48 protein-coding genes and 1 tRNA gene (2 of these 49 running past the window's edge) are annotated in these 57671 nt (G+C 30.4%); 30 read left to right on the top strand and 19 right to left on the bottom strand.

Annotated elements, in window-relative coordinates:
* The 6 genes from Q0945_RS02930 to Q0945_RS02905 all read right to left on the bottom strand — a co-directional run.
* Window positions 1-972, bottom strand: the beginning of a protein-coding gene (locus Q0945_RS02930) for an efflux RND transporter permease subunit (protein WP_299430606.1). 2544 nt of this gene lie to the left of the window's left edge; 972 of the gene's 3516 nt are visible here — the first part of the coding sequence; the start codon lies at window positions 970-972; its stop codon lies off the left edge, out of view.
* 19 nt (window positions 973-991) lie between these two features.
* Window positions 992-2167: an efflux RND transporter periplasmic adaptor subunit gene (locus Q0945_RS02925; protein WP_299430604.1), complete on the bottom strand. Its 1176-nt coding sequence runs from the start codon at window positions 2165-2167 to the stop codon at window positions 992-994.
* Between the two features lie 31 nt (window positions 2168-2198).
* Window positions 2199-3539 carry a TolC family protein gene (locus Q0945_RS02920; RefSeq protein WP_299430602.1) on the bottom strand — a complete coding sequence of 447 codons (1341 nt, stop codon included), beginning with the start codon at window positions 3537-3539 and terminating at the stop codon, window positions 2199-2201.
* The gene (locus Q0945_RS02915) at window positions 3540-4145 is read right to left on the bottom strand and encodes a TetR/AcrR family transcriptional regulator (protein ID WP_299430600.1); all 606 of its coding nucleotides are present in this window, start codon (window positions 4143-4145) and stop codon (window positions 3540-3542) included. It abuts the gene before it with no gap.
* A 76-nt stretch (window positions 4146-4221) separates the two neighbouring features.
* The gene (locus Q0945_RS02910; protein WP_299430598.1) at window positions 4222-4635 is read right to left on the bottom strand and encodes a hypothetical protein; all 414 of its coding nucleotides are present in this window, start codon (window positions 4633-4635) and stop codon (window positions 4222-4224) included.
* Window positions 4636-4646: 11 nt separating this feature from the next.
* Window positions 4647-5183 (bottom strand): RNA polymerase sigma factor, encoded by a 537-nt coding sequence (locus tag Q0945_RS02905; protein ID WP_299430596.1) that lies wholly within the window; start codon window positions 5181-5183, stop codon window positions 4647-4649.
* A gap of 175 nt (window positions 5184-5358) precedes the next feature.
* On the opposite strand from Q0945_RS02905, the gene Q0945_RS02900 reads away from it, so the two are divergent.
* Window positions 5359-6333, top strand: coding sequence for a polyprenyl synthetase family protein (locus tag Q0945_RS02900; RefSeq protein ID WP_299430595.1), 975 nt, complete (start codon window positions 5359-5361; stop codon window positions 6331-6333).
* A 4-nt stretch (window positions 6334-6337) separates the two neighbouring features.
* Here the strand turns inward: Q0945_RS02900 and Q0945_RS02895 are convergent, their stop codons facing one another.
* Complete coding sequence (locus tag Q0945_RS02895) at window positions 6338-7414, bottom strand: DUF2652 domain-containing protein (protein ID WP_299430592.1); 1077 nt, start codon at window positions 7412-7414, stop codon at window positions 6338-6340.
* A gap of 76 nt (window positions 7415-7490) precedes the next feature.
* Window positions 7491-9779, bottom strand: coding sequence for a TonB-dependent receptor (locus Q0945_RS02890; RefSeq protein WP_299430590.1), 2289 nt, complete (start codon window positions 9777-9779; stop codon window positions 7491-7493).
* Window positions 9780-9871: 92 nt separating this feature from the next.
* Here Q0945_RS02890 and Q0945_RS02885 point away from each other — a divergent pair, with 92 nt between their 5' ends.
* From Q0945_RS02885 to Q0945_RS02835, 11 genes are all read left to right on the top strand, one after another.
* Window positions 9872-10528, top strand: a complete 657-nt coding sequence (locus Q0945_RS02885) for a metal-dependent transcriptional regulator (protein WP_299430588.1) — start codon at window positions 9872-9874, stop codon at window positions 10526-10528.
* A gap of 2 nt (window positions 10529-10530) precedes the next feature.
* On the top strand, window positions 10531-11352 hold the full coding sequence (locus Q0945_RS02880) for a ZIP family metal transporter (protein WP_299430586.1): 822 nt from the start codon (window positions 10531-10533) through the stop codon (window positions 11350-11352).
* A gap of 112 nt (window positions 11353-11464) precedes the next feature.
* The gene (locus tag Q0945_RS02875) at window positions 11465-12481 is read left to right on the top strand and encodes an endo alpha-1,4 polygalactosaminidase (protein WP_299430584.1); all 1017 of its coding nucleotides are present in this window, start codon (window positions 11465-11467) and stop codon (window positions 12479-12481) included.
* Between the two features lie 137 nt (window positions 12482-12618).
* Window positions 12619-14130 carry a GT4 family glycosyltransferase PelF gene (gene pelF, locus Q0945_RS02870; RefSeq protein ID WP_299430582.1) on the top strand — a complete coding sequence of 504 codons (1512 nt, stop codon included), beginning with the start codon at window positions 12619-12621 and terminating at the stop codon, window positions 14128-14130.
* Window positions 14131-14154: 24 nt separating this feature from the next.
* Entirely contained in the window at window positions 14155-15762 is a 1608-nt protein-coding gene (locus Q0945_RS02865; protein ID WP_299430580.1) for a hypothetical protein, read from the top strand.
* 40 nt (window positions 15763-15802) lie between these two features.
* The gene (locus Q0945_RS02860; protein ID WP_299430578.1) at window positions 15803-16564 is read left to right on the top strand and encodes an endo alpha-1,4 polygalactosaminidase; all 762 of its coding nucleotides are present in this window, start codon (window positions 15803-15805) and stop codon (window positions 16562-16564) included.
* A gap of 3 nt (window positions 16565-16567) precedes the next feature.
* Window positions 16568-18547 (top strand): hypothetical protein, encoded by a 1980-nt coding sequence (locus tag Q0945_RS02855; RefSeq protein ID WP_299430576.1) that lies wholly within the window; start codon window positions 16568-16570, stop codon window positions 18545-18547.
* Window positions 18544-22548: a DUF2194 domain-containing protein gene (locus tag Q0945_RS02850; protein WP_299430574.1), complete on the top strand. Its 4005-nt coding sequence runs from the start codon at window positions 18544-18546 to the stop codon at window positions 22546-22548. The genes Q0945_RS02855 and Q0945_RS02850 overlap by 4 nt, the downstream gene beginning before the upstream one ends.
* A 61-nt stretch (window positions 22549-22609) precedes the next feature.
* Window positions 22610-23041 carry a hypothetical protein gene (locus tag Q0945_RS02845; RefSeq protein ID WP_299430572.1) on the top strand — a complete coding sequence of 144 codons (432 nt, stop codon included), beginning with the start codon at window positions 22610-22612 and terminating at the stop codon, window positions 23039-23041.
* A gap of 145 nt (window positions 23042-23186) precedes the next feature.
* Window positions 23187-23699 (top strand): hypothetical protein, encoded by a 513-nt coding sequence (locus Q0945_RS02840; RefSeq protein ID WP_299430570.1) that lies wholly within the window; start codon window positions 23187-23189, stop codon window positions 23697-23699.
* Window positions 23700-23753: 54 nt separating this feature from the next.
* Window positions 23754-24140 carry a DUF423 domain-containing protein gene (locus tag Q0945_RS02835; protein WP_299430568.1) on the top strand — a complete coding sequence of 129 codons (387 nt, stop codon included), beginning with the start codon at window positions 23754-23756 and terminating at the stop codon, window positions 24138-24140.
* Window positions 24141-24142: 2 nt separating this feature from the next.
* On the opposite strand, the gene Q0945_RS02830 is transcribed toward Q0945_RS02835, so the two are convergent.
* The 10 genes from Q0945_RS02830 to Q0945_RS02785 form a co-directional block, all read right to left on the bottom strand.
* A complete protein-coding gene (locus Q0945_RS02830; protein ID WP_299430566.1) occupies window positions 24143-26794 on the bottom strand; it encodes a DUF5916 domain-containing protein in 2652 nt (883 codons plus the stop codon).
* A gap of 103 nt (window positions 26795-26897) precedes the next feature.
* Complete coding sequence (locus Q0945_RS02825; RefSeq protein WP_299430564.1) at window positions 26898-27611, bottom strand: DUF4097 family beta strand repeat-containing protein; 714 nt, start codon at window positions 27609-27611, stop codon at window positions 26898-26900.
* A 25-nt stretch (window positions 27612-27636) separates the two neighbouring features.
* Window positions 27637-28401 carry a DUF4097 family beta strand repeat-containing protein gene (locus Q0945_RS02820; protein WP_299430562.1) on the bottom strand — a complete coding sequence of 255 codons (765 nt, stop codon included), beginning with the start codon at window positions 28399-28401 and terminating at the stop codon, window positions 27637-27639.
* Between the two features lie 96 nt (window positions 28402-28497).
* On the bottom strand, window positions 28498-29295 hold the full coding sequence (locus tag Q0945_RS02815) for a HEAT repeat domain-containing protein (RefSeq protein ID WP_299430560.1): 798 nt from the start codon (window positions 29293-29295) through the stop codon (window positions 28498-28500).
* A 1-nt stretch (window position 29296) separates the two neighbouring features.
* Window positions 29297-29818 carry an RNA polymerase sigma factor gene (locus Q0945_RS02810; RefSeq protein ID WP_299430558.1) on the bottom strand — a complete coding sequence of 174 codons (522 nt, stop codon included), beginning with the start codon at window positions 29816-29818 and terminating at the stop codon, window positions 29297-29299.
* Between the two features lie 115 nt (window positions 29819-29933).
* Window positions 29934-31466: a carboxypeptidase-like regulatory domain-containing protein gene (locus tag Q0945_RS02805; RefSeq protein WP_299430556.1), complete on the bottom strand. Its 1533-nt coding sequence runs from the start codon at window positions 31464-31466 to the stop codon at window positions 29934-29936.
* Between the two features lie 172 nt (window positions 31467-31638).
* Entirely contained in the window at window positions 31639-31794 is a 156-nt protein-coding gene (locus tag Q0945_RS02800) for a FeoB-associated Cys-rich membrane protein (RefSeq protein WP_299430554.1), read from the bottom strand.
* Between the two features lie 2 nt (window positions 31795-31796).
* A complete protein-coding gene (feoB, locus tag Q0945_RS02795; protein ID WP_299430553.1) occupies window positions 31797-34034 on the bottom strand; it encodes a ferrous iron transport protein B in 2238 nt (745 codons plus the stop codon).
* Window positions 34035-34037: 3 nt separating this feature from the next.
* Window positions 34038-34271, bottom strand: a complete 234-nt coding sequence (locus Q0945_RS02790) for a FeoA family protein (protein WP_298484988.1) — start codon at window positions 34269-34271, stop codon at window positions 34038-34040.
* 97 nt (window positions 34272-34368) lie between these two features.
* Window positions 34369-35043 carry an SCO family protein gene (locus tag Q0945_RS02785; protein ID WP_299430551.1) on the bottom strand — a complete coding sequence of 225 codons (675 nt, stop codon included), beginning with the start codon at window positions 35041-35043 and terminating at the stop codon, window positions 34369-34371.
* 163 nt (window positions 35044-35206) lie between these two features.
* On the opposite strand from Q0945_RS02785, the gene rseP reads away from it, so the two are divergent.
* From rseP to Q0945_RS02770, 3 genes are all read left to right on the top strand, one after another.
* Window positions 35207-36562, top strand: coding sequence for an RIP metalloprotease RseP (gene rseP / locus Q0945_RS02780; RefSeq protein WP_299430548.1), 1356 nt, complete (start codon window positions 35207-35209; stop codon window positions 36560-36562).
* A gap of 80 nt (window positions 36563-36642) precedes the next feature.
* Window positions 36643-36716: transfer RNA gene (locus tag Q0945_RS02775), tRNA-Asn, on the top strand.
* 231 nt (window positions 36717-36947) lie between these two features.
* Entirely contained in the window at window positions 36948-38159 is a 1212-nt protein-coding gene (locus tag Q0945_RS02770) for a site-specific integrase (protein ID WP_299430546.1), read from the top strand.
* Here Q0945_RS02770 and Q0945_RS02765 read toward each other — a convergent pair.
* Complete coding sequence (locus tag Q0945_RS02765) at window positions 38148-38369, bottom strand: helix-turn-helix transcriptional regulator (protein ID WP_299430544.1); 222 nt, start codon at window positions 38367-38369, stop codon at window positions 38148-38150. The genes Q0945_RS02770 and Q0945_RS02765 overlap by 12 nt on opposite strands.
* Window positions 38370-38462: 93 nt before the next feature.
* On the opposite strand from Q0945_RS02765, the gene Q0945_RS02760 reads away from it, so the two are divergent.
* The 15 genes from Q0945_RS02760 to Q0945_RS02690 form a co-directional block, all read left to right on the top strand.
* A complete protein-coding gene (locus tag Q0945_RS02760; protein ID WP_299430542.1) occupies window positions 38463-39812 on the top strand; it encodes a hypothetical protein in 1350 nt (449 codons plus the stop codon).
* A gap of 203 nt (window positions 39813-40015) precedes the next feature.
* Window positions 40016-40501, top strand: coding sequence for a hypothetical protein (locus Q0945_RS02755; RefSeq protein WP_299430540.1), 486 nt, complete (start codon window positions 40016-40018; stop codon window positions 40499-40501).
* Between the two features lie 148 nt (window positions 40502-40649).
* Window positions 40650-40994 carry a hypothetical protein gene (locus tag Q0945_RS02750; RefSeq protein WP_299430538.1) on the top strand — a complete coding sequence of 115 codons (345 nt, stop codon included), beginning with the start codon at window positions 40650-40652 and terminating at the stop codon, window positions 40992-40994.
* 105 nt (window positions 40995-41099) lie between these two features.
* The gene (locus Q0945_RS02745; protein ID WP_299430536.1) at window positions 41100-41993 is read left to right on the top strand and encodes an AAA family ATPase; all 894 of its coding nucleotides are present in this window, start codon (window positions 41100-41102) and stop codon (window positions 41991-41993) included.
* Window positions 41974-42960, top strand: coding sequence for a DUF3871 family protein (locus Q0945_RS02740; RefSeq protein ID WP_299430535.1), 987 nt, complete (start codon window positions 41974-41976; stop codon window positions 42958-42960). Before Q0945_RS02745 ends, Q0945_RS02740 begins: the two co-directional genes overlap by 20 nt.
* A 66-nt stretch (window positions 42961-43026) precedes the next feature.
* On the top strand, window positions 43027-43275 hold the full coding sequence (locus tag Q0945_RS02735; protein ID WP_299430533.1) for a hypothetical protein: 249 nt from the start codon (window positions 43027-43029) through the stop codon (window positions 43273-43275).
* A 355-nt stretch (window positions 43276-43630) separates the two neighbouring features.
* Window positions 43631-44854: a DEAD/DEAH box helicase family protein gene (locus Q0945_RS02730; RefSeq protein WP_299430531.1), complete on the top strand. Its 1224-nt coding sequence runs from the start codon at window positions 43631-43633 to the stop codon at window positions 44852-44854.
* Window positions 44855-45045: 191 nt separating this feature from the next.
* On the top strand, window positions 45046-45714 hold the full coding sequence (locus Q0945_RS02725; RefSeq protein WP_299430529.1) for an NUMOD1 domain-containing DNA-binding protein: 669 nt from the start codon (window positions 45046-45048) through the stop codon (window positions 45712-45714).
* A gap of 185 nt (window positions 45715-45899) precedes the next feature.
* A complete protein-coding gene (locus Q0945_RS02720; protein ID WP_299431160.1) occupies window positions 45900-46097 on the top strand; it encodes a helix-turn-helix transcriptional regulator in 198 nt (65 codons plus the stop codon).
* Window positions 46098-46100: 3 nt separating this feature from the next.
* Window positions 46101-47861, top strand: a complete 1761-nt coding sequence (locus Q0945_RS02715) for a site-specific DNA-methyltransferase (protein ID WP_299430527.1) — start codon at window positions 46101-46103, stop codon at window positions 47859-47861.
* A 2-nt stretch (window positions 47862-47863) separates the two neighbouring features.
* The gene (locus Q0945_RS02710) at window positions 47864-50509 is read left to right on the top strand and encodes a DEAD/DEAH box helicase family protein (RefSeq protein ID WP_299430525.1); all 2646 of its coding nucleotides are present in this window, start codon (window positions 47864-47866) and stop codon (window positions 50507-50509) included.
* 1 nt (window position 50510) lies between these two features.
* On the top strand, window positions 50511-53012 hold the full coding sequence (locus Q0945_RS02705; RefSeq protein ID WP_299430523.1) for a DUF4268 domain-containing protein: 2502 nt from the start codon (window positions 50511-50513) through the stop codon (window positions 53010-53012).
* Window positions 53013-53023: 11 nt separating this feature from the next.
* Window positions 53024-54619: a hypothetical protein gene (locus tag Q0945_RS02700; RefSeq protein WP_299430521.1), complete on the top strand. Its 1596-nt coding sequence runs from the start codon at window positions 53024-53026 to the stop codon at window positions 54617-54619.
* Between the two features lie 51 nt (window positions 54620-54670).
* Window positions 54671-56146, top strand: coding sequence for a DUF2779 domain-containing protein (locus Q0945_RS02695; protein WP_299430519.1), 1476 nt, complete (start codon window positions 54671-54673; stop codon window positions 56144-56146).
* Between the two features lie 470 nt (window positions 56147-56616).
* Window positions 56617-57671: the 5' portion of a glycerol-3-phosphate dehydrogenase/oxidase gene (locus Q0945_RS02690; protein ID WP_299430517.1), read on the top strand. The gene runs 595 nt beyond the window's last position; 1055 of the gene's 1650 nt are visible here — the first part of the coding sequence; the start codon lies at window positions 56617-56619; its stop codon lies off the right edge, out of view.

Raw genomic sequence — 57671 nt, 5'->3', positions numbered from 1 at the left:
TATTGCATCTTCTACAATATCTCTAATTTGATCGGCAGCAGCAACCATATTTTCTCCTGCGCGCTTTTTAACATCGAGCATAACAACTTCTTGTCCAAATTCTCTTGCATATGTAGTTTTATCTTCATCTTTAAAGGTAATTATGGCTACATCTTTTAAGTATATTGGATTGTCATTTTCAGATTTTACTACAAAATTTTCTAGCTCAATTGGATTTTCAATTTCTCCAATAATTCTAATAGTTCTTCTTTGTCCACTAGAAATTAAATTACCTGCAGACATAGTCATATTTCCCTGACTAATAGTATTAATGATATCATCAAAACTAACTTGAGCAGCCATCATCTTGTAAATATCTACGGCAACTTCTACTTCTTTTTCCTGTGCGCCACGAATATCTACTTGCTTAATTTCGGATAAACTTTCTATTTCATCTTCTAAATATTCTCCATATTCTTTAAGTTTATCTACAGGATAATCTCCAGAAATATTAATGTTAAGAATGGCAACCTCTTCAGACATACTTAAATCGAAGATGTTTGGTTCTACTTTGGCCCCGTTAAAAGTAGGCCAATCTTCCCCAGATGTTTCTGTATCTACTTCGTCTTTTATTTTTTGTTTTGCAGCTTCAACAGAAATATTTTCATCAAACTCTACCACCACAATAGAATAATCTTCCTGCGAGGTTGATGTAATTTCAATTACATTACTTACTGTTTTTAGTTTGTCTTCAATCGGGTCTGTTATTAACTTTTCTATATCTTCTGCGGTATTTCCAGGATAAACAGAGCTAATGTATATTTTAGTTTCTTTAATTTCTGGAAAATTTTCTCTGGCCATACTAAAATATGCTCCGGCTCCAAGAAAGAGTATCAATGCAATTAACACATACATAGTAGTTTGGTTGTTAATTGCCCAAGAAGATAAAGCAAAATCTTTATCTACTTTTTTCTTTTTTTTATCTTTTGTCATTGCTTTTTAGTCTTTAAGATTAGTTAGCATCTATTGCAAGAATTTTTACATCCTGACCGTCTTTTACACTACGAGCACCTTCGTCAATAATTTCCTCATTATTTTTAATGCCAGATAAAACTTCTATATAATCACCTTGCGTTTTTCCTGTCGTAATAATAACACGTTTTGCTTTTGCAGTAGTACTAGATTTGTCTGATATTGTATATACATATTGCTGTCCTTGTGCATTTTCAGAAATAATACTTTGAGGTATTAGTATAGCTTTGTTATTAGTGTAATCGTTAATTTTTAATTTAGCTGTAAGATTTGGTTTAATGGTATTATCCTTATTACTAATAGCAATCTCTGCCTTAAAAGTTCTATTTGCTGGATTAATGAAATTACCTGCTTGGCGAACTTTAGCATTCATAGTTTCTCCAAGGATAGGGAATTCTACTAGTACATCTTTACCTTTGGTAACATTAGAAATATAACTCTCAGGAACATCAGTTTCAATATACATGTCTTTTAAGTTTACAATTCTAAATAGGGGAGATTGTCCAGGGAGTACAACACTACCTTGGTCTGTAATAACATCATCAATAGAGCCAGTAAATGGAGCTCTAACAATAGTTTTACTTACTTGTTGTTCCATTTGGCTTACAGCTTGTTGCTGTGTTTCATAACTAGTTTTAGATTGTAAATATTGAATTTCGCTTCCAATCTTTTGTTCCCATAAACGTTTTTGACGTTCAAAAGTAGTCTTAGCTAAATCTGTCTGAATTTTTAATTGTGCTAATTGCTGACTTAATCCTCCATCATCAATCTTAGCTAAAATTTGTCCTTTGCGAACGTGTTGCCCTTCTTTAACATATACTGTAGTTAAAATACCAGAGTATTCAGGATAAATTACCAAATTCTGTTTAGTGTTTACACTACCTTGCAATTCTACATAATGCGTAAAAATAGCTTCTTTTGTGGCAAAAGTTGTTATTAAAGGAATTTTCTCAAGAGGGTCTAGTTCTTTTATTTTTGTTTCTAATTGTTTTAGCTGCGCAGTCATTTCTTTGACAGATGCATCTAATTCTACCTTCTTTTCTCTAATTGTTTCTAGATTATCTGTTGCTATTATATCTTCAACAGATTTTTTATTACCTCCTCCACATGCAGTTAAAAGGAAAGTTATTGCTAATAATGAATATATTTTTTTCATTTGATGTGATTTAGTATTGGATGTTTTTTGATTATGATTGTGTATTAAGAATAATTTCTAACTCGGTTTTTTTATTTATAACTTCTATCATGGATTGTAGATATTCCTGTTGTGTACTATATAGTTGTGTTTGTGCTTGTCTAAGCTCAAAACTAGTAGCCAACCCTTCAAAATATTTTATTTGATTTTTTTTCTCTATTCTCTCTGCTAAACTTAAGTTGTCTTTTGTAGTCTGGTAATTTTCTATAGCAAGTAAATAATTACTCTTAGCGTTAGCTAACTGTAAGCGTATCTGTTGTTCTGCTTCCTGTAGTTGGGTCTTTGCTTTTTCTAATTCTATTTTAGCGCGTTGTGTGCTTGCGCTTCTTTTTAAGGAACTAAAAATAGGAATATTTAAATCTACTCCAAGTATAGAAGAATTGTACCATTTTTGTTCGCTATTAAAAAAATTAAACTCATCAGAAAAAGCTGAGGTACCATAATTAACAAAAGCATTTAGACTAGGTAAAGCTCTACTTTTTGCAAGCTTGTGCTCGTAAAAACGTTGCTGATTAAAATTAGTAGCAAGTTTATAATCTACATTATTTTCTATCGTTAAATCTGTTTCTAGTAAATCAAACTTAATTTGATTTTCGGTTAAGATATCTAAACTGTCTTCTAATTGGGTTGGCGCATCTATAGAAATCCCCATAACTAAATTTAACATTTGCAATGTAATATCTTTAAGACGTACCGCATTTTTTAATTGATTGTCTACAGAGGATAATGTAATCTGTAACTGCTCTACACTTTCTTCTTCTTCTAATCCGTTTTCAAATATTTTAGTAGTTTCGAACAATGTTTTAGCAAGCGTTTCTTTATTTTTTTCTAAAATAGCAACACTCTCTTGTGCTAATAAAACATTCCCATAAGCTTCTGTTGTAGCTTTACGAATATCTAAATTACTTTTTTCTTTGTTGTTTGCAGAATAGTTTAAAAAGACTTTAGCAGCTTGAACGCCAACTATATAAGAGCCATCAAAAATTTGTTGTGATAATGTGGCGGTTGCAGTTGCTGTTTGCGCTTGTCCAAAAACAATAGGAACAAAAGTGCCAGGAGCACCACCAGCAAATTCTCCAGGAATTAAGGATACAGGTTGTTTTAGTTGGTTTTGATAACTTATAGAACCATTAATTTGTGGTAACCCACTAGCAATGGTTTCCCATTTTTGTTTTTGCGCAGCAATAATATCTCTACTTGCATTTATGGCGCTGTAGTTGTTTTCTAGAGCAAAAGATACAGCCTCGTCTAACGTAAAGCTATATGTTTTCTCTTGTGCTAGTCCTATATTGCACAGAACTATGGTTAATAATAATACGAATTTAGCTTGCATTTAATCTTGATTTGAATTGATGATTGTATTTAATATTTTTCTTCCTTTTGGTGTTACAATACCTCTTAAATGGTATTCTAAATATTCATTCATAAGTTTAGCTGGACTAAAGCTTTTTGATGGAAAAAGATTTAAGTCTTTAATACTTGTTACTCCAGAGAAATATATTCTTGAAATAAAGTCTATATTTAGGTTTTCTCTATAAATACCCATTTCTAGGCCTCTTTTTATATTAACAATTACACACTCATTCATGACTTCAAAATGCTTTTGTTTTATAGAGTCATGTATTTTGGGATAGTATTTTTGTAATTGATATTGCGGAGAAGTTTTATCTCCTTTTAAGTGTAGTAAAACAAACTTCTTTATTTCATAAAGCTCTTCAATAGGATTTTTTTCTAATGCACATATAGCATCAATCCCTTCCGATACAGAACAAAATAAGGATAAAGTAATTTCATTTACTAAGTCCGTTTTATTTTTAAAATGAGAATAAATAGTTTTTTTAGAAATAGCCATTTCCTGTGCTAAATCATCCATCGTAACGCTTTTAAAACCGTAGTTTAAAAACATATCAGTCGCTTTTTCTAGAATCTTTTCTTTCATACAAGGGGCAAATATAAGTCAAGGAAACTTTAAAAACATTAAAAGTTTCCAAAGTTTTACGTTTTTTTAACATATATTATTTTTCTGACTGCTCTTTATCTACAGAATCTTTGTTTAAATAAGAGTTAAAAGCACTTTCTCCTTCTTCTTTCCAGAATTTGTCATATTGTTTCCATTTAGAAAAGTCATTACAGTTCATATCCTCCTTATCCGAAGAAGACTTATTTTTTTTACTGCTGGATGAGCTAGAGCTGCTACCACAACCAATACTACCTATAAGAATTTTAGAAAGTGCAAATAACCCAATAGCTTGCCAGTACCCAATTGTAGCGAGACCAAAAAGTTCTGGCATTAGCCAGTTCCAGAGCCACATTATTCCGTAGCCTAAGAGAATGGCAAGGGCTATTGCGGCAAATATTCCAAAAATAACCCAACCAATTATTGTTCCTATATTTTTACTTCTAATTTTATGTTTTATATACTGTTCCATAATTTATTTTTTTAATTTATATGTCTTTTAGTTTCTAATTTTTTTGCTAATATGGATAATGCTCTATGTCTTCTAGACATTAGCGTTCCTATAGGTATTCCTGTTTCATTTGCTATTTCTTTATAATTGTATCCTTCAAAATCTACAGCAATTAAAATGCTTTGATATTCGGGTTTTAGATTACTAATTGCTTTTTTTAGTTCTATTTTAATAGTGTCTGAATATATATCAGAGGAATTTTCATAGAAAAGCTCCGAAAATTCTAGTAGTTTCAATTCAGTTTGCTCCTCAAAAGACATTCTTTTAGTTTTGGTTCGCATAGTATCTATAATTTTATTTTTTATAGCGCGGTAAACAAAACCTGTAATGTTAGTAATAGGAGAAGAATTATCGGTTCTAGAAAAAAGTTTTAAAGCTACTTCTTGTATAATATCTTCTGCATCACGATCTGTTGTGTCCTTAATTTTAGAGTGTACATATGCCTTTAACGAAACATATTCGTTATTAAAAAACAACTTTAAATTTTTGTCATTCTCCGTGTTTGGCATTATTTATTTGGCAAATTACCTAGGTTGGTTGTCTTTAAAGACGAAGTTTTTTAAAACTATTGCATTTATTTTTATAAATCATAAAAAGAGAAAAGATATTTCTTTTTAGATGTTGTAATTTATCTTGAAGAAGATTTGATAAAATGGACGTATTTTTGAAAAAAAAATTGCAAGCATGCATTCTGTAGATTATTTCCGTACCGAATTTATTTCTTATCTAGAAAAAAAGATTATAACCAAAGAACCTGTAAATCTTTATGAGCCTATATCCTATATTTTAGAATTAGGAGGTAAGCGTTTAAGACCTGTTTTAACTTTAATGACTGCAGAAATTTTTGGAGTAGATTATAAAAAAGCTTTAGATGCTGCACTGGCAATAGAAGTTTTTCATAATTTTTCTTTAGTACATGATGATATTATGGATGATGCTCCTTTACGAAGGGGAAAAGCGTCTGTCCATGAAAAGTGGGATATAAATACGGGAATACTTTCAGGAGATGCAATGCTTATAAATGCATACCAACTTTTTGAAAATTATAAAAGTGAAACCTTTAGGGCTTTAGCGCAATTATTTACAAAGACAGCCATAGAAGTTTGTGAAGGCCAACAATATGATATGGATTTTGAAACCAGAGATAATGTAACAATCTCTGAGTATTTAAAAATGATAGATTTTAAGACCGCTGTTTTAGTTGGTGCAGCAATGAAAATGGGAGGCATAATTGCAGGTGCAAGTATAGAAGACCAAAATAGGATTTATGATTTTGGTAGAAACTTAGGTATAGCTTTTCAATTACAAGACGATTATTTAGATGCTTTTGGAAATCCAGAAACTTTTGGAAAACAAGTTGGTGGCGATATTATTGAGAATAAAAAAACATATTTATATTTAAAAGCCTTAGAGTTAGGAACAAAAGAGCAAATAAGAGAATTAACTGATTTGTATTCTATACATCCAAATGATACAAAACATAAAATAGATACCGTTAAAGAGGCTTTTGTTGAAACTGGTGTTGTAGAAAATGCTAAAGAAAAAATATCGGAGTATACTTTAAAGGCATTTAGAGTTTTAGAGGAACTACAAATCACTAAAGAAAATAAAGAGGTACTTAGAGAATTTGGAGAAAGTTTAATGCAAAGAGAGGTTTAGTTCATTAAGTTATAGATGTTAATTTGGCTATATTTTCCATTGTATCTATAATGGTTTTGTTAATTTTTCTTTTGGCAATTAAAAAAATGATAAATTTTTTAATTGGAGATGTCACAAACCAATAAGTTTCTATTTTTAAATTAGATTGTTCTTTAGAAAGTGGTGTAATAGTGTAAAATTGATAGTAAGTATCTACTATTGGAGGACTTTTAGTGAATTCTCCATAAATTAACTCTCCCTTTTTTACTTCTTTTATTACAGTGGTAAAATCTAAATGCTTTTCCTTTATAACACAAATATGCTCTGTACCTTCTCTATTAATTTCATTTTCATTGTATTCAAATTTATCTACTCCATTTACCCATAAGTGACGGTATTTAAAATTAGAAATATATTCATATAATTTTTCTGCAGACAATGCAATATTTTTAGAATAGGTTAAATTTGGAGGGTTTGGTAAAACAACCTTTTCTATAGATCTAAAAGGCTTAAGTTGTAAAAGTTCAGAATCAATAATAGCATAGATATAGGTAAGCTCTTTAGAGTCGTAAATATCTATACCTTCTCTAAATTTAAATAATTTGCTATAATAATAAATAGGAAGTCCTATTTCAGAAGCTAAAGATTTACTTATTAAAACGTAGTTATCACTATCTACAGAGTTTTTAAGCATTCTATGCGCTTCAATAACCTGCTTTCCAAATGGTTTTCGGTTTCCTTGTACTTCAATAAATTGTAATTCTCCACAATGTGCTATAATTTTTAATTGCAAATTGGGAGCCGTTGCACAAGCATTACAAGGGCAAATCCTATTCTCTTTTAATAATTTTAAATGGCTGTAGAATGCTATAAACATAGATTCTATTTGCGCGAGTAATCTTTCTTGCGAAGGAACTTCTCCCTCCTTATAAAAAAATAAAGCATCTCCTTCAACTTCGGCAAGTTGCAAATCTTCGGTATTAGATTGTATTAAAACTTCTAATAGCTCGGCAATAACATGTTGGCTATGTTCTACTTCCGTTGTTTGTATAAATTCTGTAAATCCAGAAATATCGGGTATAAAAAGCAGAGAATTAGCCATTTTATAGGGTTTTGTTATTTATAAAAGTATATAAATTTTGTCGAACTAATAAAGCAACCTTACTACTAATTTTACTTTAATCTAAACGATAACGTATCCCAAAAAAACCTCTAATACCTTGGTTGGGGCCATAAACATACGTTGGGTCAAAAGTTAAAGCGTTAGGGTTGTTTGCTGTAGCAATAGCATCTCCGTTGGCATCAAAAGTTACCTCTTTATCAAACGGGTCATTAGCTCTTGCAATAATAAAAGGATTTCCACGGTTGGGCGTCCAATCTAAAAGGTTTTTAACTCCTGCATAAAGCTCTACGTTTTTTATTCCCTTATATGTAAATTGTATGTTTTGTATACTCCAAACTGGTGAGTACTCACTTCTTGGGTCTAGCGCTCCTAATAATGGCAAACGCATTGGACCATATAGGTTACCTGTATAATCTATAGTTAAATTCCAAGGGGCAATGGTATACGTTATTCCCCATGTTCCAGAATAACCTTCAGTTAGTATTTGTCTTTCTGTTATCCCATCTTCTGTATTACTAACATCCATAATTGTAGCACCTAAAGAAACTTTTAATTGGTTAGGAAATGTAACGTCTAAATTTACACTAACTCCTTTAGATACTGATTTTCCGTCTAAATTATCATATATAATTTGATTAGGGTTTGTATCATAATCTGGTAGAATTACATTACTAAAATGGGTATAAAAAAGTGAAGCATCTAGCGTAGCAAAAGTACCGTTAGTCCCGTAGAATTTTTGCAAGTAGTTAAGGTTTGCATTGTAAGACTGTTCTGGTTTTAATTCATTAGCAATTATTACTTCTCTTGATCCAGTTAATGCAGCATGGTCTTCTGTAAATAGATTTACAACTCTAAATCCCGTACCGGCATTTAACCTTATAATACCATTGGTAGTAACTTTCCATTTATAAGCGGCTCTTGGTGTAAAAATAGAACCATGTCTGTTATCATAATCATACCTAGCACCCAATAGTAAAGAGTGTTTTTTATTAAATTTTATTTCGTCTTGAATAAAAAGGCTAGGAATAACTATTTCATCAGGGTTATTTCCGTTAGTAGTTTCCGTAGCAGATGTATTATCATCATAGTAATTATATCGTAATGCTGTTCCAAAAAGTAAATCGTGTTTCCCTTTGGTTTTATCCCATGTAAGTTGTGTAAAACCAATACGTTGGTCTGCTAAATAAGGTGTATCTCCATAAAAAGAATCTTGGTGGTGATCATTATAAGAAAAAGAAAATAGTACTTTCTCTTTTATTGGTAATTGGTATTTACCTAATACTTCCCATCTTTTGGTTTTTATGCTTTCGCCATAAATATCTGTCCCGCCTCTAAATTTTGGAGTCCATTGCAATTCTCCTCCCCAGCGATCTTCATAAAAAAATCTTCCAGCAAAAGAAAGTATTCTATTTTCTTTACGCTTAAAATTCCATTTTTGAAAAACAGATATTCGCTCTTGTATGGTTAAATCGGTAAAATTATCGTTGTTATTATCTATTGGGTTATCATAATTAAAGTAGTTAATTCCTATTAGCGCATCTGTCTTTTTACCAACACTTAGTTTTGTGCCTAAATCTAAACTATACTCTTCCCAACCTGTGGCAAAAGCATCAACAAAAAATATAGGAGCATCTTCTGTACTTTTTGTAATTATGTTTATTAGCCCACCAACGGCTTCGCTACCATATAAACTAGAAGCAGGGCCTTTTACAATTTCTATTTGTTCTATAAGAGAATTTGGTATTCCAGAAAGTCCGTATACAGTTCCTAATCCGCTAACTATTGGCATACCATCTATTAAAACTAGAGTATAAGGGCCTTCTAAACCATTAATATGTATGTCTCCAGTATTACAAACGCTACAGTTTATTTGCGGCCGAACACCATTTACATTTTGTAAAGCTTCAAAAATATTTGCGGTAGGGTTCTTTTTTAAAAAAGTAGGGCTATAAACTTCTACAGGAACAGGGCTTTCTAATCTATTTACAGCTTTTAGGGTTCCTGTAACAACGGTTTCTTCTAGTTCTTCAGAAGAAGCTATTAAATTTATAACTACCGTTTTAGTTTCTTTTTCTTTAAGCGATATTTTCTTAGCATAAGGTTGGTAACCAAGCACAGAAACCAATAATGTATAATCTCCAGCGCTTAGGTTTTGTAATGCAAAAGCACCTTTATCATCTGTTGATGTTCCTTTAATAGTTCCTTTTAATAGAACATTGGCAAAGGGTATAGGTATATTGTTTTCAGAAACAACACCATTTATTTTTCCTTCTTGAGCTGTTAATGTAATACAGTTGCATAAAACTAGAAAGCTAATTAGTAGAGATTTGTATAGTATATTCATTAATATTTTTATTGATGCAAAAAAAATTTTAGTCAAATCTAAAAATTTGTTTTTAGTAATAAAAATGTATTTTTGTTAAAAGTAAAAATTTAATGACGCTCTCAGAAGAAGACTATATTAAAATTATATATCATTTAGGTAAAGGAGAACAAGGAACGGTTTCTACAAATGCTATTGCAGAAAAAATGGAGACCAAGCCATCTTCTGTTAGTGATATGATTAAAAAATTGTCTGAAAAAGGGCTTGTAAATTATAAAAAATACCAAGGTGTTACGCTTTCTGAATATGGTTTAAAAGTGGCATTGTCAATTGTTAGAAAGCACAGACTTTGGGAGGTTTTTTTGGTAGAGAAATTAGAATTTTCTTGGGATGAGGTTCACGAAGTTGCAGAACAATTAGAACATATAAAAAGTGAAAAGCTTATTGATATGCTAGATAAGCATTTAGGATTTCCGCAAATTGACCCGCATGGTGACCCAATACCATCTAAAAGTGGCGAGTTTAAAAAATCTATTAAACGATTATTAAATGAAGTGCCAATTGGGAAAGAAGGTATATGCATAGGAGTAAAAGACTCTTCGCCACCTTTTTTAAAGTTTTTAGATAAAAATAAAATAGCTTTAGGAGATTCTATTTTTGTTGTAGACAAAGAAGAGTTTGATGGCTCATTACACATAAAAATTAGAGATATAGATATTCGAATATCCGACCAAATAGCATCTAACTTATATTTAAGAATAATAGAATAATCATGGAACAAGTAATTGCATATTTAGAATCTATAGACCCAATTTTAGCAGCATTTTATGCTACCGCTTTTACATGGGCATTAACAGCGGCTGGAGCTGCATTAGTTTTTTTGTTTAAAACCATGAATAGGGCAGTTTTAGACGGAATGTTAGGTTTTACAGGAGGTGTTATGGTGGCAGCAAGTTTTTGGAGCCTTTTAGCACCTGGTATAGAAATGAGCCCTGGAGAAGGATTTGTAAAGGTAATTCCGGCAGCAGTTGGGTTTCTGTTTGGGGCACTATTTTTATTTGGCTTAGATAAAATATTACCACATCTACATATTAATTTTAAAGAAAGCGAAACAGAAGGTATAAAAACACCATGGCATAGATCTGTATTATTAACACTGGCAATAACCTTGCATAATATTCCAGAAGGTTTGGCAGTGGGAGTTTTATTTGGTGGCGTTGCTGCAGGTTTTGATGGTGCTTCTATCGGTGGTGCAGTAGCTTTAGCTTTAGGAATAGGGCTTCAGAATTTTCCAGAAGGTTTTGCAGTTGCTATGCCTTTAAGAAGGCAAGGTTTAAGCAGAACCAAAAGTTTTATGTTTGGGCAAGCATCTGCACTAGTAGAACCAATTGCGGCAGTAATTGGTGCATGGGCGGTACTAACTTTTCAGCCTATATTACCTTATGCACTTTCTTTTGCTGCAGGAGCAATGATTTTTGTAGTAGTAGAGGAAGTTATTCCTGAAACCCAACAAGACAAACATACAGATATTGCTGTAATGGGCTTTATTGGTGGTTTTATTGTAATGATGACTTTAGATGTAGGTTTGGGGTAAAATATTAATCATATTAACTTAACACTATTTTTTTTAGGGGGTTATATATTTGCTCGTTAACCTAATTGTAAATATGTATTACATTTGTCACAGTTTACAAACTTTGAATACTATGAGTTTTATAAAATTAGTTTTATTTTTATTTTTCATCAACGCAGGATGTGAAAAAAGTAAAGATGTAAGAACAAATGAGGTAGAAAAAAGTACTACACATATAGGCAATAGAGATTTTAGAGAGGATATGCGTTCCTTTGTTATTGGATTAAGTGAGCATGCAAAAGAGCAAAATCCAGATTTTTCTATAATACCTCAAAATGGTATAGAATTAGTTACAAAATCTGGTAGAGCAAGTGGAAAACCAAGTAAAAAGTATTTGGAGGCTATTGATGGAAATGGCCAAGAAAATTTATTTTACGGATATAAGAGAGATAATATAGCAACCAAACCAGAGGTGACGGACTATAATGTTGACCTTTTAAAAGTTTCACAAGAGTATGGCAATTCCATTTTTGTTATTGATTATTGTTCTTCTGAGGACAAAATTGAGGATGCTTATGCACAAAATTATAACTTAGGTTTTATCCCTTTTGTAGCTACAGAAAGAGATTTAACATTAATACCCCCTGTACCTACTAAACTTAATAAATTAACTAGCAGAGATGTATCTTCTCTTAATGATGCTGAGAATTTTTTATTTATTCTTAACTACGAAGATTATAATACAAAAAATGAGTTACTTAATGAAATAGGAAACTCTAATTATGATGCGGTTTTTTTAGATATGTTTTTCAATGATGGGACTTCTTTTTCAAAATTAGATATTGAAAAGTTAAAAAAGAAACCAGGTGGTGGGCAAAGATTGGTGATGTGTTATATGTCTATTGGGGAGGCAGAAGATTACAGATATTATTGGGATAATGATTGGGATAAAAATGAGCCAGTTTGGTTAGATAAAGAAAATAAAAACTGGAAAGGAAATTTTAAAGTACGCTATTGGGAACAAGAATGGCAGAACATTATTTATGGAAATGAAGATGCCTATTTAGATAAAATTCTTTCTACCGGTTTTGATGGTGTTTACTTAGATATTATTGATGCTTTTGAGTATTTTGAGAACTATGATGAGTAGTGTGTTTTATCGATGAAGGTAATGAATATTACCTTTTATAGATTAAATGCATTGGTTTAACCAATATAAATTAACATATCTGGATTATGTGTTTTCTTTGAATTTGTTTAACCAACTATAACAATAAGAAAACCTACATGTCACTAACCAACAACCCTATTAATGTACTTCTTATTACAGAAGGTACATACCCTTATAATGGAGGTGGAGTCTCAACTTGGGCTCATGATTTATGTTTTAAAACTAAGGGCATAGATTTTACACTATATTCTATAAATGCAGGGGTAGAAGTAACCCCTAGGTACCCATTATCAGAAAACGTAAAAAACATTATTCAGGTTCCAATGTGGTCTCCCGAAGAACCTTTTGATTGTGTAGATTATAATATAAAATATTCAACAATACTAAAGGCAAGGGAATTTACATCAGAAGATATTATTATAAAATCTTTTGTACCTAATTTTAAATCTTTCATAGAAGAAATATATTCTGAAAACCAGTCTTTAGAAAAAGTAAATGCTTGTTTTTATAAAATGTGGCGCTTTTTTCAGAAATACGATTACAAAACAACAATGACCAGTGAGGCAGTTTGGAATACTTTCTGTGATGTAATTTCTAATGTACTTCCTAAGGACGAGTTAAATAGAATTCCGCTAGAAGATATGACTACGGCAATGCGCTGGATATATCGTTTTCTTATTCCTATGGCAATAGAAGTTCCTAAAATGGATATATCACATATAACTATTTCTGGAATTGCAGTTATACCAGCATTGGCATTAAAATATAAATACAATACTCCTATTTTAGTAACAGAACATGGTGTTTTTATTAGAGAACGTTTAATTGCAATAAGTACTGCAGATTATTCTTATTTCTTAAAAAAAATGTTAATTAATTTTTCAGAATGTATTACAAAGTTGGTTTATTCTCATGCATCTAAAATTACAACAGTAAGTAAATTTAATGTGTCTTGGGAAAAATTTTATGGCGCAGAGTTATCTAAAATTAACGTAATATATAATGGTGTAGATGAAAATTTATTTAAACCAAGAGCTAAACCAGAGCATTTAAAAGATATTCCTACCGTAGTAGCTGCAGCAAGAATATTTGATTTAAAAGATATACTTACAATGATTAAGGCTTGTGCAGAGGTTGTAAAAACAATACCAGAAGTACAATTTTTAATTTATGGTAATAAAGATGCTGTACCAGAATATACCGAAGAATGTGAAAATTTGATAAAAGAGCTTAATGTAGAAAACAACTTTTTCTTAAAAGGCTTCCATAATAAACCAGAGCTAATTTATTCGGAAGGAGACATATCAATATTAACATCAATTTCGGAAGGGTTTCCATATACGGTAATAGAGTCTATGAGTTGTGGTGTTCCTGTAGTTTCTACAGATGTTGGTGGTGTTACAGAGGCTATAGATGATACTTGCGGACTTGTTTGCAAACCTAAAGATTATGTAGAAATAGCGGAGAACGTTGTTAAACTATTACAAAACCAACAATTAAGAAGTTGGATGGGAGAAAATGCAAGAAATAAAGTAACGAGTCATTTTACTATAGAAACCTTTATTAAATCTTTTGAAGAGACCTATCAAAATTTAGGTCAAAAACACAACCATTTAGTAGAGAATTAAAAAATATTAAGCCTTTTTTTCTTCATGAAAAGCCTGCATAAAAATTTAGAAAATATAACTGCGTCTGTAATACAAAAAATAGGAAATCCTGTTAGTGTTATGGTTGTTTTAGCTACTTTAGAGTCTTTTGGGATACGTGATAAAGATGTATTTTCGGATTATGGTTTTGTATCTATATCAGATTTAGCAAAACATGTTTATGAAGATTTAAAAGATAGAGACATAGAATCTCTTAAAAATGTAAATGAGCTTAAAAAGGACAAAGAGAAAACCTCTGTTATTCCTGTTTCAAGTTATTTGTGGATGAAAACAAAATTGTTAGTACAATTTTATCCTCTAGGGATATTTCATTTACTACCAATTTTTTTACAAATAGCATCTATAATTGTTTTTGGTTATTCTTTATGGGCATTTATAGGTTTTAATATTGTGCAATCTACCTCTGTTGTATTTGGTGTAATTATAGGATTAATAGTTTCTGGAGGATACGTTCAAGTACTTGGAAGACAAGCATCTTTTTATTGGCATCATCAAGAATATAAACAAGCAAAGATGGTGGTTAATAAATTAATAGAATCTGGAATAAAAGGTTTATTGGTAACCTTTTTATTCATATCTGCTATAAATTTTCTTTTTAACCTTTACCCTTTTTCATTTATTTTAATTACTTGTATTTATGCCTTTTTAATAGGCTTGCTTCTTTTGGTATCGGCACCTTTTCATACCATAAGGCAAAGATGGGTAATATCCTTAGCAATATTAATGGCAACGGGAATAGCTTTAGGTTTAAAACTTTATACTACGTTGCATGTATATATAACACATTGGGTAGGTATTGCAGTGGCTATATTTATATCTAAATTATTCCTAGAATACTTTTTTAATAAGAAAAAAGGTTCATATACAGAAGAAACTCTTAGACCAAAAAAACTAATGGTAATCTATAAAAACTATAGATACTTTTTTTACGGAACCCTTATTTATGTTTTTATTTTTATTGACAGAATATTGGCATGGTCTGCAGATATAGATTTAACACATCAGTTTATTTTTCTTTATGAGAAGAACTATGAAATTGGTATGGACCTGGCAATTGTAATTTTCTTTATGCTAGCGGGTGTTTTAGAATATTCCATTGCTTCTTTTAGTAAGTTTCTAGATGTTAAACAACGAAATATTTTATTAGTAAATAAAGATACGTTTAACCGCAGCTTGTTTAAAATGTATTTAGGACATATTTCTTTGTTGCTGCTTACGGCACTGTTAACTACAACTTTTATCTATTTATTAATTACCCAACCATGGGGGTACCAAGCAAATTTTGGGGAAGCCCTAGATTTTATAAGTATTAAAGTATGTATTATAGGAGGTATAGGGTATTTGTTTTTAACATGGGGAATGCTTAACTCTTTATACCTATTTACACTAGATGCTCCAAAAGGGCCATTGCGTGCTATACTAATTGCTTGTTTGGCTAATTTAATTGTAGGTTTTATTTTATGTAGGGTAATAAGTTATGAATATAGCGTTGTAGGTATGCTAGTAGGAGCAGGGCTTTTTATGATGTTAACTTTGCGAGAAACTATTGTCTTTTTTAAAAAACTAGATTATCATTACTATGCGGCTTATTAGTATGTTTTATTTTTTATTACCTTTTTTAGATGTATCACAGATGCATACTAAATATAATTCTATACAGGATAAATTATTTGTTTGTTATGGTAAAGTAAATCCAGAATTAGTAAAAGGCTATGCTTTGGTAATTATAGAATCGGAACATTATTCTTCTTCAGAAATTGCGGTATTTAATAAAAATAATGAAAAGGTTGTAGCTTATTTAAGTTTATCGGAAGTGAATGAATATGCTTCTTTTTATAAAGAGATTAAGCCATACACCTTAGAAAAAAATGATATTTGGAATAGTCATTTCATTGATATAAAGAATGAGAGCGCGCAACAAGTATTATTAGATGTAATTAACAGAATACAAAAAAAAGGGATTCAAGGTTTGTTTTTAGATAATTTAGATAATGTCTCTAAGTGGGGAAAATTATATAATCAAAAAGAAGAATTTTTAAGCTTTTTAAAAAAACTAAAAGCTAAAAATAAAGACATCTATTTAGTACAAAATGGGGGGCTTTTTATAGCTAAAGAACTTAGTAATATTACTAATGCTATTCTTATAGAATCAGTTATTAGCTCTTATAATTTTGATAAAAAAGAATACAAGTTAAGAGATAAGGTTACAAAAAAACAAATTGCAGAAAATTTAAAAGCCACAAAAAAACAAGTAAAAAAGCCTATTTATGTAATAGAATATGCCGAAACTTTGGAGATGAAAACCATTATTAATAAGGAGCTAAAAAAAATGGGCTTTTCATCATTTGTAGGACAAATAGATTTACAAACTATTCCAAAATTTAAAAGTAATTAAAAAATGGTGATTCTAGATAATGTTCTATTAGGTCCTTTTCGGGTTTTACTTCTTTTTTTAGGAGTGCTTTTTGTCCATCAAATAGTTACAAAACAACCAATAAAAACCTATAATTTAGATTATGTTGTAAAGCGTTCTATATTCTTTGGAAGTGTAATATTATTATTAATTTTTACACTAATACAGTTTAAGATGTATGATGTTTTTGCATTAATTTCTTTGTTCATTGGATTACTTCTTTTTTTATATTTAGACTTAGGAAGTCTTCGGAATTCTACTGGTCAAATTCAAAAAAAGAGAAAAGCTTTTCTTCTTTCTTTTTTTAAATTTATGGAAGAGAGACCAAATATTTCTAAGCAATTAAAAAAGAGCAAAAACTTTTTTGTTCCTAAGAAGATTAATTTTAAAGTTTTAACCGCTTTTTTAGTTTCTTTTGCTTGTTTTGTTTCAAGATATTTATTTCTAAAAAATGATTTATATACGTTATCGGGATTATGGATTCAGAATTTAGAATTTGTAAAACAGTTTAATGAGAATAAATGGTTTACCCCTGGCTTTATACTATTAGGAGAAAATGCTTTAATAAACTTTTATAGCAAAATAACTGGAATAAGTGAAGAAATGGCTGTACACTCTTTTGGATTGTTAGAAACTTTTGCAGTAAGTTTAATTTTATATTGGGTATTAACTAAAATTACTAAATCTAATTTTTTAGCGCCCATGATGGGTGTTCTATTCTTTGGCTTTTTTTACAAATATTTACCAATAAACATAAACTTATTACTAGAGCATAACGCCTTATATATGGCTATTTGTTTTGCATTACCGCTTATGTTATTTACCGTAAAACCAAAGTTGCTTGCAAAGGAAAAACGTAAGTTTTTTACACTATTATTTATTGTTTATACTGCTTTAGGATTAATAAATTTATTTGTGACTTTAGTAATTATGCCAATCTTTTTAGTATTAGCAATTCTTTTAGTTACTAAGAAAAATTTACCATATGTTTTAAGTAGTATACTAAGTTATGTTTCGGCAATTAGTTTAATATCTATTGTACATATAATAGCTTGTTGGTATACTGAAACTTCTTTTTTCTCTTTTTTAAGAGAAAATATGATTTTAGTAGATGTGTATACTTATTTTCCTCAATTGGTAATTAGTATAGATGAGTTGGTTCTTTTGTATTCTCTATTAGGAGGCATTACAATAGTATGTCTTTTACCATTATTTATAAAAAATAGAGAAAAATGGAATCCAGCTATGGTTTTTCTACTTTTCTTTAATGCCGTAATTGCTTTGAAATGGTTAAAATGGTCATGGATAGATATAGATTTATACTATCAAACTTTATCCGTATTAATTGTTATTCTTATTGGAATATTCTTTGGCATATTGGTGCATTACTTTAAAATTTCTGTTCCTAAAAAAAGAAGCTTAAGAGTTATTAGTATAGCTGCTATTTTTATCACTTTTATTTTTGTATCCTATTTTACAAATAGTTTTTTTAAATATGATTTTAAAAAAACAGACGAACTTAAAACAGACATTTTATTAGTATATAATGATTTGTCTAGTAATTACTTACCTTTTTCTTATGCCGTTGTAAATCAAGATTACGGTCGTAGTATTAGTAAAAGTAAGCATCACTTTATAAATTATAATATTTTTACAAAATTATACTCTAAGAGAGATTCTATCTATCAGACTATAAAGGATGATGAAGAATTAATGAAAAAGAATTCTAGTAATATTTTACCCAATAGTGTCTTTGTTTTTATTCCTAAAAACAATTCTAATTCTACCGATGAAAATTTTATAATTAAAAAAGAAACCGCTTTAGAAATAGATGCGCAAATAAATATTCTTAAGAAGAGGGGGCGTAAGGTAAAGGTATATTTTGAAGATGAATTTTTAACCGTTTATGAAATAGTAAACAAAGAAAACGCTTCAAAATTGAATGATTTAATTTTTGATTTATGATTAAAAATATAAAATATGGTTTAGTAATCTTTTTATTAGGATTAACCATAGGTTGTCAAAGAGATATTTACAGGTTTACACACGAGTTTAGTATTCCAGAAAAGAGTAAAGAACTTCCTTTAGTGCAGTTTTTGGTTAGTAAAAATGAATATAGTAATACTATAGAAAGTAAAAACTTATATAAAGCATTAGATTACACTAAAATACCATATAAAAATTTATATGTTAAAGACTTTAATGAGGTTCCTAAAATAGCACCAACAACAAGAGTTTTATGTATATACGAAACTACTCCTTTAAATGATAATGCTATTAAAGCAATACTAAATTTTGTTGCTAAAGGAGGAACATTATATGTAACTAAAGCAATTAAAGATGAACGTATTTCTTTTTTATTAGGACTTAATCCAGATGCAAATTGGGAAACTAATTTAACAGCACAAGGGTATCATCTTATATCTCCAATTTTTCCTGGAAAACAAGGATTAAAGTACGATGATGATGGATTACATTTAGGTTTCTCTGGACGTAATTTTTCGGATAATACGCAGGTTTTAGTAAGTGCTACTAACAATAATGATTATCCTGTTTTATTAGAAAATAAGATTGGAAAAGGAAGAGTTATACTCTTTAATTCTGCTACATTACTAAATAAAAGTATGCGTGGATTTATGTTTTCTAGTATCCTTAAAGGTTTAGAAGGTATTCCTTATCCAATAGCAAATGTGGCTACAATATTTTTAGATGATTTTCCAGCTCCTACATATAATATTTATAACGAACCTATTAAGTCTGAGCTAAATATAACGGTAACAGATTACGTAAAAGATATTTGGTGGCCCGATATGAAAAAATTTGCATCAGAGCAAAACATGGAGTATACTGCTTATGTTACTTTTGATTATAATGCACATGTTATTCCGCCATTTACCTTTAAAGAATGGGATAGAAATACGGTTGTTAAAAATGGTTCTACTCAAAAACTAAGTGCTTGGATTGCCAGAGATGTACTTAAAAGTGGACATGAACTAGGTTTTCATGGCTATAACCATGTCTCCTTATTAAAATCGGATTGGAAAAATCCAGAATATATAGTTACAGGATTAGATGCTGCCGAAAAAAAATGGAAAGTATTAGACCTTAAGGGTTTGCCAATTTCTTATGTGCCACCATCGAACTATATAGATAGTGTTGGGTTAGCAAAATTACATGAAGGAATGCCAAGTCTTAAGTATATACAAAGTATTTATTTAGGAACAAAAGAAGAGGGCGGTAATAGAGAATTTGATCCTGATCCTTATAATGATAAGTTTTTTGATTTCCCTAGAATAAGTAGCGGTTTTGTATTAGAAAAAACAAATACATGGGCTATAGAATCTATGTATATATGTACAGGTATATGGACACATTTTGTGCATCCAGATGATGTTTATCAAATTCCAGATGCATCAAATGCTATAACTAGTGGTCACTTTAGTTATAGAAATAAACACAGATTAAACTGGTATTCTAAAAATGGTAAAAAAGGTATGTTTGATACTTTTAAAGATTATATTTATGAATATAAGAGGAATCATCCATTTTCAAGGTTTATTAATGCAACAAAAGCATCTGAAAAAACTATGGATTGGCGTTATGCGTATTATAGACACTCTAATTTTGATGGGCTATATGAAGTAGAGAGTTCTAATGCAAGAAACAAGGATAAGAGTAATTTTTGGTTAATGTATGTAGATAATGCCAATCTTAAGTTAGTAGATGAACTTTTGGAAGAGGAAGAGGTTGAAGTTAAAAAAATAGCAATGTTAGATGGCTTTTTGTATTCTTTAAAAACAAGAAACCCATCTATCTCTGTTCCAGATTTATTTGGCCAATCTGGAGATGTGAATATGCCAGACAATGTTGTAGTATCTGAAGTGAATAAGGCTTACGAATTATACTTGGAGAATAAAAAATTAATGACTCCAATGGCAGATTTGGTTAATAGATATGTTGCGGATGGGGAATTAAAAAAAGCCACAGATTTAATAGAGGAAAACTTTAAAACAAACCCAAATGCAAGCTCAGATATATGGAAAGAATATGCAACTTATATGGCTTGGCAAAAAAGAGAAAAAGAAATTTGGGTGAACTTAAACAAGTATTACCTAAGGTTCAAATCTAAAAATACAGCAGATATTTCAAGAAAAATTAAACTTATTGAAGATTATCCTAATGATATAGTTCGCAAACAATGGCTTACAAGACAAATAGATTGGAAAACAAAAGATGCCAATGTTTTAACGGAGTATGTAGATTATTTTAATGAACCCCAAAATCATAAAAAAATAAAACAAGTATTAAAGCAGTTACTAATTATACAGCCAAATTCTAAAAACGCATCACTCTATATAAATCATTTAATAGATAACAGGGATCCTGATTTAGTAAACGAATTAATTTTATTAGAGCCCTGCAATGCTGCTTATAAAGAATTGGCAAGTACTATTGCTTGGACTTTTGCAGATAACCTTAGGTTTGATAAAGCTTTAGAATGGGAAAAATGTGCAAAAGGAATAGATAAAGAAACAAAAGATTTTTGGGTATTAAGTTCTTCTAATTTTGAAAGGATGAAAGAAAAAGATTTTCCATATTACATAGCTTTATTATTAGCAAACGATACAAGAAAAGCTGTTAAGGAACTTAAAAACGAAGAAAGTTGTTCTAAAGAATTAAAGCACTTATCTAATAAAATAGCAATAGCTTTTGCAGATTATGGAAACTATAAAAAAGCCTTAGAATGGGCAGAATGCGCAGATAGAATAGCAATTAAGGACAAAATGTCTTGGCTCTATGAGACAAATAATATAAATAAGTTAAGAAAAGTCTTTAGAAAGTATAATGCTAAAAACCCAAAAGATTATGATGCGCGTTCTTTTATGGCTACTATAATGTTGTATGAAGGAAAAATAGAGGAGTCTGCTAGAATAGCATTTAGTATACCAAGTGATAAAATTGATAAAAAATATAAAAGAGCTCTTAATAAAGAAGTAAAAGACTTAGAGCTTAAAGAACAATTAGCAATATTTAGAAAATATGGCGATTTATTAGACCCTGAAATTGGAGCACAAGTTGCAAAGAAAATGAGGCAAGAAAGAGGCTCTTCTATAAGTTTTGGTTCTTTTAGTATTAATGATAAATTAAGACCTAATGCATTAACAAATAACCTAACATATAGTACTCATAATAGTAAAGGAGATATGCATAGCTTTTCTTTTACACAAAGTACTATGTATAAATTAGATGGTTTTCCTAGAAGAAGGTCTAATGTAGGTCATGATTTAATGGGATTAGAATATGGGTTTACAAAAAAATCTAGTAAAAAATATAAATATGCTTTAAAAGGAAGAGCAGAGAGAGACAATTTTGGAGAGTTCTTTTTTCAAGCAGGAGCAGAACTAAACTATGCTAAGAAAGATAATTTCACAGCTTTTCAATTAGACGCTTTTCCAGTAAGATCAGGGCCTGGATATTCTTTAGATATTTACAGGCTGCAGTTTAATGGTTATAAAGAAATGGTAATAGGTAAGAAGTTTGTACCTATAATTTCATTAGAGTCTAATTATTATACTGATAAAGAAAATGATCATATGTTAATGGGTAGGTTAGAGTATAAACTCATTAAGTTTAATAAATTTAAGCTTAATCCAATGATAGAAGGGGCAGGAGGTATTGGTAGTACAGATCGCAGGTCGGGTTACCCATACTGGATGGCTAAAGAAAGAATTTATGGGGGTGCAGGAGCTTTGGTAGTGTTGGGTTCAGATAAAAGTAAATTTAATTTTTCTGCAGACTTTGGTTTCTTTTTAGAAAAGAATGAACCTACTTTTCAAAGGTATATTGGAGATATGTCCTATAGAATAACAGATTTTACAAAGATTAATCTTGGATATGAATTTTATACAATTAAAAATTTCTATTCTAACGTTATTCAGTTTGGGTTAATTTATAATTTTAAATAAAAGAAACTATCTTGTAGTTTCTTTTATTTAACTTAATAAGTTATAAATTAAAATCCTTTTTATGGCAACAAAAAAAAGACACTGGTTATGGAATTTAATATTAATAATAACATTAGCTGTGTGTTTGTTAGCCTTTGTGGTTCATTATAAAAACTGGACAAAAATAGAACCAGATGGTATTAAAATGGTCTCTGGGATATATTATAAAGAGATAAAATTTAATGAGGTAGATAGTGTTTCTTTAGTAGATAGAATACCTCCTATGGAGCGCTTAAATGGTTTTTCTGCTTTATCTAAAGGTAATGGCTTATATAGGGAGTTTAAAGATTCTCTTACCAATAAAGAAGTACATGTTTTTGTAGATAATTTTGAACAGCAGAAAATTAAAATAGTATACCAAGATTCTCTAAAGCTTTTTTTTAATTATAAAGATAGTTTAGAGACATTAGGTTTAGTGTCTTTTCTTAAAAGTAAAATAAAAACTAGCAACTAGTTTTCTTAACATAAAAAGTTAAAATTCAATTAATTAGAAATATTTCGGGTGATTTTCCGTTAGAATATAAATAGTAAAAGATACAAGTTCCCTACTTTAAAAGTCTTTTAACTAAACCAAATCTAACATTCTAAAACCGCCTACAATGAGAAAGCATCTATCTGTATTTTTTGTTTTTATTCTTAGTGTTACATCTTATTTACAAGCGCAAAAAAGTGTAGATATAGACGGTCGTTTACAGCCTATTTTAAATGATTTTTTTAAAGAATGTAAAAAGTATGGGATAGAGTATCATTCTAAATTATTTGAATTACAAAATATTGATATAGTTAATAATTTACCGCTAGAAGAAGGAAATACGGTGCTTGGAAAAGTATCTCGTAATGAAGCTGGTACGATAGATGAAATTTTAATTAATTGGGCGGCAATGTTAGACCCAGAAATTCTTAAAGTAGTAGCTTTCCATGAATTTGCGCATCATTTTTTAGATTATAAACACACATGCCAAGACTGTAATGAAATTATGGCGGTAACTAATACTAGTTATTTTAATATTGCTAAAGATTGGGAAAACCAGGTTGAAAATCTTTTTACCACTTCACCTATTTATTTGGCAAATAAAGAAGCGCATACTGTTGCTGTGAATACTTACGAATAGATAAAGAACAGTCTTTTGTAAGATATAACTATATTCGTTTCTTAAAATGAATATATGGTTGGTATAGCACAATTTTTTGGGGCTTTATTTGGAATGTTAGCAATTATTTTTGGTGCGTTTGGAGCGCACGCATTAAAAAAAATATGTAATAAAGATCAGTTAAAAAGTTTTGAGACAGGTGTAAAGTATCAAATGTATCACGCTATTTTATTGTTAGTTTTAGGGTTTAATCTGACTATAACATCCTCAATAGAAAAGTATATTATTTACTGCTTTATACTGGGGACTTTCCTCTTTTCATTTAGTATTTACGGTTTAATTTTAAGTGCTGCAAAAGGAAATACCCTTAAATTTCTTGGCCCAATAACTCCCATTGGCGGACTGCTTTTAGTTAGTGGTTGGGGCTTACTTTTATTTTCCTTTGTTCAAAATCTAATCTAAAATTAAAGCACAAAACGATAAGTTGCCTTTAACAAGAAAATATTTTGAGGTTTTTTATCATTGAAAATAGTATCCCCCAAGTCATTAATTAGCTCATTATTAGGATTACCAGATTGCGCAATATCTTGTGACCAAACTAGAAATATCTCAGAACCTGGGATGTATTCCCAACGCACTACAAGATTAGATCGAAATTGAACGAATGAAAAGTCAGGATTGTCAAAAGAAAAATCAGACACGTCATCTAAGTTTCTATCAACAGAATAGGTGTCGTCAGTAAGTGAAATTTGATTCGGCAAATAAGAAGAAAATCGTTCATTAAATCTTGATCTCATTGGGTTTACTACTTCTTTAAAATCAGAATATCTTCCTCGAGAAATAAAAGGCTGCCCCCAATATTGAATCGTCAAATTCGGATTTATTGTATAATTTAACCGTAATGACATACTTAATGTTCTTTGGTTTACAGTTCCTGTTAGGTACGTGGTTTCACTATTAACATTAATATTGTCAATGTATTGCAATTTATTCATATTTATACCATATTCTGGGTTTGCAGAGATGCTCAATGCATTATAGGGTTGGTATGTTATTCCAAAATCTATGTTATACGAATTGTAAGAGTTGTCAGTTCCTCTTGATCCTTTATGGAAAACGTTGAATCGCACTTTCTTTCTTCTATCAGTGTTATAACTGTTAAAAAAACCGATTTTTGAGGTTTGTCGTAATCGAGGTCCACCTCGTAGCGCAAAGTTTGAGTATTGTTTAGGTTCGTAATTAAATCCGATATTTGTAAACCAGTTATTTTCCCATTTTTGCCAGCTATTTGTATTAAATCTTAGGCTATTGTGATTACCTGCAAAATCCCAAACACTCCAATGATTATAATTTATTCCTACTCTTCTAAATGTTTTGGTTGGTTTTAAGGTTTGATACCCTATCCATGTGTAATGGCGAATATCGTCTGCTTGACGTTGAAAGCCAATATCATTAAGCTCTAACTCTGGAGAGCGCCATGTGGCACCCGTTTCAAATTTCCAATTACCGTTTCCAACTTTACCTAATTGCAGGTTGCCACCTGAACCTGTTAATGAAGTTCGGTTTTCATCTAAAGAAACATGCGTTGCACCCTCACGTTGAAACAAATGTGTTATTGATTTTTGGGTATTTGATATTGCTTCAGCGCTTCCGTTTACACGACTTAAAATAACATTCCCAGCAACATACCAATCTCTATCTTGCCATTGATGTTTAAAATCAATACCACCTGTAAATGCAGAGTGATGTAAAAAATCTAATTCAGGAGTTAATTTGTCTCTACTTGTAGTCGTGAATATACCGCCAACAAATGTATTACGATCGTTAAAATCTTTTTGAAGGCGCCCTACAAAATAATTAGTCAATGGCTCAACAACTTCTTTTCTTCTATTACCATTATTATCAATTGTGGCATATTTTTTTGCCGTAACACTTTCTAAAACTCCAATAGACCAACCATCTTTTGTTTTGCCGCTAAATTTGGCAGCTCCCAAAATCTCCGTATTCTCTGGTTGTTCAACAAATTCTCCATCTTCTGTGTTCGGATATCCTTGCGGACTTCTACCAATTCTTCTAGAATAAAAAATGTTATCAAAACCGAAGGTGTTACCAGCTTCTGATTGACTTACCCGATAATCAAAAATATTTTTGTTCTCAACAAAAAATGGTCTCTGTTCTCTGAAGAATATTTGAAACCCATCAAGGGCAATAGCTGAGGGATCAGCTTCAACTTGTCCAAAATCAGGGTTTACTGTAAGATCTAAAGTTAGGTCATTTGTTATCCCAATTTTAGCATCTAGCCCACCTGTAAATTGGCTATCTTTTCCATCACGAAAAGGGTTTCCAGCTTCTGCTTCAAATGTCTCCAATTTGGCAACGGCATAAGGTTGAATTTCGAGTTGCTTTTGAGGTACAAGATTAACCAGCCCTGTCAACAGACCAAACTCACTTACAAAACCTGGTGTGTCTTGCTTTATACGTTGCCAAGCATAACGTTCTGCACCTCTAAAATATTGACGATCAACTTGAATACCCCAAACTTGTTCTTTGTCTTTTCCAAATTTTAACTGGCTGAAAGGAATTTTCATTTCGGCAGTCCAACCCTCTTTGTCTATGTTGGTTTTTGTATACCAAATTGGGTTCCAGCTTTCGTCTTCGTTATTGCCATTTTCAGAACTAAAAAAATCTGCTTTTACCCCTGCAGCTGTTGTTACGAAACCAAAGGCACTTCGTTTGTCATGATAGCTATCAATAAAAATGCCAACCCAATCACCTTGAAATCCATCACGTCTTGATAAACGCATTTCTATTTTATCAGGATCACTATCATACGCTCGAATACCTATATATAAGAAGTTTTGGTCATAAACTATTTTAAATTTAGTCTCATGGTCTGGTTTCGTGTTTTCATCTGGTCTTCGCTCAACAAAATTACCTTCCCATTCTACGATATCCCATCCAGGATCATCAAGGAGTCCGTCTACTTCTGGGGATGCAATTTGGTTAAGAAATTTTGTAGCGTAGTGTCTTTTAACCACAACGTCTGTAGAATCTTGAGCGGTAATAAATGTATGTGTAAAAAGCAATGCGCAAAGAGTAATCAGGCTGGTCTTCATGTTCTCAAATTATGATTGATGTGACTTAAAGACTCGCAAAAAATGGAGTAGTTACAGTCAAGTTTTATTTTAAGCTATTTTTAACAGAATTTAACGGTTTACATTAGCGTCTTAAATATATGTTGCCATTGATGGTATTTAATCGAAGTTGATTAGAACCATTGCCCAAGGAACCACTTATTTTTTGACCAACATGACGGTCTTTTGAAGTAAATTTCAACTTGTCATCGGCATAAATATCCCCATGAATGGTTTTAGCAATCAAATTTGCATCTACCATTTTTAGATCAATTTCACCATTTATTGTACTCAATTCAAGTTCTCCAGAATATTTAGCAATGTCGATATTTCCATTAATTAAATTAGCCTCAAATTCACCTTCTATTACTTCTGATTTTAAATCGCCATTGATACTGCTAATTTTGAATTTAGCATTTTTAGGAACATAAATAACATAGTTAAATTCATAGATGTCTCCAGTATTATAATACCTTCTTTTTTTGTTTGGGTTATTGTCATTCCATTCTTTATGAAAAGCTTTAAATAAAGGTTTAGCCTCAGAATTTATTGATATTGTATTTGAACCTTCATTTACCCTAAGTTTGTATTTGTCTTGATGTTTATTGTCTTTAGTAGAAATTGTTGCTTTAAAATAAACACTAGATTTATCCCATGTTTTTACTTCTATAAGTGATGCAAATTTTACTTCTACATCAATAAACTGTTGGTTATACTCAATATTTTTTTCGATTGTTTTTTGGGCGTACGTTGTAAGACTGATTAGGCTTAATAGAAGAAATGCTGTTATATTTTTCATGACTGTTTGTTTTGATTGTAATTGATTATTCTTTTCTTAAATAAATGTTTCCGTTAGTAGTTTTTAAATGTAATTGAACTCCACCACCATTTATAGGTTGTTTAATTTTTTGAGAGGAAATTGATTTCAATCCGTTTTTTTCTGAGAATTTTAATTCAAAATTGGTATAAATCTCTCCGTTAACTGAGCCTAATGATAGATTTGCGGGGGTATTTCCAGGTAATTTTACATCAAGTGCGCCATTTGTGGAATAGATTGTGATTGGAGAATTTTGATTTATGTTTGTAAATGAAACATCAATGTCACCGTTTAAAGAATTTGCGGTAACTGGTCCACTGGTATCTTCAATTTTAATCCCTCCATTTAGTTTCGTACGTGCTTCAATTTCTCCCTTAAAACCGTAGATTGTAATATCGCTTTGCCCAGTTCCATTGGTTGTAACAGAAATGTTCTGATTAGCAGGTAAATAAATTTCGGCATTGCCATTGTTCCACTTTCTTAAGTTTTTTAAAATGAGGCTATTACCTTCTTTTACAACATAAAACCCTACGTCGGTATTGTCAGATCCACCTGCGCCAACAAGCTTTAGTCCTTTTGCCTTTTCGGGAGTTTTGGTATAACTTTTTGTTTTAATTCGAAGTTGATTTTCAGAATGCGTTTTTAAGACTATGTCAGCCTTTGATTCAACTTTTACCCATTCGATTCCGTCTAATGATTTTGTATAATCTTCTTGAGCAAAAAGCACTAAAGAAAATAGAATTGCTATAACTGTTATTTTTAATGATTTCATTTTTTTCATTTTTTTGATTAATAATTTTCCTGGCTCGCTTCAATGGTACCCTTTACTCGGTCAGAAAAATTTCATGATTTTCGTTATTAATTGATGTTATATAATATTTGGTAATACTGATTCAAGTTCTTCTTTTACGTATGGTTGTGTATTTTCTTGCTCTAAAAGATATTTCATTGCACCTGCTGCTTTCTTTTCTTGAATTTTACCTAACACTTGAATAATTGTTATTTGTATTGCAGGATCTTCTTCAGATTTAAGTGCTTTAATGAAACTAGTTTTAACAGTCTCAGAGCTAATGAACTCACTTAAAACTTCAACCGCTGTTCTGCGAACATTAATATTTTCATCAGTTAACATTCGATCTACTAGAGCATTTACAATTGCTTCGTCTGGTTCGGCGAATTCTTCAATAAAATTTACACCTTGTATACGTTTACTGGCAGATTTGTTACCCATTAGCGATAACATTGCCATTTGTTTAAAGGAATTGGTTTCACTGGTTAACTGGGTAATTTCCTGCCCTAATACTTGATTTTGTTGTTGTTTTCCTAAAAAATAAACGCTAACCAATAGAACTATACTCGCAGCAATTTTTAAGAAGTTATTTGTCCAGCTGGGTTTTTCTTTGAAAGAACTTTTATTGAGATTAACGATCTTTGAATCTGTTATTTTCTCCAGTTCAATTTCTTCGAAGAAATTTGTTCTTAATGTATCAGAAGGTGAAACTTCTTCTTCTTCTTTAAAAGAGGTGAACAAATTTTTTAGCCCTTCTAATTCTTCAATACATTCCTCACATTCTTTAAGATGTAATTCTACCTCTTTTTTCTTGTTGTCACTTAATTGACCATCAATGTATTCAGGTAATAGTTCTATAATATGTTTTTTATCCATTTTATGAGTTTTGAAAATAAATGGTTTTTAATTTTTTTAATGCACGACTGACTTTTGTTTTAACTGCGCCTGGTGTACTTCCAACAATCTGAGCTAATTCTTCATATTTTATTTCTTGAATTCTATTTAGAATTACGAGTTCTCTATCTGAAGCTTCTAATTGATTTATAGCTAAGTGCAAATCAGAATAATCTTTTTGTTCCGCTTCATTTATTGTTGGATTAAATTTTAATATTGTTAATTCTTCCGTTTGTTTCGATGCATTTCGAAAGTGAGAATGCATACTATTTCTAGCAATTGTAAAAAGCCAAGGCACGAATTTTCCATTATTATATGAGGTCCGGTATTTCATCAATTTGTAAAAGACTTCTTGAGTTAAATCTTCACTCAGCATTCTATCTCCAGACATTTTAAATAAAAAGTTGAAAACATGATTATGATGTCTGTCAAAAAGAATCTTAAGTATATCTAAGTTTCCATTTGCAACTCTCGCCATTAAAATTTCATCGGTCAACTTTTCCAAAAATTGATTTTTTGTTGGTCTTCATTAGTATATAGTCCTGAAATTACAAAAGGTTACACCAAGGCATAAAAAAATCGCACCAAAATGAATTGATGCGATTAAAGTATTTTGAGATTTATTCTTCTGTTTCTCCAATAGAAGTAAATGCTTTAATTGCCTGATTGGGCTCAATTATATTATGGCCTTTCCAAAAATCGGGATTGTAATTAGGCATATACGTTGGTAAAATAGTATTGTTTTCTTGGAAGGAATTATATTGTGAATTACTTATGGTAGCTTCATCAAAAACAACAAGTTCATATCTATTTATATTCCCAAAATCAAAATCTACTTTTAATGAAAGTTCATTCTGTTTTCTACGGCCTTTTACGTTTTTATTCTTTTCAATGATTTTCAGTGGTCTGCGAAAACCAGCCTTAATTCCTTTGGATATATCATAGTAACTTAAATGATATTTTTTATCTTCTCCTTTGCTAAAAATAATTTTACCAGCGGCTAAATATTCTTTCATAGAAACACCAAGTAACCCAAAATCACGCAAAGGTTTTACATTTTCAAAATCCATTCTAATTAATGCAAAATCATCAGAATTTATATAAAGTTTTCCTTGGTAATCTTCAGACCTTTTTGGTTTAAATGTAATAACATAAACGGGAGCAGTTCCTAAATAAGTAAAATCTTCAAGAGCTAAATCATATCTTCCAGGTTTAAAGAGCACATTATAATCAGAGCTTTCATAAACAGGAATATTTTCGTAGAGTTTTCCCATGGTTTCTCTTTTATATTTGGCAAAAAACTTTTTCCGTTCTTCTTTGTTCTTTTTTTCGTCTGCTAATTTTTTATTTAGCGCAGCAACATCTGTTGAGTCAACTTCAGATTCAAATATTTCATTAGCATCTACTTTGGTTCCAAAAAGTCCAGATTTTATTTTAAAGTAAGAGTCCGTTTTTACATTTTCTTGCATAATTTTATTGAACTTTTTTTCTAGAATTTCAAAATCTAGCTCCATACTTTTATCATATAGTTCAGATGCTTTAATAAGATTTAGCTTTTGTTCTTTACTATCTCCCGCACCATATAAATCTCCTAGCGCTTCATTGTAAACTGTATTATTTTTAGGTATTTGACTAATAAGGTCGTCTATAAATTTTTTATTAAAGGCTTTTATAGTAGATTTCTTCAGGGTATAATCTGTCTTTAGGATTCTATTATTATAGGTTTCTCTTAAAAAAACTCTTTTTTTGGCAAGTCCTAGATTATAATTTTTTAAAATACTGTCTTCTACAATTTCAAGTATTTCTTCTGGAGTATAGTTTTTATTTGTTACAATAACCGGGTTAAGTTCTATTGCCATAGGAGCTAAAGAAATAGTACTCTCAGTAAATTCTTTTATGGGTTTTCCTAATGTTGCATACCCAATGCAGGATATAAATAGAGAATCGGTCTCTTTAATTTCTTTGTTTAAAAGAAAGCTAAAACGCCCTTCTTCATTTGTAATTACCCCTTTGTTATTTAATTTTACTGTAACATAAGGTATTGGTTTTTGTGTGGTAGAGTCTATAATTGTTGCGGTTAAAGATTGTGCGTGGCTATTAGAGCAAATAGCAGAAATAATAATAGATATAACCCAGAAAGTAATTTTTTCCATACAAAGTTGTGTTGATTGTATTACAAACTAAAGGAATGAGAAACAAAGCACCAGCCTTTTTTTAATTTCTTTAATATAGTTTTATCTTTTTTTTAAGAACTGTAACTGTCTTATAGACGAACATTGCTAAGTTTTGTTACTAAGATGTAGTGAATAAATTAAGTAGTATTGTCTAACTACAACTGCAGCCGCCTTCTTGGCTACAAGATTTAGTAAATTTGTTTTTATTAACTTTTACTGGTTTAGGAAGAAAGAATTTTTTAACTAAAAAACCAACAGCAAGAATTAAAGTTGCAAAAACTAAGATATTTTGGATAATTGTACTCATAATTAATTTAATATTTGGTATGCTGCTAAAGCTACAATATAAGCAAAAACGCTCATAAAAACTAATTGTCCTGCAGGCCATTTCCAAGAGTTTGTCTCTCTTTTTACAATAGCTAAAGTACTCATACATTGCATGGCAAAAGCATAAAATAATAATAGAGAAACTCCAGAAGCAAGATTAAATAAAGGTTTTTTAGTTACAGGATTAATCTCTGCAGCCATTCGGTTTTTTATGGTGTTCTCTTCATCACTACCCACACTATAAATGGTTGCTAAAGTACCTACAAATACTTCTCTGGCAGCAAAGGAAGTTAACACTGCTATTCCTATTTTCCAATCGTAACCTAAGGGTTCTACAACAGGAGTTATAGCTTTTCCTAGGTATCCCATATAAGAGTTTTCTAATTTATAACTAGCAATTTCTTGGCTTTTAGCTTGTTTGTAAAGTTCTATGCTTTTTAGTTTAAGGGAATCTTTTAATAATATTGGGTTTGTTTTATAAAGTGTTTTGTCTTCACTTTCTAATAAAGTTATTTTGTAGATTGCTAAATCTTCTACAACACTTTCTTGATTAAAAGAAGATAATCCTTCTTTTTTTATTTTATTTTCTATAATCGTGTCTGCATTTTTATAATTTTCAGAAAAGCCATTAGACCCTAAAAACCAAATAATTATAGAAATAGCTAGAATAATTTTACCTGCTCCAAAAACAAAACTTTTTGTTTTTTCCCATACTGTATAAGCTACATTTTTAAATAATGGTAGTTTGTAATTTGGCATTTCTACTACAAAGAAGGACCTACTTTTAATTTTTAATATTTTGTTTAATATCATTGCAGATAGTATAGATGCTGCAAACCCTATTAAATATAAAAGCATTAAAGTAAGTGCTTGGTAACTTAAGCCTAAAAACCTTCCTTCTGGTATTACTAAAGAGATAATTATTAAGTATACTGGTAAACGCGCAGAACAAGTTGTAAAAGGAGTTACTAAGATGGTTATTAAACGTTCTTTCCAGTTTTCTATAGTTCTTGTAGCCATTACTGCAGGAATTGCACATGCAGTACCAGAAATTAGAGGCACTATACTCTTGCCACTTAATCCAAAAGGACGCATTATACGGTCTGTTAAAAAAACAACTCTACTCATATAACCCGTTTCTTCTAGCAAAGCAATGAATAAAAATAAAAAGGCAATTTGGGGTATGAAAATTACAATACCACCAATACCTGCTAAAATTCCTTCAGCTATTAAATTTGTAAATGCTCCTTCTGGTAAGGTGTTTTTAACCAACTCACTAACTGTTGCAAAGGACTCATCAATAAAATCCATTGGGTAACTGCTCCAATCATAAATTGCTTGGAAAATAAGAAGAAGAATAAGAAAGAAAATTACATACCCAAATATTTTATGAGTAAGTACTTTATCTAAGGTAGCTCTTACTCCTGTAGCGGCATTAATATCTACATGATATGCTTCTTTTAATGTCTCATTTATAAATTTATACCTTAATATGGTTTCTTTTTGTTGGAGTCTTTTAAGTTCTGATTTAGATTTTGTAGAAAAAGAAGATGTGTCTGGGATTACCTTTTTTTCTATAGGCATAAAGTTTACATCCTGCGTTATAACTAGCCAAAGTTTGTATAAGTCTTCTTTTGGAAAAGCTTGTTGTAGGCTGTTAAAATACTCAGCGTCAATTTTGGTAGTATCTATGCAAGGCGTTGTAGACAAATTTTTATAATCTGTTATAAGCTCTTTTAATTTATTTATTCCTGTTCCTTTTCTAGAACTTACTAGTGCAATTTTAGTATCTAATTTTTTTTCTAGAAGTTCTATATCAATCACAATCCCTTTTTTGGTCATTTGGTCTGCCATGTTAATGACTAAAAGGGTAGGGATTTTAAGGTCTTTAATTTGTGTAAACAGTAAAAGATTCCTTTTTAAATTTTCTACATCAGAGACAACAATGGCTACATCGGGGTGGTTTTTATCTTTTTTATTTAATAATAACTCTACCGCTACACTTTCATCTAAAGAGGTTGTGTTTAAGCTATAAGTTCCAGGTAAGTCAATTATATGAGCTTTTACACCTCTTGGGAGTTTACAAATCCCTTCTTTTTTTTCAACCGTAATGCCAGGGTAGTTTCCAACTTTTTGGTTTAATCCTGTTAATTGGTTAAAAACCGAAGTTTTTCCAGTGTTAGGGTTGCCTATGAGGGCTACGTTTATTTGTTTACTCATAGGTTATTTTGTTTCTATAAGATCTAACTTAATCTTTAAGGCCATAGCGCGTCTTATAGCAATATGAGAACCATTTACATTAATATAAATTGGGTCTTTTAGTGGTGCAACTTGTACTAGCTCTACCATATTGCCTGGTAAACAACCAAGTTCTAGTAGTTTTATAGGAAGAGAATCATAGGCAATATCTTTAATAATACCTTTTTCTCCCCTTTTTAAGTTTGCAACTGTAGTCACTAATGTTTATTTAGATTCATTTTAATTAAGAGCAAAAGTAAGGGAAAAACACGAATTTTAATAAGGCTATTTTATAAAATTTTTTAAGAAGCTTTTTTTACTCTAAATAGGTTTTTTTAAGAATCTCTAAATCGGATAATAATTTTTCTATATCTTCTGTTTTAGTACCATCGTAAAAACCTCTTATACGCTTTTCTTTATCTATAAGTATAAAATTCTCTGTATGTATCATATCAAAAGGACCTCCATCACCATCTGTTTTAACAGCTAAGTAAGATTTTCTGGCCAGTTCATATATTTCTTTTTTACTGCCAGTAACTAAATTCCATTTGGTGTCTATTACCCCTTTTTCTAGAGCATATTTTTTTAATTGTGCAACAGAATCTATATCTGGGGTTACTGAGTGTGATAGTAGCAAAACATTGGTGTCTTTTAATATTTTGGATTGTATTTCTCCCATATTTTTAGTCATTATGGGGCAAATAGTGGGGCAGGTGGTAAAAAAGAAATCGGCTATGTAAATTTTGTTCTTATAATTTTCTTGCGTAATTGTTTCTCCATTTTGGTTAGTTAATGAGAAGTTAGCTACACTGTGGTATTTTTTTACATACTGTAATGTGCTATCTACTAATTCTGCGTTAACCATAGCTGGTTGGTAAATAAGAAGCGTTTTTTTTGGAGTTAGCGCTGTATAAAACAAGTAAATTATTATACCAGAAAGTACTAGCATAACTAATCCAAAAAACTTGTATTTGCTAAAAAAAGAAAACATAATTTTTTATGCAAAGGTACATTAGCATGGTATAGTTATCAAAATAAAGAAAGTTATATTGTTGCTAATAAAATCATAAAAACGCTGTACTAAAGGCAGTTTCTTTTTTTAAGACTTTGTAAAGATGTATTTTTGAGCCGATTTTTAACGATACAAAACAAAAATGAATCCAATTTTAATTAAAACCATCCAATTCTTTTTAAGTCTATCACTATTGATTGTACTACATGAATTGGGGCATTTTATACCAGCAAAAATATTTAAAACAAGAGTAGAGAAATTCTACCTGTTTTTTGATGTTAAGTTCTCTTTGTTTAAGAAGAAAATAGGAGAAACCGTTTATGGTATAGGTTGGTTGCCTTTGGGAGGATATGTTAAAATCTCAGGTATGATTGATGAAAGCATGGATACCGAAGCCATGGCCGAAGAACCAAAAGAATGGGAATTTAGAAGCAAACCAGCTTGGCAACGATTAATAATTATGCTAGGAGGGGTAACCGTTAATTTTATATTGGCAGTAATAATATACATAGGAATGGCATGGTCTTACGGCGATGAGTATATTTCTGCTACAAGTTTAAAAGATGGTTTTTGGGTTACAGAACAAGCTATAGGAGATAAATTAGGAGTTAAAACAGGAGATTTAATAGTTGCTATAGATGGTGTTAAAGTAGAGAGGTTTACTAGTATGGTTGGTACTATTGCTTATGGTAATACCATTACTATAAAAAGAGATGGAAGAACTTTTGACCAAGAAATTCCCGAAGATTTTATAGCTAAGCTAATAGAAGACGAAGATAAAATGCGTTTTTTAGCCTTAAGGCAACCATTTATTATAAATGAAATTTCGGAAGGTTCTGTAAATAAAGACACTGATTTTCGTAAAAATGATGTTGTTTTAAAAATAAATGATACAGACGTTACTTACTTGGATCAAGTAAAACCATTATTAGAAGAAAATAAAGAAAAAGATATACAGGTAACTTTAAAAAGAGAAGATGGTGCTGTAGAGACTATTGCTGCAAAAGTAAGTTCAGAAGCAACTTTAGGAGTTGCACTAGGAGCAATGACAATGCAACAATACCAAGACGAAGGATATTTTAAGATAGAAAAAGTAAATTATTCTTTTATAGAATCTATACCAGCAGGAATAGATAAAGGAATAAAAACTTTGTCGGATTATATAAAAGGGATGAAAAAAATATTTAACCCCTCTACAGGAGCTTATAAAGGTGTAGGTGGTTTTGCTGCAATTGCAGGCATTTTTCCTGATGCTTGGAACTGGCCAGCTTTTTGGAGTGCAACAGCTTTTATATCTATTATTTTGGCGTTTATGAACATATTACCAATACCAGCGTTAGATGGCGGACACGTAATGTTTTTACTATACGAGATGATTACTGGAAGAAAGCCAAGTGATAAATTTATGGAATATGCACAAATGACAGGTTTCTTTATTTTAATAGCTTTATTATTGTTTGCCAACGGTAACGATTTATATAAATGGATAACTAAATAAAAACAATAAAAAATTGTTTGGTGAATTTGAAAAAACATTTATATTTGCACCCGCTTTAGGTTACTAAAGCAAAATAACACTCCTCCTTAGCTCAGTTGGTTAGAGCATCTGACTGTTAATCAGAGGGTCCTTGGTTCGAGCCCAAGAGGGGGAGCAGATAAACAAAAAGCCTTTACAGAAATGTAAAGGCTTTTTTGATTTAAACCCCAGTAAACATTAAGGTTTATTGCCAATTTGTCTATTATCTCCACTATTATTCAATTATTAATTTATCAAGGATTTTAAAGGAAAAAGGTATCCAATTAGGTATCCCATTAAAATTTCTGGGTATCCCACTTTTTTAACTGAATTGTACGCCAATTGTTTAACATAAAATCGATTGGAAATGAATCAAGAATCACTAAGTGTTTTATTTTATCTAAATAAAGCAAAAACAAACAAGAAGGGTCAATGCCCAATTTATTGTAGAATAACTTTTAAAAAGAAAAGAAAGCAATTTTCTATAGGTCAATTTGTAGAACCTCGCTATTGGCATTCTAAAAAGCAGATTTTTATTAAAGATTATGAGTTATCTGAAAGATTAAATAGTCAACTATTATTAATAAATCAAAAAATACAAAATGCATATTTGTTTTTACAAGTTCAAAATATTGAGTTTACAATTGAGGATATATTGGACAAGTATATAGATAAAAAGATTAAAAAAGATGCTAATGTTGTAAGCTATTTTAAGCAATATTTAGTGTTGAAAAAAAACCTAATTGATAGAGATATTAAACTTGCCACATGGAAGAAGTTTGAATATTCTTGTAATCATTTAGAATCTTTTATTTTTCTAAAGTTTAAGAAAAGAGATTATCCTTTAAGTAAACTTAATTCAAAGTTTTTGATTGATTTTGAGTACTATTTAAAGACGGCTAGGAATCAAAAACAAGTAACAGTTAACAAAGTGATTCAGCGCTTTAGAAAGCCTGTTAGACTTGCTGTATTGGAGGGATATTTAGAACGAGACCCTTTCATAAACCATAAGCCAACTAGAGTTAAAAAAGAAGTAGTTTTTTTATCTGTAGAAGAACTAAAAATATTAGAGCAGCACGAATTTATACAACCTAGATTAGAAGTAGTAAACGACTTATTTATATTTTGCTGCTATACAGGACTTGCTTATAATGAGATGTCTAATTTATGCAAAGTGCATATAATAAATGCCTTTGATGGAAATAAATGGATAAAGATGAAGAGGGAAAAAACCAATAAGTTTATATCTGTTCCTTTATTACCAAAAGCAAAATATATATTAGATAAATATAATTCAACTAATGAGAAATTACTACCAGCAATTAGCAATCAAAAGATGAATTCTTATTTAAAAGAAATCATTGAGATAGTTGGTATATCTAAGAGGGTAACACACCATACAGCTAGAAAAACATTTGCATCTACTGTTTTACTTTATAATGATGTGCCTATGGAAATAGTTAGTGAGTTATTAGGGCATTCTAGCATACAAATTACGCAAGACTATTATGGTAAGGTTGTTCAGAAAAAAGTAAGTAAAGAAATGGAAAGACTTACAAAGAAAATTTCACTCAAATAATTCAGAGGGTTTAATACCTAAGGTTTTTGCAATAGAGTAAGCATTTGAAATGGATGTATTAATTATACCTCTTTCTATTCTACTTATTTGTGAAATCTCTATATTCAGCTCATTTGCAAGTTCCTCTTGAGTGAAACCCTTAGATTTTCTTAACCTTCTAAGGTTGTTGCCAAAGCTTAATAAAAATACATTTTCGTCTTTTGAATTCACACATTAAAAATGGTGGAGAAAATGTATTTTTATATAGGCATATTTGCCTATTTTTAACCTTTAAAATTCCTACTTAAAAAACTAAAATTTTATATGAAATACATTACATTATTAACTTTATTCATTTTTTGTTCTTGTAATAGTTCAATAAATCATAGAGAAATCGCTGAAGATTTTTTCTTTAATAAAGGAGATGCAGAAAAGGCATTAATTGAAATAAACAAATCAATTAAACAATACCCAGATAGTTTAAACGGGTATGTTATTCGTGCATTAATCTATGATTCACTTGGAGAATTCGAAGAAGAAATTAAAGATTTAGAAACTGCAATTCGTAAACAAAAAAAAGATAATTTAAAACCTTTTGGACTTCATGAACAAAATGCAATTACCAAAATGTCAATTGGTAAATATGAAGAAGCTTTAGTGGACATTGAATATAATATTGCAAATAAGGACAAAAACGCAAATTTTGCCAAGGATTATGTTTTAATGGCGGCGATTCTCTATAAAAAGAATAACATGGTAGAAGCTCTTAGGTTTTATGAGATGGCATTAGTCGAAAATAACAAAAAAGATGCTTTTGTTGAATCAGAGATTCTTTTAGGATTGTCAAATATAGAAAAGGATAAAGGTAAGACTTTAACTCTTTTAAATAGAGCTATAGAAGCGGATAACAGCAACGCTAATACTTACGTAGGTAGAGCTATTTTTTATGAAAGTATAGGTTCTTTTGAAAAAGCATTAGAAGATTTTGAAAAAGGAATTTCTATAATGCCTAATAATCCAAATTTTAATTTTAGAATAGCTCAACTTTTATATCATGATCTTAATAGAGTTGATTCAGCATTAGTCTATTACAACAAATCTTTAAACATAACAAAGCAGTCAACGTTTGCTTATGATATTTATGTTGATTTAGCTTTTATATATAGTAACAAAGGTAAATTAAATGAAGCAATAGATTTTTTAAATAAAGCAGAAAAATTAAGCCCCAATAATCCTGATGACTTTTATAATCAAGCATTATTATATAATCAAGTTGGAAATAACACAGAAGCTTTAAAAAAAATCTCATCAGCTATAGAAATTAATAACAATCAACCAAGTTATTTCAACTTAAAAGGATTAATATTAATGGATTTGGATAGATTTAAAGAGAGTAAAATATCTTTAATGAACGCTATTAATCTTAATCCAAATGATCCTGATATTAATTACAATTTAGGAGTTGTTTTTGATAAGGAAAATGAGCCAATAAAATCTATACAATATTACTCTAAGGCGGTATCATTAAATTACTTATTAGAAAAAACACTCGTAAATAGGGCACTTCAGAAAATAAAGATTGGAAAAACTAGTAGTGCATGTATAGATTTAAAGAATGCTTTGAACTTAGGGAGGGCTGATATTCTCGAATTAATTAATGAAAATTGTAAGTAATTATTAATAATTCTATTCAATACGCGGTATTTTTTATGAAAAGATTTAAATTATTATCCCTTACATTATTTATTATTTCTATGAGTTCATGTGAGGCTTATATTAAAACTGTTGAATTGAGGTCTACAATTTTTGTTTATTCTTTTGTAATTACGTTTGTAATTGGATTGATAGCATTTATTTTCAGAGAAAAAGATAATTAAATGACAGCTCAAATAAAAGAAATATTATGTATAGATAATGTAAAATATGCTATAGCAACAGAGCCATTAAAACCATATTTGAGCAGTCTAAATAATAAGCCTAAATTCTTTATGGATAATACGGCTTGTTGGCGTGGTTATACAGGAGAATGGCAATTGACACAAGATAAATTATATCTAAATAGTATTAATGGAAACATCTATAATGGCAAGGACAATATAGAGGTTGTAGATATAAATTACTTATTTCCAAATCAAGATAGAGTATTCGCTAGTTGGTATACTGGAACTATTAGAGTGCCAGATGGTAAAATGATTAAATACGTTCATATGGGCTATGAATCTAAATACGAAAGAGATTTGCTTTTTAACTTCAAGAAGGGAATCTTAATTGACTATGAATATATTGATAACAGTATGGAGGAAACTCAAAGACCAACTGTTTTAAAAAGACTACTTCTTAGAATTCAATCTATATTTAAATAGTTAGTTCAGTAAAAAAAAAAATTTTTTTCAGTTTTTTCAAAGATTATAATGGGTGTGAACGTGTGATTACCTAGAATTCAACCCCCACTCTTTTTAAATTTTGCGGATACCCCGCACGTTTATTGTATAATCTTAAATTATTTAAACCATGGTAAAAATTGTGGATTACAAAACCTATTCTAGGGAGGATGGGACAACCTTTTGCGTTCTTATAGCGCAAGGAGGTCTAGAAACTGTTAAGAGTAAAGAAACAGGTAAAACCTATTTTACAGCAAGAAAAGCTAATGTCCCTTGTACTTTTGATGAAAGTGTTTGCGCTAGTTTAATTGGTGCCGAAATAGAAGGAACAATTAAAAAAGTTAAAGTAGATGAGTATGAGTATTCTAATCCAGATACTGGTGAAGTAATACATCTTTCTCATAGATACGAGTTTGTTAGTTTAGAAGATGAAATTGTTAATAATCATCTGGTAGAAGAAGAAATAGTATCTTAAATGCTTTAGGTAATATATAGAATTAAGAGCTTCAGAAAATGAGGCTCTTTTTTTTTGTTTATACACCATAATAAAAATTATTAGAAACTATAAAATTTAAAAATTATGAAACTAAAAACAGCCCAACGGCATCAAGTTAAATTAAGGATAGGATTAAGTGGCGCAAGTGGATTTGGAAAAAGCTACTCTGCATTACTCTTGGCTTATGGAATTACAAATGATTGGTCTAAAATTGCTATAATCGATACTGAGAATAATAGTGCAAGTTTATATGCTCATTTAGGAGATTTTAATGTTTTATCTCTTAACGCTCCATACAGTCCTGAGCGTTATATAGAGGCTATTAAAACTTGTGAAAAGGCAAATATGGAAGTTGTCATTATTGATAGTATTACACATGAATGGCAAGGTAAGGGAGGTTGTTTAAATATTCATGAAAAATTAGGGGGTCGCTTTCAGGATTGGAGTAAAGTTTCTCCCAGGCATCAAGAGTTTATTGACACCATATTACAGTCAGAATTACATGTTATAACAACGGTTAGAAGTAAAATAGATTACTCTATGGATTCTGCCTCCAATGGTAAGACTAAAGTTGTTAAACATGGCTTAAAATCCATTACACGTGAAGGATTTGAATATGAATTGACTGCGAATTTTGAGTTAATTAATGAAAACCATATGGCTAAAGCATCTAAGGATAGAACAGGTTTGTTTATGGATAAGCCAGAGTTTATCATTAGTTCTTCTACTGGTAGAAAATTAATGCAATGGTGCAATGAAGGTTTGACTATAAAGCAAGCTAAAACAGAAATTTCTAACTGTACAACCATTGATGGTTTACGTCATTTATATCAAAAATATCATGGGTTAAAGAAAGAAGTATATCCATTTATTTTACAGCGTAAAACAGCTTTAGAGTCTATCTCTAATCACGTAATACCATTAGAGACAATTATTAATCAAACTAAAACAAATACTAATGCAGTTAATAGCAAATAATAATCCAGTGCAAAATATTATTCAAGATACTTCAGAAATTATTACTCAATCTTCTAGTGGATTTATTGAGGCTAACACCCAAGAAGTGACTCTTGAGCATTTAAAAAAGGAGTGTATTATTCCTGTGTTTTCAAAAGATAATGAAACCACTATTAGTCATGCTCAGTTCATTGAAAAAACTACTGAAGTTGTTCAAGGTTTCTTTCCAGAAATGTTAGTAAATCAGCCTCAAATTAGAGTAAGCCATGTTGTAAAAGGTCGTGTTCCTTCTGCTATTGGTAAGCCAGCAAAAGACCTTCTAGAAGAAGAGAAAACCATCTATTATGAAAGATGTGCTTTTTTAATAGAACTGCCCGAGGTTTTCGAGGTGGTTAATGGAAATAAAATAACGCTAAATATTGGAGGAGTACGTGCTTATAATCAAGAAAATTTATACAGTAAAAAGTCATTAGAGAAATTTAAAATCTTCATCGGTTTTAAAAATACAGTATGTACTAATCTTTGTATAAGTACAGATGGCTTTTTAAATGAAGTACGTATTAGTTCTATTCATGAATTAACCAATCAAATGGAAGGGTTATTTTCTAATTATAACAAAGAAAAACACTTAACCTTAATGTTGAAAATGCCTCAGTATAGTTTTACAGAAAAACAATTTGCTCATTTTATTGGAAAAATTAAGATGTACCAACATTTGAGTAAAGCAGAAAAACAACTAATTTTCCCAATAGCACTAACAGAGAGCCAAATAGGAAATATAATAAAAAACTATTATCAGTGCCCTAATTTTGGACGTAGTTTGGATGGCTCTATTAATTTCTGGAAATTATACAATTTAATTACAGAAGCAAATAAGTCATCTTATATAGATAGTAATTTTGAGCGTAATGTTTGCGCATACGAACTAGTGAATGAACTAGGGTATTCTATGAAAAATAGAGAGCCTAATTGGCTTACATCTAATTAATGTCATAGCTATTTTGAATCGATTGTATATAAGATAACCTGTATTGTTCATCTATAAAATATGATTATGAGTGAAGAACAATTAGCTGAAATATTAAAATATAGCTCATCTAAAGAACTATATATCGTTACATGGAATAACCTTTTAAAAATTCTTTTTTGCCCTTTTAAAGCTCGCGCAATAGTTGATATTGGCAATCTTAAAAGAGGTAGGTTAGTTTGGGTTCAAGAGGTTAAAATTACTAAAGACTTAGTAACTGTATATATAATAGAAGGTAAAGCTTATTACTATTATCATTTTATAATTATCAGCTAAAAAAAGAAGTCTATTCTGTATTTTCCATACTCTTTAATAAGGTATGTTTTGAGACGGCACCCTTCTTTAAAAAGATGCCCCTGAAAATGATTTGAGTACTTTCAAAAAATGGGATACGTTAAAAATCGTGTCTCATTTTTTTAATTATGGGTTTAAACATTATTAAAATGGGTTCAATTTTGAATCAAAATAGCTATTACGTAATGATACTAATACCAATATTTTCGTTTAATTCCATTGACTTTTAGGGGTCGAATTTTGTATATTAGGGTGTATCTGATACTCTAATTCTATTCTTTGTTTTTACCTCTTATTTAAATAGTTATACGGCTAATAACATTTAATAAAGTAAATTTTGGAAGAGAAGAAAAAAACAGTAACAATTTGTGATCAAATTATGGGTAGTGGTAAGACCTATGATGCGATAGAAAAAATGAAAAAAAGTAATAGAAGTTTTATCTATGTGACTCCATTTTTGGATGAGGTGAATCGCATATTGGATGGAGTTCCTAATACCTATGACCCTAAAATAACCTATACTCATGATTATGAATTAGGAGAGAGTAATGTGCATTATAAGAGAGATAACTTACTTAGCATGTCAAATCAGGGGTTGAATCTAGTAACAACACATAGTTTGTTTTCTAAGTTACATAGAAACGATTATAAGTATTTTCAAAAATATGATTTAATTCTTGATGAAGTTCTTACCCCAATAAAGGTAATAGGGATGAAAATTGATGATATTAAAATAGCTTTTAATGAAGGGTTGTTGGTTCTTAATGAAGCAACACATGAAGTTACTTTTACTGGAGATGAATATAATGGAAAACTTTATGCAGATTTAAAGCAATACTGCGATACAGCGAATGTAATTTTTGTAAATGATAAATTGCTGGCATGGGCATTTCCGCCTGAGATTTTTATGAGCTTCAATTCTGTAACAGTATTAACCTATTTGTTTGAAGGAAGTTTATTGTGTAATTATTTTAAGTATTACAATATACCCTATGTATTAGTTGAAAAGTCTGAGAAAGAGGTAGCGTTTATGAAGAAAAAGATAAAAGGGCTTCTGAATATTTATGAAGGACCTTGTAATTCTATGGGTGATAACAGAACAGCTTTTAGTGTTAATTGGCTAAAGAGAAGAAATTCTCAAGAGTTTAAAAAAATCAAATGTACAGTAGCCCATTTGATAGAAAGAAATTTTAAATCTAAGTCTGTTAATACAGGATTTACAACATTTAAAGAATTTAAAGGTAAGGTAAAAGGTAAAGGATATTCAAGGGGATTTATCCCTGTCAACGATAGGGCAACTAATAAGTACTCTAATAAGGAAACAATGGTTTATTTAGCAAACAGATATTTAAATCCTAACGTGATAGATTTCTTTAGATTTGGTTCTGTTACAGTCAATGAAGATAATTGGGCATTAGCAGAATTACTACAATGGATTTGGAGAGGAAAAATAAGACTAAACGAACCAATGCATCTTTTTATACCAAGTAAACGGATGAGGGATTTGTTACAAAATTGGTTAAATGATTACAATCATTTAGAGGCAACTTCAATCGTTTAATTATATCAATAATTTTATTATTAGTTGAAATTTAAAGACACTAATTAATAACTGTGGGGAAAACTGATTTCCCCATTTGATTTGTAAATCCAATGATAACAGGGGTTTAAAGAGGGCTTCTGTTAAAGAATTATTATAACTATAAACAAGGTGTTTAGAGGTAAAATAAAACATCTATTAAAAATATTATTATGAATATTGAAAATTCATTTATTATATATAAAGCAGTAAACAATTTAAACAATAAAAGCTATATAGGCGCAACAACAAAAGGAATCAACCAACGAAAATGGGATCATACCGAAAGAGCACAAAGAGGAGAGGAAAACAAATTTCATAATGCTATTCGTACTTATGGAGAAGATGCCTTCATATGGGAACAGTTAGATACGGCAAATTCTATAAATGAATTAGCACAAAAAGAAAAAGAATACATTATAAAGTATAATGCCAAGGAAGAGGGTTATAACGGGTCTTGTGGAGGAGATTTTAAAAAAAGGATATATCAGTATGATTTAATTACAGGTAAATTAATTAAAACATTTGAAAGTTTAAAAGAAGCATCTAATGAAGTAAAATCAACTAAACAACATATCTCAAGAGCTTGTTTAAGCGTAAACAACGTTTATGGTGGATACTTTTGGAGTTATGATTACAAAGAAACCTTTATCCCTCAAAAAGACCTTAGAAAACGGCAGGTATTACAGTTTAACTTAGAAGGAATTTTAGTGGCAACTTATGTTTCTGTTGCAGAAGCATCAAGGCAAACAGGTGTTTCAAAAACATGTATTTCTAGGTGTTGTAGAGGAGAGAGACTTCATAGTAGCGGATTTAAATGGGCATATGAATTAAAGGATTAATAAACTTAATAGTATTATATAAAGGACAGCATTTCTGCTGTCCTTTTTTTATATACTCATTTATATTGGGTTAATTAAAAATATTTTATATGAAATTACTGATAGATTTAAATAAAAATATAACGTATTACATGATATTAATAGTGAAATGTGGTATTTTTATACTTCCCTCAATTACTAAGTTAATGAATAGAATAAAAGAAATTTTAGAAGAAAAAGGTATTAAACAAGTATGGCTTGCAAATAAGTTAGGTAAAAGCTTTAACACCGTAAATGGTTATGTACAAAATCGTACCCAGCCAAGTTTAGAAGTGTTATACCAAATTGCCACTATTTTAAATGTAGATGCAAAAGAATTATTAGTTACAAAAGATATTAAATAAGATATGCCAACACTTAATTGGATAGGAAAAGATAAGGTTGTTAGTCATCATCAAGATGTACCGTATAAGATATTAGAACATAAATATGGCTTTGATGAACAAGGACAAACAGAGAATGAAGTAAACAGAGGTAATAAAATAATTCACGGAGATAACCTTGAAGCATTAAAAGCCTTGCTTCCAGAATATGAAGGTCGTGTGGATATGATTTATATAGACCCACCATATAATACAGGTAAAGAAAAATGGGTGTATAACGATAATGTAAAACATCCTAAAATTCAAAAATGGTTAGGAGAAATAGTGGGTACTGATGGAGAAGATTTAACACGTCACGACAAATGGCTATGTATGATGTACCCAAGAATAAAGTTACTTCACAAACTTTTAAAGGATGATGGAGTGTTTTATTGTTCAATTGATGACTACGAGCAAGGGAATTTGAAACCTATGTTAGATTTAATATTTGGTCCTAATAATTTTCTGAATAATATTATTTGGCAAAGAGCATATGCACCAATTAATACAAAAAAGCGATTCTCTGCCAATCACGATTTTGTTGTGTGCTACGCAAAAAATAAAAGTCAGGTCAATTTATTACTTCCAAGAACTGAAGATGCTGACAGCAAATATCAAAATATAGATAACGATTCAAGAGGTTTATGGAGAACCGATAACTTTACAGTAGGTCCAAGAGTTGAAGCAAATGTTTACGAGATTATTACACCTTCTGGCAGAAAATGTTTACCACCTTCAGGAAGGAGTTGGTTATTATCTAAAGAACGATTTAAAGAAGCAGTAGAGGATAATCGTATATGGTTTGGAAAAGATGGTAGTAACATTCCTGCAACTAAAAGATTCAAAACTGAGGTTAAGGATGGTATTACACCAATGACTGTATGGCCTTATTCAGAAGTGGGACATACTCAAGATGCCAAAAAAGAAATTAAAATGCTGTTTCCAAAGTCCAAACTTCCATTTGAAACACCAAAACCCACTTCTTTGATGGAGAAGATTTTAAGTTTAAAAGATAATCCGAATGCGATAATTTTAGACTCTTTTGCAGGCACAGCATCAACAGCACACGCAGTCCTTAATCTTAATAAAAAAGATGGTGGTAATCGCAAGTTTATAATGGTTGAGTTGGAAGATTATGCTGACAGTATTACAGCTACCAGAATCAAGAAAGTAATTCAAGGTTATGAATTTAGCGGTAAGCAAAAAGAGACTTTAAAAGAATATTCTATAAATATTACTAATCTTAAAAAAGCTGATAAAATTTTAAAACAGTATGATGATTATAAAAATGATGAGCAATATTCAAAAGTAGCTTTAACAGAAAATAATGGTGCTATATCAATTGTTGGCGAAAAAATGGTTTCTGGTAAAAGGGAAGGCATTGGTGGCGCTTTCGATTTCTATGAATTAGGTAAGCCAATATTCGAGGAGAATGAAAACTTAAATGAAGAAGTGGGAGAAGATAAAATTAGAAACTACATCTACTATACAGAAACTAAGCAACCATTAAAAAAGTTGCAATCTAAGGACGCAAAATACTTATTAGATAATTATCAAGATACCGGTTACTATTTCTATTATGAAAAAGATAGTTTAACCACTTTAGATAATAATAGTTTATCCATCATTTCAGAATTACAAGAGCAGTACATTATCTACGCAGACATATGTCTGTTAGATGAAGCCTATATGCTCAATAAAAACATCATATTCAAAAAGATACCAAGAGATATAAAACGTTTCTAAGAATGGAATTAAAAAAATACCAACAAGAGGTAATTAATGACCTTACTAAATATATAGAGGAACTTGACACTACAAGACATCTTAACAATGCATTTGCTAACTTTTGGGAAAGTAAAGGCATATCATTACAGACCTTAGAAGATAACTTTCTAAGACCTTATGACAACTCTATCAAAGGTGTGCCAAGAGTTACGGTAAAAGTTCCAACAGCTGGTGGTAAAACGTTTATTGCCTGTAATGCGTTAAAACCTATCTTCGATAGTTTTCCGTTAGATAAACCACAAGTAGTAGTTTGGTTTGTGCCTTCAGATACTATTTTAAAACAGACCTATAAAAATCTAAATAATCCTGCTCATCCATACAGGCAAAAAATAGATGCTCATTTTAATGGTAATGTAAAAGTATATGATAAAGAAGCCCTACTATTTGGTCAAGGATTCAATCCTGTAGAGGTAAAAGAACAATTAAGTATTTTAGTATTAAGTGTTCAATCATTTGTAGAAACGGTTAGAAAAGGGCTACCAAGAGCTTATAGAGAAAATGAAAACTTAGCAGAATTTGTGTCTCATTTTAGAGACTTAAAAGCTAATCTTGACAATGTAGATGATACTGCGTTAATACAAGTGATAGCCTATTTAAATCCTGTTATCGTTATAGATGAAAGTCACAATTTTGAAGCTGATTTAAGGATAGATATGTTAAACAATATTAATCCAAGTTTCGTATTTGATTTAACCGCAACACCACGTAATAAGAGTAATATCATAAGTTTTGTAGATGCTATTAAGTTGAAGAGAAACAATATGGTAAAACTTCCAGTTATCGTTTACAATCATCAAGATACTACAGAGGTATTAAGTAGTGCCATACAAATGCAAAAGACCTTAGAAGCTAAAGCGAAAGTGCAAGAATCTAATGGTGGTAAATATATTAGACCTATAGTATTATTCCAGGCACAACCCAAAACCAATGATGATAACATCACTTTTGATAAAATTAAAAATAGCCTTATAGAAATAGGTATACCAGAGAATCAAATCAAAATTAAAACTGCTAATAAGGACGAGATTAAGAATGTAGACTTGTTGAATCGTGATTGTGAAGTTCGTTACATCATAACTGTAAATGCTTTAAAAGAGGGTTGGGATTGTCCGTTTGCTTATATTTTAGCGTCATTGGCAAATAAATCATCATCAGTAGATGTAGAACAAATTTTAGGTAGAGTATTAAGATTACCCTATGTTACCAAGCATCAAGAAGATTTATTGAATTACTCGTATGTATTTACATCATCTAATAATTTCTTAAACACTTTAGATAAAATCATTTTAGGTCTTAACAAGTCAGGATTTAGTGCAAAAGATTATCGAGTAAAAGAACAGCAAGTAGAATCTAAAATAGACACCACAACTGGTAAAGACAGTTTTGAAGACTTGTTCGGTAAACAACAAGAACAACCTATTACGGCAGATGTTACAAATGAAGATGAAGAGGTAACTATTAATGTAGATGATGTAAAACAGTTTACAGAATCAGAAAAAGGTTCAAGCCAATTAGAGGACATTCTAAAACTTGCAGGTGATACCAATGCAGAGTTTGAGAAGAAAATGGAAGAACTGGAAAAAGAAGATAATTTAATACCAACCGAATTGAAAGAAAAGATAAAAGTATTCCCAATCAAAGAGGTTTTTAAAGAAGAAGCAAATAAAGTAGTAATTCCAACATTCCATATTAAAACTGCACCTTCACTTATTGAACCTGAAAATCTTGTTCCGCTAACTAAAAACCTTTTATTACAAGGCTTTGAATTAGATAAGCAGGATAGTAATATAGACTTAACTCGTACAGCATCTAAAATGGCGAGTATCGATTTAGCAGAGGGTAGAAAAGATGAATATGTACCTGAGTATAAGTATGTGGATAATCATGTAAAAGAAGCATTTGCAGAATATCTATCAACACTTACGCCTGAACAAAAGGTTAACCAAATAGCAGGTCGTATTACTAAAATAATTAAGAAAATAGACCAAATACCAGAGCCACAGATTATTGCTTATGTTAAGAAGATAATTAAAGACCTAAATAGTGAAAAGGTTGCAGAAATAACTAATAATGAACCTTTTTACGCTAAACTAATTAAGAATAAAATAAACGAATTAGCAGATCAACATTCTGAAAAACAGTTTGATATATTATTAGATAAAGGTACTGTAGTATGCGAACCATCATTTAAGTTTTCTAAAAAAATAAGTCCAAAAAACACGCTAAAAGGAATCACAAAAAACCTATATATCGAAGAGGGTGAAATAAATGATTTTGAAAAGCAAGTTATTAACGAGGTTGCAAATCTTGATAGCGTAGTATTCTGGCATAGAAATTTAGAACGAGGTAAAGGCTTATTGATAAATGGTTTTGTAAATCATTATCCCGATTTCATTGTTAAAATGAAAAACGGTAAAACTATTTTAATTGAAACTAAAGGAGACCATTTAGATGGTTCAGACAGTCAACAAAAATTACGGTTAGGTGAAAAGTGGGCAAGTAAAGCAGGCGATAACTATCGCTACTTTATGGTGTTTAAAACTGACAGATTAGATGGCGCAAGAACAGTTGCAGAATTAATAGATATTTTAAAGGATATGCAATAGTATGAAAGCAAACGAACTACCCATTATCAATTTTTTACAAGCGCCTAATGTACAATTTGTAATACCTGTATATCAACGTAATTATGACTGGACAAATAATGAATGTAAAGAATTATTAAACGACATCATTGCTGTAGAAACAGCAGATAGAGGCACACATTTTATTGGTAGCATCGTTTTTATTCATGAGGGAGCATATAGCACAAGTGAGGTAAAAGAGTTGGTTATAATTGATGGCCAACAAAGATTGACTACAATCAATATTTTATATGTGGCATTATATCGTTTTGCAAAAGATAATAATATGCAACAAGAAGCAGATATGTTGCATAATATGTTTTTAGTAAATCAATACGTTCAGCAAGAATCAAGTAAATTAAAGTTAAAACAAACTGATACCAATTCATTAGCATTTAAAGCGATAATGAATAGTACAGAAAATGAGTTTGGGCATTATTCTAATGTGATTGAGAATTTTAATTTTTTCAAATTAGTGATAACAAAAGACAGTTTTACTACGATACTTAACGGATTAAAGCGCCTCATTTTTGTAGAAATATCTTTAGAACGTGGTAAGGATGACCCACAACGTATTTTTGAGAGTTTAAATTCTACAGGTTTAGATTTATCTCAATCCGATTTGATTCGAAATTATATTCTAATGGATTTAGACCCGAAAAATCAGCATAAGGTATTTGAGCAAATTTGGAATCCAATTGAAGAAAATGCAAGAGACTTAACAAAACAGAAATCTTTAGTATCATCTTATATTAGAGATTATCTCACATTACGCAATAAAAAAATACCTAATAAAAACAAGGTTTATATTGAGTTTAAGAAGCTATATTCTTTAAAAGATGAAGCTTATCATCAAGAGTTAGAAAATATTAAATCACTTTCTATACATTATAAGAAGTTTATTAATCCTACCACAGTTCAAGAACATAAGATAAGAAGAGAATTAGAATATATTTCACGTCTTGAAATTAATGTAGCATTTCCTTTTTTATTACAAGTATTTGAAGATGCAGAAAATGGTTTGATAACAAATGATGAGTTACTTAATGTATTAAAATTAATACAGACCTATACGTGGCGTAGATTTGTGGTAGGCTTACCTACCAATGCTTTAAATAAAATATTTATGACTTTATATTCTGAAGTAGATACAGAAGAATATTTTGATTCCATAGCATTAGCTTTAATAAAGAAAAGAGGTAGCGCAAAGTTTCCAACAGATGAAGATTTAAAAACAGCGTTAAGAGATAAAGATTTATACAATATTCAATCAAAGAATAGAAACTATATGTTTGAGTTATTAGAGAATTTTAATAACCGTGAATATGTTGATACATCAAATGAAAATATAACCATTGAGCATATCTTCCCTCAAAACCCTAATGATGATTGGAATAAAGACATTACACCAGATGATTATTTTCAATTCAAAGAAAAGTATGTGAATACAATAGCTAATCTAACATTATCAGGTAATAATGGTGCTTTGAGTAATAAGTCTTTTCAAGAGAAAAAATCAATGAACAGACAAGGTGCAGAACAAGGTTATAATTTTAGTCGCCTTTGGTTGAATGACTTTCTTAAATCAATAGATAATTGGGATATTAATAACTACAATAAACGTTTTGATTTAATCTACAATAGGTTTTTAAAGATTTGGGAATACCCTAATGTAACTATTCCTGTTTCAGATAATAGTGAGGCACAAAACATATTTAATGCAGAATCACCAACGCATAAGAAGTTAGAGTATTTCATTTTTGAAAATACTAAAGTAGATGAAGAGGTAATTTCTCAAATGTATGTTTATGTAATTCAGAAATTATATGAAAAGAATCCACAACTATTATTAGAAGCAACAGACATTTTTAAAATTACAAGAAATGCTGATGATTTTAGAACACCACAAGAATTGGATAATGGTTATTTCATAGAATCTAATTTAGATAGTAATTCAAAGTTTAGTAGCCTTAAAAAACTGCTTAATCTATTTGAACTTGAAGATGAATTAGTTATCAAATATGAAGATAAAGAAAGTAAAGATTCGCAAAATAGATTTGCTGTCCGTAGAGAGTTTTGGAAGCAATTATTACCTCAAATTGTAGACACAGAATTATTTGGCAATGTAAATCCAACAAAAGACCATTGGTTAAGTTCAGGTGCAGGTTTGAGTGGTGTAAACTACACTTTTGGTATAACAAGTAAATATGCTAGAATTGAATTGGGTATAACATCCTCAAGCAAAGAGAAGAATAAGAAATATTTTAAAAAACTATTAAATCAAAAAGATAGTATTGAAAATGATTTCGGTAAACCTTTGGAATGGGAAGAATTGGCAGAACATAAAATGAGTCGTATTAAGTATGAGCTAACTGGTGTTAATTTATTTGATAAGGCTGATTGGGATAAAATGAGTCAATTTTTAATTGATTATTTACCAAAGTTTGAATCTGCATTACAACCGGTAATTAAGAAGTTGAAATAGTTAGATAATAAATGCCTTTAGAAGAAAAGAAATATGATGTAGAAACCAATAATGATTGGGCTAAAAATGTAAAAGGTGAACACTTTTTTATTGATAATGCTCAAAGTGGTCGTAAAGGCTACTTTTGTATAGGTTGCGATAAGCAAATGGAAGCGGTTGTAAGAAAGAAAAACCCAAACCATAGGTCTTATTTTCGTCACGTACCTGTAGATATTGAAAAAGATGATACACCTTGTACCTTTAGTAATCGTCAATATAGAGAAACTTTAGCAACGGATATTCTACAAAGGGTAAAAGCTATAAAAATACCTAATGTTTACAAATATCCACCAAGAGGTGAAGATGGCGCACCAATGCTGTTAGAAAAAGCAAAATTTGTAACCGCAAATAAGGTTAAATCTCAATTAACCTTTTATGAAGATTGTAACGGAGCTATAAAATATGGTAAGAATCCAGATATTGAAGATAGATATTTATTAATTAGACCTGATGTTACTTTTTTTGATACTAATAACAAACCAAAATTATTGATTGAATTAGTAATCACTCATAAGGTAAAAGAAGAAAAGAAAATTAAATTAAGACGGTTAGGTATTGATACAGTAAGTATTATAGTGCCAAAATCTTCCGCACAAGACATTGAAGACAATTTTAAAACAACTAAAAGAGTAAAGTGGGAATATAATGGAATCGAAGCAAACACCACATATATACGAGTTTCCTCTGGAACTTCAGAAGGAGTATTGGAATTTGATGAAGACCAAAGAAGAATTTTTGAAGAATCGCTCAGCTGCCGCAAAACGAGACTTAATAACACGCTACGAACTATTAGAAAATGCCTTCAATCAGAACCTTACAGAAGAGCTGAACACGAGCTTGAATCTGAAATATCAAGAATTGAGAGCGCTACAAAAGCAGAGAGAGAGGGATTGGAGCAAATGGAAGAAAGATTTGAGCGAGAAATTTACTCACGATTTGAAGCTAAATTCGATGACATTGAAAGAGGACGAGAAGACATTGAAGAAAGAAGAGCATATCTTGAAGAGGAAAGTAGGGACTTGGAAACAAGATATTTTAACAAGAGAAGAGAATTTGACCAAGAGGAAGCAAACCTATCAAGAAGTATTACAGAACACTCTGACCTTGGAGAATCTTCAGAAGGAGTTAGAACAAAGTTTAGAGTCAGAAAAGCTCAAATTGGAGCAGAATCAGAATCATTTAAAAATGCTATCACAAGAATTAGAGGAGAAATCAAACGTCTACCAGAGGCGTTTAAACAACTCGAAATTCAAGCAAAAGGAAGATTTGAGAAAGATAGAGGAAAACTTGAAGAAGAAGAAACAGGTCTTGAATCAGAAATTGACAGCTTTGGAGAGTACGCTAAAGAAAAAGAAAGAAACCTTGAACTCGAATTTGAAGAGTTTAGAAAACAATCAATTGAAAGAATTAACAAAAGAGATAGCAAAGGAGATTCTGAACTGTCCAAAAGAATTGAATCAGTACTTAAAGCTGGGAGAATATCAAGCGATTATGGAGAAAGACAGAATACTTACAAGAGATACAAAGCATATCTTGACCTTGCTCGAAGTAGAGCTTGGGAAAAGTAACAAAACTGTAGATTGGTTTATGAAAGAGTTTAAAGATAGAGTTTAGAACATATGCATCAACTTACCAAAACAGATTTTAAATATTATTTAGATTGTCCAGAATCTATATGGTTATTAAAAAATAAACCACAGGTATATCCTAAAGGTGAGTTTTCTTTATTTGCAGAGAAATTAATTAAAGAGGGTTATGAGGTAGAAGCCTATGCAAAACAATTATTTACAAATGGTTTAGACTTATCAGAATATGGAAGTCCTACAGAAACTCAAAACGCATTAACAAATTCGCATAATGTTTACTTTCAGCCATCATTTAGCACAAATAAAGATGTATTTGCACGTATAGATATATTAGAGCGGTTAGCAGATGGCACTTGGCATATTTATGAAGTAAAATCATCTACCTCAATAAAAAAAGATAGAAAGCATAGACAAATAGAAGATGCGTGTTTTCAGAAATATGTACTTACAGAATGTGGTTATGTAGTTTCTAAAGTGTCTATTATTCACTTAAATAAAGAGTATATAAAACAAGGTTCTATTGTAGCTAATGAATTAATAGAAATTTCAGAGGTTACAGAAGCAATAGATGGCATTTATTCAAGTGTAGTCAATCATATTAATTCGGCTTCAAATTTTATTAATAAAGAAATTATTAATGAGACAGTATGTTCTTGTAAGCATAAAACAAGGTCTAATCATTGTGATGCATTTGGGTATTTTAATACAACTATACCAGACTATAGTATTTATGAAATAGGTCGTATTTCAGCAAAAAAAGTAGGTTTATTAGCAGATAATGAGCAATTAGCAATTATTGATATTCCTTTAGATTTTGAGTTAAATGTAAATCAACAAACTCAAGTAGAATCTGTAAAACAAGAGCAACCTATAATCAATCAGGCTAATATCAAAAGAGAGTTAGATAAATTAAAGTTTCCATTACATTTTATAGATTATGAGACCTATGCAAGTGCTATCCCAAGATTAAATGGATTAAGTCCACATAAACATCTAACCTTTCAAGTATCTATTCACACACTAACAGAAGACGATACGCTAACGCATTTTGAATATTTATTAGATGCAATGCAGATGCCAATAGCTATGTTACAAGCAATGCAAGACTTTACAGGAAGTACAGGAACATTTGTATCGTGGCACGCAAGTTTTGAAATAGGTAGAAATAAAGACTTAATAGAATGGTTGCCACAGTTTACCAATTATCTCACTTACATTAATGAACATACGTTTGATTTAGAGACTATTTTCAAAAAAGATTACATTGACTATCGTTTTCACGGTTCAAGTTCTATAAAAAAAGTGTTGCCAGTATTATGTCCGGATATAAGCTATTCAGATTTAGATGTTAATAATGGCACTATGGCATTAGATACTTGGGGCAGAATGGTTTTAGATTTCAATTTTAATGAAGATATAGAAGCAACAAGAAAAAATCTTTTAGACTATTGCAAATTAGATACATTGGCAATGGTTGAAATTTATAAAGTATTAATTAACTTAGAGTAAAAAATAAATTAAAAAGGCATACAATTCGGATATCCATTAAGTTGGGGGGTTGATAAATAGTTGGATATAAGCTAGTTGGGACTTGGCTTTCGAGCCCAAGAGGGGGAGCAGATAAGCCCAACAAGACATTGTTTTTGTTGGGTTTTTTCTTTTTATCCCATAATTTTAAAATTAGAGTTTTGTACTTGTTTAATCTTATTTGAAATAATTGTTTGACTACTATTATATTCAATAAATGACCTAATTGGTTTTAGTAGTTTGTGAAAAATTTATTAATGTAAGATATTAGTTATATTTTAAAAATTCTATATAAGAAATAGGTTAATTATTATATTCTTACTTTATAAGGATAAGATATATTTACAGTTTATAGTAATAGAGGCTTTTTGTATTAATATCTTCAAATCTCTGAAGACAATTATTTTGTTTGAGTATTTAGCTATAATGATACTATAATATGATTTACGAATATGAAAAATAAAAAAATTACAAGTCTTAATAGAGATGAAATTATTTCTGAACTTAAGGAAGAGGAGTATGATTTGGTCGTTATTGGAGGAGGAATAACTGGAGCCGGGATTCTTATAGACGCTTCTTCTAGAGGAATGAAAGTTGCATTGGTAGAAAAAGAAGATTTTGCTTCTGGCACTAGTAGTAAATCGTCAAAGCTTATTCATGGCGGATTAAGATACTTAAAACAGTTTGAACTTTCTTTAGTAAAAGAAGTGGGTACAGAACGTGCTATTGTTCATAAATTGGCACCGCATTTAGTTATACCAGAAAAAATGCTACTTCCTTTAATAGAAAATGGTTCTTATGGGGAGTGGATGACCTCTATTGGATTAAAAGTTTACGATATTTTAGCCAATGTAGAAGGTGATGATAAGCGTAAGATGATGAATAAGGAAGAAACCTTAGAATTAGAGCCTTTATTACCAGAGAAAATAGTAAAAGGTTCTGGGTATTATGCGGAATATAGAACAGATGATGCTAGGTTAACTATAGAAAACATTAAAACTGCAATTAATTACGGCGGCACACCTTTAAATTATACAAGAGTACAAGATTTTATATATGCTAATGAGCAAGTAAAAGGCGTAAAAGTTAAAGACGAATTGAGCGGAGAGGAGTATAGTATAAAATCTAAATTTGTTATAAATGCAGCTGGCCCTTGGGTAGACGAGCTTAGAGAGGTTAATCATTCTAAAAAAGGAAAACAATTACACCTTACTAAAGGGGTACATTTAGTGTTTTCAAGAGATAAACTACCATTAAAACAATCTGTGTATTTTGATATTCCAGATGGTCGTATGATGTTTGCTATTCCAAGAGGAAAAATTACGTACGCAGGAACCACAGATACCAACTATACCCTAGATAAAAATGAAGTAAGAACAACAGTAGAAGATGCGGATTATTTATTACATGCTATAAATAACATGTTTCCTGCTGTAAACTTAGAACGTAAAGATATTACATCTTCTTGGGCAGGGTTACGACCTTTAATTCATGAAGAGGGCAAATC

The organism is uncultured Maribacter sp. (assembly GCF_947500405.1).
In the GTDB taxonomy this organism is placed as follows: Bacteria; Bacteroidota; Bacteroidia; order Flavobacteriales; family Flavobacteriaceae; genus Maribacter_B.
This window is presented reverse-complemented; position numbering and strand designations above follow the sequence as displayed.

Coding starts and splice junctions, on each gene's coding strand:
- Q0945_RS02865 (WP_299430580.1), top strand. CDS start 14,155: ATGAAAAGCCTGCATAAAAATTTAGAAAATATAACTGCGTCTGTAATA.
- Q0945_RS02915 (WP_299430600.1), bottom strand. CDS start 4,145: ATGAAAGAAAAGATTCTAGAAAAAGCGACTGATATGTTTTTAAACTAC.
- Q0945_RS02820 (WP_299430562.1), bottom strand. CDS start 28,401: ATGAAATCATTAAAAATAACAGTTATAGCAATTCTATTTTCTTTAGTG.
- Q0945_RS02800 (WP_299430554.1), bottom strand. CDS start 31,794: ATGAGTACAATTATCCAAAATATCTTAGTTTTTGCAACTTTAATTCTT.
- Q0945_RS02845 (WP_299430572.1), top strand. CDS start 22,610: ATGGCAACAAAAAAAAGACACTGGTTATGGAATTTAATATTAATAATA.
- Q0945_RS02900 (WP_299430595.1), top strand. CDS start 5,359: ATGCATTCTGTAGATTATTTCCGTACCGAATTTATTTCTTATCTAGAA.
- Q0945_RS02910 (WP_299430598.1), bottom strand. CDS start 4,635: ATGGAACAGTATATAAAACATAAAATTAGAAGTAAAAATATAGGAACA.
- Q0945_RS02890 (WP_299430590.1), bottom strand. CDS start 9,779: ATGAATATACTATACAAATCTCTACTAATTAGCTTTCTAGTTTTATGC.
- Q0945_RS02815 (WP_299430560.1), bottom strand. CDS start 29,295: ATGGATAAAAAACATATTATAGAACTATTACCTGAATACATTGATGGT.
- Q0945_RS02735 (WP_299430533.1), top strand. CDS start 43,027: ATGAGTGAAGAACAATTAGCTGAAATATTAAAATATAGCTCATCTAAA.
- rseP (WP_299430548.1), top strand. CDS start 35,207: ATGAATCCAATTTTAATTAAAACCATCCAATTCTTTTTAAGTCTATCA.
- Q0945_RS02745 (WP_299430536.1), top strand. CDS start 41,100: ATGAAACTAAAAACAGCCCAACGGCATCAAGTTAAATTAAGGATAGGA.
- Q0945_RS02695 (WP_299430519.1), top strand. CDS start 54,671: ATGCATCAACTTACCAAAACAGATTTTAAATATTATTTAGATTGTCCA.
- Q0945_RS02760 (WP_299430542.1), top strand. CDS start 38,463: ATGAAATACATTACATTATTAACTTTATTCATTTTTTGTTCTTGTAAT.
- Q0945_RS02715 (WP_299430527.1), top strand. CDS start 46,101: ATGCCAACACTTAATTGGATAGGAAAAGATAAGGTTGTTAGTCATCAT.
- Q0945_RS02840 (WP_299430570.1), top strand. CDS start 23,187: ATGAGAAAGCATCTATCTGTATTTTTTGTTTTTATTCTTAGTGTTACA.
- Q0945_RS02855 (WP_299430576.1), top strand. CDS start 16,568: ATGGTGATTCTAGATAATGTTCTATTAGGTCCTTTTCGGGTTTTACTT.
- Q0945_RS02925 (WP_299430604.1), bottom strand. CDS start 2,167: ATGAAAAAAATATATTCATTATTAGCAATAACTTTCCTTTTAACTGCA.
- Q0945_RS02860 (WP_299430578.1), top strand. CDS start 15,803: ATGCATACTAAATATAATTCTATACAGGATAAATTATTTGTTTGTTAT.
- Q0945_RS02720 (WP_299431160.1), top strand. CDS start 45,900: ATGAATAGAATAAAAGAAATTTTAGAAGAAAAAGGTATTAAACAAGTA.
- Q0945_RS02850 (WP_299430574.1), top strand. CDS start 18,544: ATGATTAAAAATATAAAATATGGTTTAGTAATCTTTTTATTAGGATTA.
- Q0945_RS02785 (WP_299430551.1), bottom strand. CDS start 35,043: ATGTTTTCTTTTTTTAGCAAATACAAGTTTTTTGGATTAGTTATGCTA.
- Q0945_RS02770 (WP_299430546.1), top strand. CDS start 36,948: ATGAATCAAGAATCACTAAGTGTTTTATTTTATCTAAATAAAGCAAAA.
- Q0945_RS02710 (WP_299430525.1), top strand. CDS start 47,864: ATGGAATTAAAAAAATACCAACAAGAGGTAATTAATGACCTTACTAAA.
- Q0945_RS02885 (WP_299430588.1), top strand. CDS start 9,872: ATGACGCTCTCAGAAGAAGACTATATTAAAATTATATATCATTTAGGT.
- Q0945_RS02725 (WP_299430529.1), top strand. CDS start 45,046: ATGAATATTGAAAATTCATTTATTATATATAAAGCAGTAAACAATTTA.
- Q0945_RS02880 (WP_299430586.1), top strand. CDS start 10,531: ATGGAACAAGTAATTGCATATTTAGAATCTATAGACCCAATTTTAGCA.
- Q0945_RS02920 (WP_299430602.1), bottom strand. CDS start 3,539: ATGCAAGCTAAATTCGTATTATTATTAACCATAGTTCTGTGCAATATA.
- Q0945_RS02835 (WP_299430568.1), top strand. CDS start 23,754: ATGGTTGGTATAGCACAATTTTTTGGGGCTTTATTTGGAATGTTAGCA.
- feoB (WP_299430553.1), bottom strand. CDS start 34,034: ATGAGTAAACAAATAAACGTAGCCCTCATAGGCAACCCTAACACTGGA.
- Q0945_RS02805 (WP_299430556.1), bottom strand. CDS start 31,466: ATGGAAAAAATTACTTTCTGGGTTATATCTATTATTATTTCTGCTATT.
- pelF (WP_299430582.1), top strand. CDS start 12,619: ATGTCACTAACCAACAACCCTATTAATGTACTTCTTATTACAGAAGGT.
- Q0945_RS02825 (WP_299430564.1), bottom strand. CDS start 27,611: ATGAAAAATATAACAGCATTTCTTCTATTAAGCCTAATCAGTCTTACA.
- Q0945_RS02705 (WP_299430523.1), top strand. CDS start 50,511: ATGAAAGCAAACGAACTACCCATTATCAATTTTTTACAAGCGCCTAAT.
- Q0945_RS02700 (WP_299430521.1), top strand. CDS start 53,024: ATGCCTTTAGAAGAAAAGAAATATGATGTAGAAACCAATAATGATTGG.
- Q0945_RS02740 (WP_299430535.1), top strand. CDS start 41,974: ATGCAGTTAATAGCAAATAATAATCCAGTGCAAAATATTATTCAAGAT.
- Q0945_RS02830 (WP_299430566.1), bottom strand. CDS start 26,794: ATGAAGACCAGCCTGATTACTCTTTGCGCATTGCTTTTTACACATACA.
- Q0945_RS02750 (WP_299430538.1), top strand. CDS start 40,650: ATGGTAAAAATTGTGGATTACAAAACCTATTCTAGGGAGGATGGGACA.
- Q0945_RS02895 (WP_299430592.1), bottom strand. CDS start 7,414: ATGGCTAATTCTCTGCTTTTTATACCCGATATTTCTGGATTTACAGAA.
- Q0945_RS02905 (WP_299430596.1), bottom strand. CDS start 5,183: ATGCCAAACACGGAGAATGACAAAAATTTAAAGTTGTTTTTTAATAAC.
- Q0945_RS02755 (WP_299430540.1), top strand. CDS start 40,016: ATGACAGCTCAAATAAAAGAAATATTATGTATAGATAATGTAAAATAT.
- Q0945_RS02875 (WP_299430584.1), top strand. CDS start 11,465: ATGAGTTTTATAAAATTAGTTTTATTTTTATTTTTCATCAACGCAGGA.